The organism is Acinetobacter sp. 1130196 (assembly GCF_000588095.1).
GTDB classification, from domain to species: Bacteria; Pseudomonadota; Gammaproteobacteria; order Pseudomonadales; family Moraxellaceae; genus Acinetobacter; species Acinetobacter nosocomialis.
Genome location: NZ_JFWX01000001.1, coordinates 1 through 57,671 on the forward strand (window position 1 = coordinate 1; position 57,671 = coordinate 57,671).

Genomic DNA, 57,671 nt, shown 5'->3' on the forward strand with positions numbered 1-57,671 from the left:
ATCATTAAGAGAATTGAAGAACAACTTGTGTGGATTTTTACTGATTGATTAATCGAAATAATTTTCATTGATTGATTGGTTTAAATTACTCGAAGTTTATTTGAGCGAAATTTAAGTCAGTAATTGATGAGCCAGAATTGGCACCTTGTCTATAAATAAGGTGCAAAATGATTTTAACTGAAGAGTTTGATCATGGCTCAGATTGAACGCTGGCGGCAGGCTTAACACATGCAAGTCGAGCGGGGAAAGGTAGCTTGCTACTGGACCTAGCGGCGGACGGGTGAGTAATGCTTAGGAATCTGCCTATTAGTGGGGGACAACATCTCGAAAGGGATGCTAATACCGCATACGTCCTACGGGAGAAAGCAGGGGATCTTCGGACCTTGCGCTAATAGATGAGCCTAAGTCGGATTAGCTAGTTGGTGGGGTAAAGGCCTACCAAGGCGACGATCTGTAGCGGGTCTGAGAGGATGATCCGCCACACTGGGACTGAGACACGGCCCAGACTCCTACGGGAGGCAGCAGTGGGGAATATTGGACAATGGGCGCAAGCCTGATCCAGCCATGCCGCGTGTGTGAAGAAGGCCTTATGGTTGTAAAGCACTTTAAGCGAGGAGGAGGCTACTTTAGATAATACCTAGAGATAGTGGACGTTACTCGCAGAATAAGCACCGGCTAACTCTGTGCCAGCAGCCGCGGTAATACAGAGGGTGCAAGCGTTAATCGGATTTACTGGGCGTAAAGCGCGCGTAGGCGGCTAATTAAGTCAAATGTGAAATCCCCGAGCTTAACTTGGGAATTGCATTCGATACTGGTTAGCTAGAGTGTGGGAGAGGATGGTAGAATTCCAGGTGTAGCGGTGAAATGCGTAGAGATCTGGAGGAATACCGATGGCGAAGGCAGCCATCTGGCCTAACACTGACGCTGAGGTGCGAAAGCATGGGGAGCAAACAGGATTAGATACCCTGGTAGTCCATGCCGTAAACGATGTCTACTAGCCGTTGGGGCCTTTGAGGCTTTAGTGGCGCAGCTAACGCGATAAGTAGACCGCCTGGGGAGTACGGTCGCAAGACTAAAACTCAAATGAATTGACGGGGGCCCGCACAAGCGGTGGAGCATGTGGTTTAATTCGATGCAACGCGAAGAACCTTACCTGGCCTTGACATAGTAAGAACTTTCCAGAGATGGATTGGTGCCTTCGGGAACTTACATACAGGTGCTGCATGGCTGTCGTCAGCTCGTGTCGTGAGATGTTGGGTTAAGTCCCGCAACGAGCGCAACCCTTTTCCTTATTTGCCAGCGAGTAATGTCGGGAACTTTAAGGATACTGCCAGTGACAAACTGGAGGAAGGCGGGGACGACGTCAAGTCATCATGGCCCTTACGGCCAGGGCTACACACGTGCTACAATGGTCGGTACAAAGGGTTGCTACACAGCGATGTGATGCTAATCTCAAAAAGCCGATCGTAGTCCGGATTGGAGTCTGCAACTCGACTCCATGAAGTCGGAATCGCTAGTAATCGCGGATCAGAATGCCGCGGTGAATACGTTCCCGGGCCTTGTACACACCGCCCGTCACACCATGGGAGTTTGTTGCACCAGAAGTAGCTAGCCTAACTGCAAAGAGGGCGGTTACCACGGTGTGGCCGATGACTGGGGTGAAGTCGTAACAAGGTAGCCGTAGGGGAACCTGCGGCTGGATCACCTCCTTAACGAAAGATTGACGATTGGTAAGAATCCACAACAAGTTGTTCTTCATAGATGTATCTGAGGGTCTGTAGCTCAGTTGGTTAGAGCACACGCTTGATAAGCGTGGGGTCACAAGTTCAAGTCTTGTCAGACCCACCATGACTTTGACTGGTTAAAGTTATAGATAAAAGATACATGACTGATGATGTAAGCTGGGGACTTAGCTTAGTTGGTAGAGCGCCTGCTTTGCACGCAGGAGGTCAGGAGTTCGACTCTCCTAGTCTCCACCAGAACTTAAGATAAGTTCGGATTACAGAAATTAGTAAATAGAGATTTCGATCTTGGTTTATTAACTTCTGTGATTTAAGTATCACGGTATTAAGCATGACCTGACGAAGGCATGTTTATTCATTAACAGATTGGCAAAATTGAGTCTGAAATAAATTGTTCACTCAAGAGTTTAGATTAAGCAATTAATCTGAATGAATTGAGAACTAGCAAATTAACTGAATCAAGCGTTTTGGTATATGAATTTAGATTGAAGCTGTACAGTGTTTAAATACACAGTGCTCTAAACTAAAATGTTGAAGTTACTAACTTGTAGGTAACGTCGACTGTTTGGGGTTGTATAGTCAAGTAATTAAGTGCATGTGGTGGATGCCTTGGCAGTCAGAGGCGATGAAAGACGTGATAGCCTGCGAAAAGCTCCGGGGAGGCGGCAAATATCCTTTGATCCGGAGATGTCTGAATGGGGAAACCCACCTACTTTAAGGTAGGTATTGCAACATGAATACATAGTGTTGCAAGGCGAACGAGGGGAAGTGAAACATCTCAGTACCCTTAGGAAAAGAAATCAATTGAGATTCCCTCAGTAGCGGCGAGCGAACGGGGATCAGCCCATTAAGTTATGTGTGTTTTAGTGGAACGCTCTGGGAAGTGCGAACGTAGAGGGTGATATTCCCGTACACGAAAGGGCACACATAATGATGACGAGTAGGGCGAGGCACGTGAAACCTTGTCTGAATATGGGGGGACCATCCTCCAAGGCTAAATACTCCTGACTGACCGATAGTGAACCAGTACCGTGAGGGAAAGGCGAAAAGAACCCCTGTGAGGGGAGTGAAATAGATCCTGAAACCGCATGCATACAAGCAGTGGGAGCACCTTCGTGGTGTGACTGCGTACCTTTTGTATAATGGGTCAGCGACTTATATTCAGTAGCGAGGTTAACCGTATAGGGGAGCCGTAGAGAAATCGAGTCTTAATAGGGCGTTTAGTTGCTGGGTATAGACCCGAAACCAGGCGATCTATCCATGAGCAGGTTGAAGGTTGGGTAACACTAACTGGAGGACCGAACCCACTGTCGTTGAAAAGCCAGGGGATGACTTGTGGATAGGGGTGAAAGGCTAATCAAGCCTGGTGATAGCTGGTTCTCCCCGAAAGCTATTTAGGTAGCGCCTCGGACGAATACCATAGGGGGTAGAGCACTGTTTCGGCTAGGGGGTCATCCCGACTTACCAAACCGATGCAAACTCCGAATACCTATGAGTACTATCCGGGAGACAGACTGCGGGTGCTAACGTCCGTAGTCAAGAGGAAAACAATCCAGACCGCCAGCTAAGGCCCCAAAATCATAGTTAAGTGGGAAACGATGTGGGAAGGCATAGACAGCTAGGAGGTTGGCTTAGAAGCAGCCACCCTTTAAAGAAAGCGTAATAGCTCACTAGTCGAGTCGGCCTGCGCGGAAGATGTAACGGGGCTAAAACTATGTGCCGAAGCTGCGGATTTGACATTAGTCAAGTGGTAGGGGAGCGTTCTGTAAGCCGATGAAGGTGTATTGAGAAGTATGCTGGAGGTATCAGAAGTGCGAATGCTGACGTGAGTAACGACAAAACGGGTGAAAAACCCGTTCGCCGAAAGACCAAGGGTTCCAGTCCAACGTTAATCGGGGCTGGGTGAGTCGACCCCTAAGGCGAGGCCGAAAGGCGTAGTCGATGGGAAATTGGTTAATATTCCAATACTTCTGTGTAATGCGATGAGAGGACGGAGAAGGTTAAGTCAGCCTGGCGTTGGTTGTCCAGGTGGAAGGATGTAGGTATGTATCTTAGGCAAATCCGGGGTACTCTATACTGAGATCCGATAGCAAGCTGTACTTGTACAGCGAAGTGGCTGATACCATGCTTCCAGGAAAAGTCTCTAAGCTTCAGTTACACAGGAATCGTACCCGAAACCGACACAGGTGGTCAGGTCGAGTAGACCAAGGCGCTTGAGAGAACTCTGCTGAAGGAACTAGGCAAAATGGTACCGTAACTTCGGGAGAAGGTACGCTGTTGTTGGTGATGGAACTTGCTTCCTGAGCTGATGACAGCCGCAGAAACCAGGCCGCTGCAACTGTTTATTAAAAACATAGCACTCTGCAAACACGAAAGTGGACGTATAGGGTGTGATGCCTGCCCGGTGCTGGAAGGTTAATTGATGGGGTTAGCGTAAGCGAAGCTCTTGATCGAAGCCCCAGTAAACGGCGGCCGTAACTATAACGGTCCTAAGGTAGCGAAATTCCTTGTCGGGTAAGTTCCGACCTGCACGAATGGCATAATGATGGCGGCGCTGTCTCCAGCAGAGGCTCAGTGAAATCGAAATCGCTGTGAAGATGCAGTGTACCCGCGGCTAGACGGAAAGACCCCGTGAACCTTTACTGCAGCTTGACACTGAACTTTGACCTTACTTGTGTAGGATAGGTGGGAGGCTTTGAAGTTGGAACGCTAGTTCCAATGGAGCCGTCCTTGAAATACCACCCTGGTAATGTTGAGGTTCTAACTCTGTCCCGTTATCCGGGACGAGGACCGTGTCTGGTGGGTAGTTTGACTGGGGCGGTCTCCTCCTAAAGAGTAACGGAGGAGTACGAAGGTGCGCTCAGCGTGGTCGGAAATCACGCGTAGAGTATAAAGGCAAAAGCGCGCTTAACTGCGAGACCCACAAGTCGAGCAGGTACGAAAGTAGGTCTTAGTGATCCGGTGGTTCTGTATGGAAGGGCCATCGCTCAACGGATAAAAGGTACTCTGGGGATAACAGGCTGATACCGCCCAAGAGTTCATATCGACGGCGGTGTTTGGCACCTCGATGTCGGCTCATCTCATCCTGGGGCTGAAGCAGGTCCCAAGGGTATGGCTGTTCGCCATTTAAAGAGGTACGCGAGCTGGGTTTAGAACGTCGTGAGACAGTTCGGTCCCTATCTACCGTGGGCGCTGGAAATTTGAGAGGATCTGCTCCTAGTACGAGAGGACCAGAGTGGACGAACCTCTGGTGTACCGGTTGTGACGCCAGTCGCATCGCCGGGTAGCTATGTTCGGAAGGGATAACCGCTGAAAGCATCTAAGCGGGAAGCCTACCTCAAGATAAGATTTCCCTAGGAATTTATTCCTCTAAAGAGCCGTTCGAGACTAGGACGTTGATAGGTTGGATGTGGAAGCATAGTGATATGTGAAGCTGACCAATACTAATTGCTCGTGAGGCTTGACTATACAACACCCAAGCAGTTGTATATAAAGCATCAATCGATTCATAAATCTACAAAGCAACTTGATTTAGTTATAACACTAGATAAAATGAACACAATCAGATTCAATCAGCCCAGTCTGTAAAGATTTGGAAAACGCTTCGGCAGTCAATAAGACCAAAGCAAGTATCCATAAACAGTTGTGCTGGCGACCATAGCAAGAGTGAACCACCTGATCCCTTCCCGAACTCAGAAGTGAAACCTCTTAGCGCTGATGGTAGTGTGGGGTTACCCATGTGAGAGTAAGTCATCGCCAGCTCATTATTCTAAACACCCCCAACTAAAATTGGGGGTGTTTTTTTTATGGGCGGGAAAATAAGAAAATTCTAGAAAACTCAGTTCTTAAAAAAACAAATTTACACGGTTGTCCTGCTTCAGAGATATAGAGAGTTAACTTTAATTAAGAAAAACCTTATAAGAATAATTATTTTAGCTGCCTGCGTGCATGTTTAAGGGCAGTGCGTAGACCTTCTTCCAGAGTGGGATGATAAAAAGGTTTCTCTAAAATATCATTTAAAGTTAATTCTTCACCAATGATCCAACTTAAGAGATGAGCCATATGTTCTGTCGCCTCAGTAAATAACTCGGCACCAAGTAGTTTATGGCTTTCTCGCTCTATATAAACTTCAATAGCTCCTTTATTTTTTCCAAGAATAATAGCTCTTCCTTGTCTTTCGTAAGATGCTTCACCTGTGACAAAATCTATTCCATTGTCTTTTAGTTGTTTATAACTTTGTCCCACAATTGCCATTTCTGGATGACTAAATACTATGCCTAATGGAGTAAGAGTCTTAACTGAATTAACCTGTGGATAATTCAAACAGTTATAAACAACTTTTTTACCTTCATGTGCAGCTTCATGCTGTAATGGCGTTGAAGTATAAGCGTCCCCAGCAATAAAAATTGGATAGTTATCTAGCTGTTTTGTTTTCGCATTTATAGGCAATAACTTAATATTCTGAAATGATTTATCAATATTCTCTAGTTTTAAGTTATCTAATAAGCTTGAACGGCCTGTCGCGGATAGCACATACTCAGTTTGAAGAGACTTTTCTTCTCCATTGATTCTATAATTTAATATAACGCCACCAGAAGTAGACTTAACTTCGGCTGGTAATGTCTCAAATAAAAAGTTTAATTCTTTGCTTAGCTCTTCTTGAGCAAGTTGCTGTAATTTAGAGCTAGTAAATATTCCAATTCTTTTACTACGAGCAAATATAGTTGTTTCCACGCCTAATCGATGCATAGCTTGTGCGATCTCAAGAGCAATTACTCCACTTCCAATAACTGCAAGAGACTTAGGTAGAGTATCTAATTCAAATATTTGGTCTGTGGTAATAAGGCGATCTCCTAATTCTTGTTTCCATGTTTGATCATAATTAGGAGTAGAACCAACTGCCAGAATAAAGCTTTTTGATTGATATTGTTTCCCATTTACTTCAATAGTTTCTGAATCAATAAAATGGGCTTTACCTGAAATTTTATGTTCAGTTGGCCATTGGTCTACATCTTTGAGAGTCGCCTTTGTAAAACGGTCACGTAAGTTTCTTACATGTTTCATAACCTGATCAGTATTAATGTCTACAGAAGCATTTAACCCAACTTCTTGAGCATTTTGGAGGTCATGCATACGATTTGCTGTAGAGATGAGGACTTTACTTGGCATACACCCTACACGTGCGCAAGTTGTATCCCATGGCCCATCATTGATAATTAAAATATTATTGGTATGTTTAACAGCCTCTTTATATGCGCTAATACCAGCAGTACCTGCGCCAATGATAATTATATCGAACATTATAAATCCTAATATCTATAAATTTTTCATTTAATAAGTTACATAATAAAACACAATGTAATTTATGTTTACAGAGTATGGTGAATATGATTACACTAATAATATAAATAATTAAAAAATCTTATACCTTTAGGAAAGATTGGGGAAATGAAAAGTATGTATAAAAAGCAACTTACCTTAAAGTTGTCTGCTATTGCTGTGTCAATTATGTTGGCAAGTTGTGGCGGTGGAGGTGGTGATGGTTATTATCAGAATGGTTCATCAAATAGTAATAATTCCTCATCTGGAGGCAATACTAGCGGTTCTGAACAAACGACTGCTACAGCTTTAAAGATAGAACTAGATAAATTATCAGTTGCTGCAACGAATGACACTTTAACAGTTACTGTTAGAGCTTTAGATATAAATAAAGGTGGCGTTGCTGGCGCTAAAGTTAGATTGAAATTAGAAGATCCAACAAATAACGTAACTATAGAAGGAGCATCAATTCAAACTACAGATGCAGCAGGTAATGCTGTATATATTATAAAGACACCAAAAACATCGAGTTCAATAAATGATTTGGTGAAAAATGGTTTTAAATTAATAGCCTACACGAATAATGATACTCTTACGCAAGAACAGACTGTAACAGTAACAGGTAGTAATAGCACTACAGAAGCTGATACTACGAGTATTGTATTGTTTGATGCTACAAAGACCTCATTAAATGTTAGAGGTGATCAGACAACTGTTACATTAACAGCTGTAGATGCAAATGGTGCAACTCTAGCAAATCAAGCGATTACACTTAAAGTTAGAAATTCTGTTTTAAATGGTGTCAAATTTACTCCTAATGCGACACAAACTGATGCAAATGGTCAGATCAGCTATACTTTATCTTTTAGTGAAAATCAAAGATCTTCATCATATAGTGCTGCACAATTTGTGACAGATGATCTTGTTTTAGAAGCTAATTTTGGGCAATCAACAAAAGTTTATACGTATAAACTCGATGTTGTTAATTCTGATGTACCAGTAGCAGTAGGCGCTATTTCTGTAGCATATAATCCGACCACAATGGAAGACTCTAGTGATGGGGTTTACTACTATAAAAATATCTCAGTACAAGTGACTGATGTTGACGGTAAGCCAATACCAAATCAAGACGTAACAATGGGCGTTAATGCGCTTGCTTATTATAAGGGGCAATTTGCTTTTGTTGACACGTCTACTCCTGCAGATGGTAAGCCAGATGAATATTTACCTATTACTAGAGCTGCATGTACTTCACCAGTTCAAGCCGTAAATATTAATGGCGAGGTTGTTAATCAATTAAAGCCGCTGAAAGAAAATTCTACAGTTCAGGTAGTATCGTATATTAATAGTTCAGGTACTACTGCAACTAATAATAAATATACAACAGATGGAAATGGTCGTTTTGATCTTAAGATTCAATACCCTAAAATTTATGCATCTTGGTTAACTGTTCAGTTAACGGCTAAATCTACAGTTTCGGGAAGTTTAATTAAAGGATCTACATCTTTGACTTTAGGTTATTTAACTAAAGATGTTACTGTAAGTGATCTTATTGCTCCGAATATATTAAGTCCATATGGAATAGATCCAAACTGTTCAAATGGTAATTAATATAAAAAGAAGCAGCATTTAAGCTGCTTCTTTTTTTAGAGTTGTGTTCCCATACTTACACCTACGGTAGGCCGGACCTGCATAGATGAGCATGCACTAAGAATAAGACAACTGACCAATAAAAATATAAGTTTATTCATAAGAGAACTGAGAAATTTAAAATGATTTAAATACTTTAGCTGAAGACCGTTTTTATATCTGTTGAATTGATGCAGTTGTATATATTTTTTTTATTAAAAAAGCTCTATCTTTAAATAAAAATAAAGCTTTTAGTAATTGTATTCAAAGAATTAATCGTCTAACAAATCCATTTGTTTTGCTAATTGATAAAGATTGTTTGAGCGGTTTCCTGTTCGGCAAAACATGAGAACAGGTTTTGGAAGTTCATTATAGTGATTTGCAAAAGTACGGACATCAAGCTCAGTAATTTGACCTGCGACTACAGGTTGGTAAACGTAATCTAGTCCTGCCTGACGTGCTGCTTCTTCAATTTGAGCGCTTGTTGGTTGTTCTGGACCGCCTTCCATATCCGGACGGTTATTAATAATAGATTTAAAGCCTTTTTCTACAACTTGATCTACATGTTCTGGACCAATTTGACCTGCGAAACCAACATTATCTGACATTTCGTCACTCCAAAATTTAATAAAACCTCTTATGCTGTATCATAGCATTAAGCTTAACCTGAGATACAAGACACTAAAACGTTGTTCCTACATAGATAAAAGTTATGTAAAAGAACAACCATAGATTTTTAAAAGGCGATCAGGATGTTTTTTGTAAATTCATTACTTCGACCATAATGCCACGGAGCACATATGCACGCTTATACGGTTGAGCCTTTATATGTTCCATGTGATCAGGAAATGATCGCAGCTGACTTTTATATTCCAAAAACAAATAATAAATCTGCGGTAATTATCATGGCACATGGTTTTGCCGGATTGCGTCAATTCAAGCTTATCCAATATGCACAGCGTTTTGCACAGGCAGGCTATGCTGTGATTTTATTTGATTATCGATATTGGGGTGGGAGTACAGGTAAGCCCCGAGAAATGATTTCTATCAATTCTCAATTAGAGGATTGGAAGACCATAATTCAATACGCCTCCACCTGTAAGCTTATCGATAATAGACGGATTGTATTGTGGGGAACATCTTTAAGTGGTGGATATGCTCTAAGTTTAGCTTCTGAATTAAAAAATATTCAGGCTATTATGGTACAAATTCCTTACGTTGATGGTGCTGAAACAGCAAAACTATATCCATTACAGCGTTATCCCCAAGCTTTAAAGTTGTCGAGCCAAGATTATATGGGTTCTAAGATGGGCCTTAATCCCAAGAGATTACCTGTTGTTGACCAATTTAAATTATGTTTTATGCCAACAGCAGATAGTTACTATGGGTATTTGTCGATTGTAAATCCAGATTATTATTGGAGTGGCGAAGTCCCTGCGCGCGTTTTTTTTAATTTGATGCGTTACCGTCCAATTCAACTCGTCCGTCAGATTAATATCCCAGTTTTATTTATTGCTGCTCAGCATGATTCTTTAATTCCAATTGAGTCTAGTCGTGAAGCTGCGACCAATATTGCTCCTTTTGTGAGTTATCATGAGTGGGATATGAAACATTTTGATATCTATCACGGCGCATGGTTTGAAAAAGCAGTGACGACCCAATTAGAATTTTTACATCAACATATAGGAGTGATGTAAATGATTATTGTATGTGCATCGTGTGGTGCAAAAAATAGAGTTCCAGAGGAAAAACTTAGTGCGCAACCGAGTTGTGGCCAATGCCATCAGCCATTACTTCCGCTTGCACCGATTGAGTTAAATGAACAAAACTTTAGTAACTATATCACGAATAGTGATCTACCTATTTTGATAGATTTATGGGCAGAATGGTGCGGACCTTGTAAAATGATGGCGCCACATTTTGCGCAAGTAGCAAAACAGAATCCACGTGTTATTTTTGCCAAGATTAATACTGAAGAATCTCCTCGCTTAAGCCAAGCATTTAATGTGAGAAGTATTCCTACCCTTGTATTAATGAATAAAACCACAGAAGTTGCTCGAATGAGCGGCGCATTACGTGCTCCTGAATTGCAGCAGTGGCTAGATCAACAACTTCAAACGAATTTCGGGAGCTAAGGTGTCAGAAGCTTATACCAAACCAGAAGGAATTTTATCCTTACAAACGATTGCCATGCCAGCAGATACAAACTGGAGCGGTGATGTGTTTGGTGGGTGGATCGTGTCACAAATGGACTTGGCTGGAGCAATTCACGCTGAGCGTTTTAGTCGTGGACGTTGTGCCACGATTTCCATTAATCAGATGACCTTTTTGGTTCCGGTAAAAGTAGGCTTTGTGATTAGCTGCTATACCAAAATCTTAAAAGTAGGTAATACCTCTATTCAAATGCAAATTGAAGTTTGGGATAGTCATGATGATTCTCGTGCCCCAATTCGTATTACCGAAGGGGTGTTTACCTTTGTTGCTGTTGATGTAAAAGGTAATAAGCGACAAATTCCTGAAGAAGCGAAGCAGAAGTTTTTAGAAACTCAATAAAACATTTAAAGCCTGAATATAAGTATTCAGGCTTTAATTTTTAAAACTAAAACATTGTATTAGAGTTTTTACTTTGTTCGGGAATGTTTTGTATAACATCCCAGTGCTCTACAATTTTTCCATTTTCTACACGGAAAATATCAACAATTGCTCTGCCTCTATCTTTGTCATTTTCCGTAGAGTGGACGTGTAAAACTACCAGATTACCTTCAGCGATTGCGCGCTTAATTTCATTTTTTGCTTGTGGATTTTTTTTGAATTTCTCAGTAAAGAAATTCACGAAAGGAGCCTTCCCATCAGGAACGTTGGGATTGTGTTGGATATATTGATGACCAATATAACGGTCGGCATATTCTTTAACTTGATGTTTTAAAAAGACACCTTCATAAAAGTCGACTACTATTTTTTTATTTTGGGCACTTATTTTATCGATTGACTCAGTTTTTGTTTGAACAATTTTATTGGTTTTATTTGTGGGTTCGGCAGCGTGAGTCGTCACAGCTGTAAATATAAAACTGGTAAATAACGATGATAGGATCAGTATTTTTTTCATTGTGACCTCAAGATATAAAGTTATAGTTTTATATCTTGAGGTAAATATCAATCTAAAAATATTTTAGATTAGTTATCATTTCTTACGTTTAGGTAACCATGCCCACAGCATTTGACATTGAATCGGTTCATTACCCGCATCATCAATAACGGTAACTGGAATAACAAGTTCACCTTTCTCATGATCAGCAATATATTTTTGCTGTTCTGCAGTGAGAGTCGCTGTTGCTGTCAAACCACCTTCAACAACTTTTAAATAATCAACATGTAATGATTTGATTAATAAAATGCGGTTATCAGGAATATGTAAACCCGTTAAAAAACCTGTTGCAGTCTCTGCTAAAAGTGCCATTGCTGCCGCATGTACACCTTTAATATGATTCTGCATGTTTTTCTGGTTCTCTAAGCGAACAGTTACATGGTTTACATCTACTTCTAGATAGCGAATATTTGCTGTACCCACCATTGGCACAATACGGCCAAATGCCTTGCTCCAAAGCGTACTTCGAACACCTTTAGGAAATTTTGAAGTTGCTTTTACCAGTTTTAATAGTCGATTGGATTGAGACATGGGATTACCTTAACTTTGAATGTCGCTAAAAGATATTAATCTTTAAAGTTATTAAACTGTAATGGCACACCGAATTGTTGTTCACGTAAAAAAGTCATGACTTGTTGCAAAGTGTCACGTTTTTTATCGGTCACACGGATTTTGTCGCCTTGAATAGAAGATTGCACTTTAACGCCGCTTTCTTTAATGGCTTTATTAATTTTTTTTGCTGTATCAGAGTCAAGACCATCTTTAAGCTTAATGACTTGTACAAAATTTTTACCTGACGCAGCAGCTTTTTGTGGATCAAGTGCCTGCACATCAATTTTACGTTTATAAAAATGATTTTCTAACATGTTATAAACTTGTTCACACTGGAAATCACTTTCTGTGCTGATTTTAATCTCTTTATTTTTTTCATTTAATTCGATAGAAACATCGTGACCACGGAAGTCAAAGCGTGTTGCAATCTCTTTTTGTGTGTTTTGAACCGCATGATTAACTTCAAATAACTCTAATTCAGAAACAATATCGAAAGAAGGCATAGTTTAGACCTTTACAAAGTGAAAGAATATTTGAGATGCTAAGAGGGTTTTCTTCATTTGCCAAGTGTTGTTTACATCAAAGGAGTGCACAATGATCCGTAAACAAGAAATTACAACATTTGAGTTCCCAGAAAACGCTGTTATCTGGGATGTCCGTGATTCAAGTGCTTATGCAGAAGGGCATGTTAAAGGTGCGGTAAGTCGCCCGATTAATGATTTAAATGCTGATATTTTGAACCAGGTCGCTGCGGATCAGCCGATTTATATTTTATGTGGTGGTGGTAGCAAAGCTCCTCGTGCAGCTGAGAAACTAGAAGACTTAGATGCCTCGCGTGAATATGTCGTGCTGATGGGGGGGACGCGTGCAGCTCGTGATGCAGGTTTACCTCTAGAGCAGGGCGCATAAAAAAAGCACCTTCGGGTGCTTTTTTATTGGAACAAAATTTTCTCAAGTGCACTATTGAGATTGGAAATAAGGTTTTTTCGGTTTAACTTTCTTTTGAAAGCGCTCGGCACTTAATTTCTTTAATAGGCTTTGTGGAACAGGACAAGTCTCACCTAAAATTTGGGCTACAAGTATTTCACTGCAAAGCGGTGCAAATAAAAAACCTTTTGAACCTAGACCTGCAAAGGTAGAAATACGGCTTTCACTCTGCATTTTGCCTACAAGTGGGAAATAATCTGGACTTTGAGCACGCACAGCTGCTCGACCTTGCCATTGTTCTACAGGTGGTAATTGTTTTGCATAAGTAGGGAAGACACTGTGGATTAATTCAAAGTTATGCATATGATCGTCAAGCTGTACTTCTTGATCTTCTCGGTTTGGATAGAAAGATGCCCCTAAAATGAGTTGAGAAGAGTTAAGCTGCATGCAGTAACCACCATAGCTATACGCTTCATGCAAAGGTAGAGGTCCAAAAGAATTATCAACCCAGCTCACTTGTCCACGTATTGGCTTTAAAGGGGGATAGTTCTCAAATAAAGCGGCACTTTCTCGGGCACAGCACACCACAACATGATCTGCCTCTGCAATGATTTCGTCATTCGTTTTTAATTGAACTTTATTTTCAAAAGAAACAAGTGCTGTGATATTGGCAATTTTTAACTCAATACCTGAATGCTGCAAAATTTCATCACGTAACTGGTGTGGAGAAACTGCTCCGGCCTCACTTAATACAATGTGTGGATAGTCCGATTCAAGTGAGCTTGTTTGATGTGTAACAATATCAGCAGGATATTGATCAGCAAGATCGAGAAGATCTTGGGCATTTTTTAATGCCATTTGCTGTATTTGAATTGGGCGAAATGCTTGAAAGTTTTTATAGAAATTCAGTGCATGTTGCCAGCTTAAAGTCATTAGATGCTCATGACTTTGTTCAATTGGGCATAATTTTGGATTGAGTAATGCTAAAGGGTTGCCAGAAGCTCCAGATAAAGGCGCTGTACGCTCGAATAGAGTAACTTGGTGCCCACGTTCAGCAAAAGCCCATGCTGCGCTTAAACCAGCAATCCCTGCGCCAATAACGGCAATATGCTGCTGTGTAAAATTGAAAGTATGGTTATCTGGTTCTAGTGCAGTATCTTCACTTAAAGGTGCTTTCCAAACTGCTTTAAGCATTTCACGTTTATGCCCGAAACCGCGAGGACGTGAAATATCAATGCCATGCGCTTTTAGTCCACGTTTGAGAACACCAGCTACACTAAACGAGGCAAAGGTAGTGCCATAATCAGAAAGACGTACAATATTATTTAAAACGTTTTGTTCCCACATGTCTGGATTGCATGAAGGTGCAAATCCATCTAGGAACCAAGCATTCACTGCTTTCGTTTTTACCATACTTGGAAAAATATCTTGCGCATCTCCTAGCCATAGGTCGATACTAAAACGTTCTTCTGGAAAATTAAAACGATGGCAACCTGCGATAGGCAAGGGATATTGTTCAATAAGTTGTTTCGCAAGTGGCTTAAGTTCATCCCATACATCGAGTGCACGGATGAGATCTGCTTTGCTTAAAGGAAATTTTTCTACGCTAATTGCATGTAAATGGCTGTGGTTATTAGGACGGACCTGTTGCCAAAGCTGCCAGAGTGCAAGAATATTTAAACCAGTGCCAAAACCGGTTTCTCCTACACTAAAATATTCAAAGTCTTGTAAATGGGCTAATCGTTCTGATAGGTCATTGCCATTTAAAAATACATGTCTTGTTTCGAGCAGACCATTATCTTTAGAAAAATAGACATCACCAAATTGTTTGGAAATGGGAACCTCAATACCATCAATAGATTCCCAATCCAGCTCAGCAGTTTGTATACGGTTTGATTTGTTCATTCGGTTTAATAAGTCGCTCAGAATTACCACTGACGACGACGTTTGGTGTAAACATAACTAGCGATAAAGAAACCAAGTAGTACGCCGCCTGCTAGTGTTACTGCGCCATATAAGAACATTTGAGCACTACGTTCACTTTGTAAAACTTGTACCTGAACAGACAAGTTATCGTTCTTTAGCTGTAACTCTTGGTTTTGTGCAAGTGCTTCAAGATTTGCATGTTCTAGCTGTTTTAGACGAGATGCCTGATCTTGAACTAAAGCTTTGATTTTTGCATCTTGCTGCTGCTTATTTTTTGCGATTTGTTCTGCGGTAAGCGGCTGTGCTGTAGTTGCCGCCGTTGTAGCGGTCGGTTTGGCTACAGTTGCAGAAGTAGGCGCTGGTTTAGGCGCCTGAGTTGAAGGCACAGTAGATGGTGTTGCTGGCGTCGCAGCAGGTTCAACTGCTCCGGCAGTTGAACAGATCAAACACAAGCCAAGAAAGCTTTTGGTTGCAAACTGCATGCGTTTACCCTTTTGGAAATGCTTTATTAAACGGTTTGACATCAATATGGCTATAAATGCCTTCTTTCAAAAATGGTTCTTCTTTTAACCATTCATCTAAAGCTTCACGGCTATCAAACTCTACAATCATAGTACTACCGTAAAAACCAGCCTGTGGATCATTCGGATCTTTTGGCATAGCTCCAGCGGCAACAAGACGACCTTCATCATCAAGTTTTTGTAAACGTTCGATATGTTGAGGGCGTACTGCTAAACGTTTCTCTAGAGTTCCTTCGTTATCGGTACAGCTTAGAACAAAAAAAGGCATGTCATCGTATCTCTATAATCAAACCGAAACCACATTAAGCATCTGTTGACTTAAAATGTTTGCGTAAAATAATGAACTGAATAATGATAAATGAAAACATGACGATCATGTCACCAAATGCCGTAAATTCACCCCAATATTTTCCGCCATGAAATAAAAACGCGAAGAAAATATGTAAACCGGACATGACGACAAACATAGCTGCCCAAGCGAAATTTAAATTTTTCCAACCTTTTTCACTTAGCTCTAAAATTGGATCGAATAAACGTTTAATGAGAGGTTTACGTTCCTTACCAAACCAAGGTGAAACTAAGAAAGCACCAGCAAATACTAAGTTCAAAATTGCAGCTTTTAAACGAATATAAAAATCATCGCTTAACATGAGTGTAATGCCACCAAAAATAACTGTCATAAACAGTACAATCCACTGCTGTTTATCTAGGCGGAATTTTTGAATGATGAACAAAGCACCATACACGATAAGCATTGAAATAATTAAGCCTGTTGTAGCGACCAGAATATTATTGTTATTTACACCGCCAGCGGAACCGATCAATTTTAGCAACGGGTGATGAGCATTCGCAGGATCAACGGTTTTATATAAATAGAAGAAAATAATTAATGGAACAAAGTCCAGAAGTGCTTTCATGTTAGAGTATCTGATCAGGTTTGGTGAATGGCATAGTATAAAAGATGCAAGGCATAGATTTACATACACATAGCAATATTTCTGATGGAACTTTGTCTCCGGAATTACTGGTGCAAGCTGCTGTGGATGTGAAGTTGCATACCTTGGCGCTTACTGATCACGATACAATGGATGGCTTACAGCGTGCAAAGAAAGCTGCGCAAACCCATGATTTAAAAATTATTTCTGGTGTCGAGATCTCAAGCCAATGGTCTAGACCAAGCACAAAAAAAAGCTATGGCGTGCATATTGTGGCTTTAAACATGCAAGATGAAGCACCAATTTTGGAAGCATTAGAACAACAAAAAAGAATTAGAGCACAAAGAGCAGAAGTTATTTGTGAACTATTAAAAAAGTGTATTGGCTTTGATATTTATCAGGATGTACTTGATAAAGTTGAAAATCAACCAGACCGTATTACCAGAACACACATTGCCAAAACCTTAGTTGAAAAGAATGTAGTGAGTCGTCCTCAACAAGCTTTTGACCGTTTTTTAAAAGAAGGTAAGCGTGCCTTTGTAAAGTTTGAAGGCTTGGGCTTAAAAGAAACGATAGAGGTTATTCATAATAGTAAAGGTTTGGCAGTTTTAGCTCATCCATCTCGTTATGATTTATCTGCAACTAATACACGCTATTTGATTGAGTTATTTGCGAGTTGTGGTGGTGACGCCGTAGAGTTGCCGCCACCTGTAGATCCTTTATCTACTCGCCAAATGATTGATCGTATGATTGATCAGCATCATCTGGCGGTTTCAATTGGCAGTGATTTTCATGGTGAAAATATGCCATGGATTAAATTAGGTAATACGCCTAAACCAAAGAGTGATCAGTTGGGTATTTGGGAACGTTTTCTCTAATAATGTCCTAGAGTAAGTTGTTATCTTGAGCTTGAATTGGAGGAGGTGTTGGTTTACCCAGCGTTCCTAAAAGTTCAATTTCGATACTCCGGACCATTGCATCTAATGGTAAATCATTACTTTGAGTACCAAAAGGTTCTTCAATTTCAGAGCTTAGGGCATCTAGACCTAAGAAGGTATATGCCAAAATTCCAACCAGTAAAGGTGTTGCTAAGCCAAGCAAAGAACCTAAGCTAAATGGCAACATAAAACAGAAAAAGTAAACAGTGCGGTTGAGCAAGACTGAATAAGCAAAAGGAATAGGAGTATTTGCAATACGGTCACAGCCAGTCTGTACAACACTTAAATCTGCAACATTTTTATTCATTTGAGCATAAATAATATCTGAGATTTCACCTTCTTTAAGCGCTTGTAATAACTCCCATTGAATAAGACTGAGCGTATATTGCGGCGCATTATTTTGTTGGTATAGCTGAGTCAATGCTTGTTGACTCATACCACTGGTTTGTATTAATTCGGTTGGGTTGGCCGTTTGGCGGCGTAAACGGTCACGTAACACATTTGCAAACACAATAACGTGATGAATGACTCGTTCACGACGGGCTTGAGTTAAAATACGACAGTCGCGGTCAAAGTGACGTGAAGTCGCAATGAGTACACCCCATAGTTTCCGTGCTTCCCACCAGCGGTCATAACACGCCGTATTTTTAAAGCCTAGAAAAATAGAAAGTACGACGCCAATTAAAGTGAAGCCAACTAAAGGAATTTCTGGAAAACGGTAGAGATTAATATATTCAACCCCACCAATGATTGCCGAAATCAGCATTACCACCCCTAAAGAGGGCAAAATTTTTGGTAATATCGTCCCTCGCCAAGAGAATAAAACTTTAAAAATACTGGGCTGTTCACGAACAATCATTTTATTTTAAACGTCGCTATTTTTGTTTTTGATATTCTAAGCTTAGTGATGCTTTGTCAATATCATTGAACGGCTATTGAAGTAGGGTTGAGCAGTTGTTGTTCAGCAAATGAAAAGCTACCTTCTGGCGAGATAATAAAATGGTCCAGTAGACGAATTTCTAAAAGCTGACAGGCCTGTTCAAGTTGCTTTGTGAATTTAATATCTTCGCGAGAGGGCTGTGCGGAACCAAAAGGATGGTTATGTGCGATTACCAATTGGCAAGCATGCTGTTGTAAAGCATAACGTAAGGTTTGATTCACTGAAACGGCGCAGTGTTGAACTGAACCAAAAAATAACTTTTTAAAATGTATTTTTCTCAACTCGGCATCTAAGCAAAGTACCGCAAAAACTTCCTGTTTTTCACCTTTTAACTCATAACGCAGATAATCTAGAACTAAATGAGATGAATGAAGGCTTAGTTCAGTTTGACTAAAATGATAGTCGAGATAACGCCGTCCGAGCTCTTTTACGGCCAGTAATTGTGAATACTTGGTGGCTCCAATACCATTAAATTGGGCTAATTCATTGAAAGAAGCATCGAAAACAGCATTGAGACTTCCGAATTGTTGAATGAGTAAGCGGGCGAGTTCAACTGCTGAATGTTGACGTGAACCTGAGCGAAGAAAGATCGCGAGTAATTCAGAGTCAGAGAGACTTTGAGGGCCTTGTTGTAATAACCGTTCTCTTGGCCGTTCTTGTTCTGGCCAATTTTTAATAGAAGTATTCATATTCCCCAGCAATATTCTGCTTAAAAATTTATTTTGTTTGCCCAATCAATCTTGGGTCTGCGCGTATTTAATGCTATTGTGAGCGCCACTGCAACAGAAAGGTATCCTGTTCGTGAGCTTTGATTTAAGTGTTATTCCTCATAAAAACATTGTTTTAGCTGTTACAGGTGGGATTGCTGCCTATAAGAGTGCCATTTTGGTCCGTCGTCTTAAAGATTATGGTTTTGACGTTCGGGTTGTGATGACACACGGAGCTCAAGCATTTATTACCCCTCTAACGTTTCAGGCTCTTTCTGGAAATCCTGTGCATACCGAGCTTTTAGACCCAGAGGCTGAAGCTGGAATGGGCCATATTGAATTGGCTCGTTGGGCTGATTTGTTACTGGTTGCTCCAGCAAGCTGTGACACCCTAGCTAAGTTTGCTAATGGTTTGGCAGATGACTTACTCAGTACTTTATTTTTAGCAACTAAAGCACCTGTGTGGGTTGCACCAGCAATGAACCAGCAAATGTGGGCTGCAAAAGCAACCCAGCGTAATTTGCAAACTCTGGTTGAAGATGGTGTGCATGTGATTATGCCGGATTCAGGTGAGCAGGCTTGTGGTGATGTTGGTTTAGGCCGTATGCCGGAACCGGAAGAAATTGCAAGGCAAGTGGCGGGTTATTTCCATCAAGCCCAACGTGCGATTGCTGAAAAATTTGGTTTGTTGGCAGGTAAGCGAGTTGTGATTACTGCTGGACCAACACGTGAAGCGATTGATCCTGTTCGTTATATCTCAAATCATAGTACCGGTAAAATGGGCTTTGCTTTAGCGGCTGCATGTTATGCGGCGGGCGCAAAAGTGACTTTAATTGCTGGTCCTGTAAGTTTAGATACGCCAAATGGTGTTCAACGTGTAAATGTTGCATCTGCACGACAAATGTTGGATGTCAGCATGAGTTCACTTGAGACTGGATGTGACATTTTCATTGCTACAGCGGCAGTAGCTGATTATCGCGTTGCTGAAGTGGCTGAGCACAAGATTAAGAAAGCAGGGGATGAGCTGAATGTTTCCCTTGTAAAAAATCCGGATATTGTGGCAACCATTGCCGCTCAGGAAAAACGTCCATTTATGGTGGGCTTTGCTGCCGAAACGCAAAATGTTGAAGAATATGCAGCAGGTAAACTGGTTGCTAAAAAACTAGATATGATTGCGTGTAACGATGTTTCTCGTGCCGATATTGGTTTTGCTTCGGATGAAAATGCGATGACTGTTTTCTTTGCCCAAAGCTACCATATGAAAAAGCGTGAGTTAGAAAAAGCATCGAAGCAAGAAATTTCTCAACAATTGGTTGAAGCAATTTCGGATGCATTACGCCGTAAATAAATTTTGAGCTTAATAAAAAAACCGCGAATAAATCGCGGTTTTTCTATAGTCTTATTTAGACAATCAAGGAATTTCATCTTCAAATTCAGGTTTAACCTGAACGATAAAGTCTTGACGGTTAAGACCACGCCACAATGCAAATGCTGTACCGATATAAATCGAAGAATAAGTACCGACAAAGACACCTACAAACATTGCAACAGAGAACCAGTGTAAGCCATCACCGCCCAAGAACATCATTGCAAGTACTACAAGCAATAATGTCATTGAGGTATGAATAGTACGACGTAAAGTCTCAGTTAAAGCAATATCCACGATTTCACGTGGAGTTGCGCCGCGAATCTTACGGAAGTTTTCACGTATACGGTCTGATACCACGATGTTATCGTTAAGCGAGAAGCCAATCACCGCGAGTACAGCAGCTAAAACTGTAAGGTCAAATGGCCATTGGAATAATGCAAAAGCACCAATAATGATGATGATGTCATGGAATAAAGACATTACAGCACCCATCGCGAGTTTAAACTCAAAGCGAATGGTCACGTAGATCAACATTAAGATAAGCGCAAGAGCAACTGCACCAGCTGAGCGAACATAAAGCTCGTTACCTACCTGACCGCCTACAGAGTCCACTTTATGAACTTCGGCAGCATTGTTTGGTAATTGCACAGCTTTGGTAATCGCGTTATTAAGATCTTCAACCTTAACTTCTTGTACCGGCATACGCACGAGTAAGTCTTTATTACTACCTAGCGTTTGTACTACGGCATCTTTAAAACCAGCTTTGTCGAGAGCCTGAATAACTTCAGACTGATTTGCTGGTTGAGCATAGTTAAGCTCGGCAGAAACACCACCTGTAAAGTCCAAACCTAAGTTAAGACCTTTAGTCGCGATAAAGAAAATACTCGCTAAAGTAATAAGGATCGAGAAGATTGCTGCTGGTTTAGCAATCTTCATGAACGGGATGATTTTTGCATCATCCGGACGACCATATTGTTTTGAAGGTTGTTGAGTCACTTTAGTCATCATAGATCTCCTTAAATGCTCAACTTTTTCAAATTACGGCGTTTGCCATAAATGATTTGTACAATTGCGCGTGTTACTGTAATTGCAGTAAACATCGAACATACAATACCAATCATTAATGTTACGGCGAAACCTTTAATCGGACCTGTACCAATTGCAAACAGAATGAATGCAACGAGGAACGTAGTTAAGTTCGAGTCAAAGATCGTGTTATAGGCTCGATCATAACCTGCCACAATGGCCTGTTTGGGTGAGGCACCCCAGAGCATTTCTTCTCGAATACGCTCACATATTAGTACGTTGGCATCGACCGCCATACCAATAGTAATAACGATACCGGCAATACCTGGTAAGGTGAGTGAAGCCCCTATCCAAGACATAACGGTTAAAATCATTGCCAAGTTAAATACAAGTGCAAAGTTCGCAATCAAGCCGAATACGCGGAAGAAAACGACCATCCAAATTGCAACGAGCAAGAAACCGATTTGAGTTGAGAGTACACCTTTATCAATGTTTTCTTGACCAAGGCTTGGACCAACCACACGTTCTTCAACGAAGTACATTGGCGCAGCTAAAGCACCAGCACGTAGCATCAATGCAAGTTCAGATGCTTCTTGAGGTGAACTTAAACCGGTAATACGGAAAGTTGAACCTAAAACAGCTTGAACTGTTGCAGCATTAATGACGACAGATTCGGTATATGGTGTACGAACTTCTGTTTGAGCACCAGTTTTTGGATCTGTAACATAGCTAATCTTTTGCTTGTTTTCGATGAACAATACCGCCATGCGTTTACCAACAGCATTACGGGTTGCATCTGACATGAGCTTACCACCAGCACTGTCGAGCGTAATATTTACTTCGGCACCGCCAGAGTCTTGGCTAAAGCCAGAACTTGCATTTTGAACACGTTCACCAGTCAAGATACGGTTACGTTGCAACAGAAGCTGACGACCGCTATCTAAAGATTGATAAGCAAAAACTTCTGTACCCGGAGGTAAAGGTTGACCGTTATATTTACCCGTATATGGGTCAATATATTGATCATTTAAGTCAGATACTAAACGGAATTCGAGGTTAGCAGTACGACCTAAAACACGTTTAGCTTCTGCTGTATCTTGAACACCCGGTAATTCAACGACAATGCGGTTGCTACCCTGACTTTGTACTAATGCTTCTGCAACACCAAGTTCGTTAATACGGTTACGTAGTGTTGTTAAGTTCTGATTGACTGCATATGCCTGAATTTCTTGACGACGTACATCAGTATAAGTGAGTTTTAAGGTAGAACCTGTCGTGCTCGCTAATGCCTGTTGGGTATATTCATTACCATTACGGCGTAAAAAATCCATTGCTGCATCACGATCAGCATTGTCAGCAAATTGAACAGTGATCACATTATTATTTAACGCAAGGTTGTTAAATTTAATTTTGTTTTCACGGAACTGACGACGCAAATCAGTTGCAGAGGTTTCCATACGTTGGGAAATGGCTTTGTCCATATCTACTTCTAGCAAGAAGTGAACACCACCACGTAAGTCCAAACCAAGTTTCATTGGTTTAGCCCCAATTTTTTGCAACCATTCTGGTGTAGTTGGTGCAAGGTTTAGGGCAACAACGTATTGATCACCTAAGTCACGGCGTAATACTTCTTTTGCTTTTAACTGCGCTTCAGAAGAGCTGACACGCAAGAGAGCAGCATTATTTGTAAAAGTATTATCGTGGCTTGCAATATTTGCTGTTTTTAAAATTTGCTCTGCTTTTTGCACCACACTTTGATCAATTTGGGTACCAGCTTTGGCACCGGAAATTTGAACTGCGGGCTCATCCGGATATAGACTAGGCAGTGCGTATAATGTACTGACTACCAGAACAACCAGAATCAGTAAATATTTCCATGCAGGGTAACGCATTCGCTTTCTTCTTAAATGAAAAAGCCGTGCTAAAGCACGACTGTTTTATGATTAAAGGTTATTTAGAGTGCCTTCAGGTAATACAGAAATTACGCTGGCACGCTGAATTTTTACTTCTACACCACGGTTAAGTTCAACAACCGCATAGTCACCTTCAAGTTTGGTTACTTTGCCCATTAAACCGCCAGCAAAAACAACTTCACTACCTACACCTAAGCTTTCGATTAAAGAACGGTGTTCTTTTGCGCGTTTTGCTTGAGGGCGCCAGATTAAGAAATAGAAGATTGCAACGAATACAACAATCATCAAAATGTTTGGCAAAAGACCAGGGCTTTGGGCTGCTGCTGGAGCTGCATGTGCAGTAGAAATGAACAAGCTCATTTTAATTTCCTAAAGTTAAAAAATATGAGTCAGATACCTGACATAATCCTAATTCGTTTTGCAATTTACCTTGTCTTGAGGTTGAGCGCAAATCTCGCTTATTCATCGATAGGGCAAGGTGGAACTTCTAATCCACGGCGGGCATAAAAGTCCTGAACAAATTCATCAAAAGTGCCATTATCTAATGCGTCACGCATACCTTCAGTTAAACGTTGGTAATAACGTAAGTTATGAATAGTACCGAGCATAGACGCCAACATCTCTCCACATTTTTCAAGGTGGAACAGATAAGCACGGGTAAAGTTCTTACATGTATAGCAATCGCAGTGTGGGTCAAGTGGTCCTTGGTCATGGCGATATTTACTATTACGAATACGTACCAGACCATCAGTGACAAAATAATGACCATTACGTGCATTACGTGTTGGCATTACGCAGTCAAACATATCGACACCACGGCGCACCGCTTCAACGATATCTTCTGGTTTACCTACGCCCATTAAGTAGCGTGGTTTATCATGTGGCATTTTGTTTGGAAGATAATCTAAAACTTTGATCATCTCTTCTTTTGGTTCACCTACAGATAAACCCCCAATTGCATAACCATCGAAACCAACTTCAAGAAGGCCGTTTAAAGACTCATCACGTAAGTCTTCATACATACCGCCCTGAATAATGCCGAATAAGGCATTTTTATTTTTAAGCTCATCGTGGTGATGTGTTTTACAACGCTTTGCCCAACGCAAAGAAAGCTGTAATGATTTTTGTGCTTCTTCGTGTGTAGCAGGATAAGGCGTACATTCATCAAAAATCATGACGATGTCAGAGTTCAATACATGCTGAATTTCCATTGAAATTTCAGGCGATAAAAACACTTTTGAACCATCGATCGGGGAACGGAAAGTAACACCTTCTTCCTTAATTTTACGCATAGCGCCAAGACTAAATACTTGGAAGCCGCCAGAGTCAGTTAAAATTGGCTTATTCCATTTAATAAAGTCATGTAATCCGCCGTGTTGCTTGATTACTTCAAGGCCCGGACGCAAATATAAATGGAAAGTATTACCTAAAATAATTTGTGCCTGAATATCTTCGATATCACGTGGCAACATGCCTTTGACTGTACCGTAAGTCCCCACTGGCATAAAAACAGGTGTTTCAACCACACCATGTTCTAAAGTTAAACGACCACGACGGGCACGACCCGACTGACCTAATTTTTCAAACTTCATCTAAAAATCCTGAACAATAGCAAGCAATACCGTAGGGCAGTGCAAGGGCGAAAAAACAGTTCGCTGCTAAATAGGGGTTCTAACATTGTGAGCTTTAAAACGGGAAGACCAATTTAAAAACACAAATAGCCCTAAAAATAAGAGGGCTATTTTCCTTGATTCTGCCAAGTAGTTCTACTACTAAATGTAGCTGGCTATAAAATAGGTCAATTTTCCGATTGAATGGCTACTTTTTTATTTAGACTAAAAGTTAGGTTTGTAGTCAAAATTGTCTGTAGCCAAATTATCGCGAAAAGGACGAATTGCTTTTTTAGATAAAGTTATCGTATTGATAATATTATTTGGGAATACTTCAATCTGGTTGTTAAATACTTCGACATTGCGGTTAAAGATACTGATTGCAGCACCAACATTTTCATTTTGTTCCTGAATATCATCCATCATTTTGCTATAGAGCGTATCTGCTTTTAATTCAGGATAGTTTTCAACTATAACATTTAGGCTGCGGATCAGCTCTTTGCTCATTTTTTCAATCTGCTGTAATTGAGCAATATCAGTATGATCGACATTTAAACTGAGAATTTGCTGACGTAAGGCAGTCACTTTTTCTAGAGTCGACTTCTCGAACTGAGTATATTGATTGAGAGTAGTTTCTAATGCTTCAAGTGTTTTTACTTTTTGGCGTTCGAAATTTGCAACCTCAGCCCAAGCGCGTTTGGTTGCGTTAAAATAACGCACAATGTTGTTACGAATGTGGATGCCCCAGGCAATCAGTACAACGAATATCCCCAAGAAAATGAATAAGCCTTTCATTTTCACTCCTCTTATTTTTATTCTCTCATTGAACCTTTTAACTTCTTATTTTTTATAAGTTGCCAGTTCGGCACTACGAGAGATTTATTTAATTAAATTAAGCATGAATTGCTGAAATTTTTCATATTGCGGCATGGTCATGGTACGTAAATGTCCACGTAATGCTGGAATATCATGAATTTCACTACGTTTGCTGGTGGTTTGAAAAAGATCTTGCTCACCGAGATAACATAATATTTGCTCTTCATGATGATAAATTAAATCACCGGTAAAATGTTGAAAAAAATCATGAAGTTTTAAAGTTAAACTTGGACTAATTTCTTTAGCTAACTGGTGCTGGTCAGTACCGAAGATATTGAGCTCTTGGTTAATCAGAATGTCAGTACTTTGCCATTCGCATAAGTATGGTTCAAAAAAGCGAGAACGTTGATTACTTACAGCAATACCTAAGGCTGGTATTTGAAAAATAAAAACGCCCCATAAATCTTTATGAATCTCTTTTACTATTTTTTTATCGCTGTTTTGATCTTGAAGAATAGGTAAATTATTTACATACTGGTATTTAAATAGCAGGACTTGATGATCTGTAATGCCATCATTCCATGTCACTGAAGCAAACTCTGTAATTTCATTAGCTTCATTGCCTCGATTAAACAATGGAAAATATTGTTTTAGTCTGCTTAATACCAAAATGGGTTGGGCTTGAATTGGAAGATAAGCTGGTAACTGCTGAAACTGTAGGCCATAACGTAAAGCAGTCATACGCTGTTCTAAATAGTGAATAACTTCGGTTAGAGGCTTTTGCGGTTCATAGAGCAAATAGGCCAAGAAACCAGTTAAAAATGCCCATAAGAGACTCCAAATATATTGAATATGAGGATGAAAAAAGTATCCAAATAATAGCGTCGTAATACTGCAAATACCTAACAAATGTGGCAATACATTAACAAAACGAAGGTTATGATCTTCACGCCATGGATGTAACGCATTTAAGAGTTCTTGATCTGTTTGTGACTTTTGTCCCGCGTCCCAAAGTCGAGCAATATTACGAAAGACCTGTGTATTTTTTTTACGTCTTATATGAAGTGCTTGTTGTACGGTATCAATTGGCATGAAGGTAATAAGATGATTATCATAAAGTGCTAAGCCTAGATTATCTTTTAAATTGAAAGAGATAAATAGAAATACCAAGACTATTTTTATTTTAATTATAGATGTTGGGTTAAACCTCGAATTAACTTATAGGTTTAACCCAGCTTTAATTTTTAAACTTCTAATTTATCAATCAGCATTGCATCGCCATAACTAAAGAAACGATAGCGTTCTTTAACTGCATGTTCGTAAGCAGCCAAAATATTGTCTCTATTTGACAATGCTGAAACTAACATGAGCAGGGTAGACTCAGGTAAATGGAAGTTGGTAATTAAACGATCTACGATACAGAACTCATAACCCGGATAAATAAAGATTTGCGTATCACCAGTCCATGCTGCGATTTTTCCGCCATGCGCTTGGGCTGCACTTTCTAAAGCACGCGTTGCGGTTGTACCAACAGCAATTACTTTATTGCCACGTGCTTTAGTCGCTAAAATTAAATCAATGGTTTCTTGAGGAACATCACACCATTCACTGTGCATGACATGGTTGGTAATGTCATCAGTGCGTACAGGCATAAAAGTACCTGCACCGACGTGAAGAGTCACAAACGTTTTCTTAACCCCTTTTTGATCTAACTTTGCTAACAACTCTTCATCAAAGTGCAAGCTTGCAGTTGGTGCAGCCACACTGGCGATTTTTTCTGGGTTATGGAAAACCGTTTGATAGCGTTCAGTGTCAATTTCTTCTGCTTCACGGTTAAAGTAAGGCGGAATAGGTAACTGACCATATTGCTCAAGTACAGGTAAAATTGGTTGTGAAAACTCAACGACAAATAAGTTTTCGTGACGGCCTCGCACAATTACAGGAATATTGTCTGCACCGACAAAAAGCTCAGCTCCTGCTTTAGGCGAGTTACTCGCTTTAATATGGCAATACGCTGTGGTGTGGTTCAGCATACGCTCAACCAGAATCTCAATAGCCCCACCTGTGGCACGTTTTCCTTTAAGACGAGCCTTCATGACCTTGGTATCATTGAGTACCAACAAATCACCTTCTTCGAACAGATCGATAATATCTGTGAACATGTGATCGTGATATTGACCCTTTGCGTCTAAATGCAATAAACGTGAAGCACTACGTGATTCGAGAGGGTAACGGGCAATAAGTTCATCGGGTAATTCAAAGGAAAAGTCAGACAGTTGCATATTTAGGAAAAAACACCGCAAAAATTGGGCCTAGTATAAACTTTTTCGCTTTTTTATGGCTGTGCTTCTGGCCTAAATTATGAAAAATGTTTAAATGATCTAAAAGTGAACGATAATATTCACTTAGGGTTTGACAAGTTTTACAAACGCGCTAATATACGCAACACAAACATACTTCCTCTCCCGAGGTGGTGAAATTGGTAGACGCGGCGGACTCAAAATCCGCTGTCAGAGATGACGTGTCGGTTCGAGTCCGACCCTCGGGACCAAGATTCAGAATCTTATGATTCTACAAAAACCCCTAAGCTAACGGCTTAGGGGTTTTTTGTTGGATAAAAAAGTTCATAGACTTCAAGAAATTGTGAACTACTTACTTTAGTTCTGACGGTTGGGTTTGAATCTTTTATACATTTAGAACTTAAAGATTTTTTTAATTTAAGAAGACTTTATTTAAATATGAAATGCATTTATTAAAGCTAAAATTTAAGTCGAAGCTAAGCTTTAATACTTATAAGAAGATTTAAGATAATTTTTACCTTTTTGAATCTCTATTTCTTATTACTTACAACTCCTCACCTTCAAATAATTGTTGTATTTTTCTAAAGCATACCCACTTTATGTATCTGAAAACCTTTAATTGAAACTTCACATTTCTATTTCGAAAAGAAAGTTGCTCTTTTAATGTACTGTGTTAAAGTTTGTATTAGATCATAATGATTATAAGTACATTTCTCAAAGAGCGGTTCCGACTAACAACGACAAAATCTGTGAGGCGGGCATGACACAGCGATTAGAACTACATCAGGTCGAGCAATTAAGTGCTTGTAGAATTTCACTATTACTTGGATTAAATGCCGAGCAGAACTACATTGAGCAATTTTTCCGGTTTAGTGTTCGCCTGTTGAAGTGTCAAAAAGCTTTGCTCACTTTTAATCAGGAACCTTATTTCTGGCATCATTGTCCTGAAGGCATGACTGCTATTTCATTTAAACCTTCAAGGCACTTAAAACAATGTTTTGCTAAACAACAGGTGATTCATCACGATCATCCTTCTTATCAAAATTTAATCAACTATTTAAAAGAGCTAAATATTGAGTGTGGTCGTGCCTTAGCTGTCCATTTGGTGCAGCCTGACCAGACTTCTATGGGGTTTGCCGTTTTCTTTGATGACGGTGAAACCACTTTTGAAGATGATCAAATTCAGTTGTTGCTCGATTACTGTTCTAGTTTTATGCAACAAATCGAGTTGAAATTTAATTATGAAGAATTAAATGAACTCTATGAGCAACAAGTCGCCCTTAATTCGAGTAAAACAAAGTTCTTTTCTATTATTTCACATGATTTGCGGGCACCATTTCATGGCTTGTTAGGTTTCTCCGAAGTGTTGGCTAAAGAGCGTGAAACACTGGATGAATCGAGTATTCAAAATATTGCCGACTATTTGTACGACACTTCTCAATCGACCTATAACTTACTGGAAAGTTTGCTGACATGGGCGATGGCAGAGGGTGGGCGTTTCGTTTATCACCCTATTAATTTTAAACTTAGACAAGTGAGCAATATTGTCTGTGATGTGCTGCATACGTTGGCTTTAAAGAAAAATATTGAATTGGTAAATGCGGTTTCCGAAGATTTAAAAATCTATGCCGATATCAATATGATGACTTCCGTGATCCAAAACTTGGTCTCAAATGCATTGAAATTTACTGATGTTGATGGTTCTGGCAAAGTTTTCATTGAGGCTAAGCAAGCGGGCACAAATGTTGAAATCACTGTACGTGATACAGGTCTTGGCATGACCGAACAACAAATGGCAAATTTATTTCACCCACGCATTACAGCCAGCTTTAAAGGTACCGCAGGGGAAAAAGGTGCGGGCTTAGGTTTGAGTCTCTGTAAGCGTTTTATTGAGATTAATCAGGGGCAAATTAGTGTGAGTTCCAAAGAAGGTGTAGGAACAACATTTAAAGTTTTATTACCTTCAGCTCAAGAAAGTCATGAGACGCTTATTGAGCATCATGATTCATCTGAAGCAAAATTGGTTTAATCCCTTTTCCTATTACTACGTGAACTGCTATAACTAAAAAGAGAGTCTGAGGAAAAGAGCTTTTTTATATGAATGCGGAGCAGTTACAAAAAACATTGCGTGCCAGCCAATATGCTGAACAAGTTTTAGGGTTACATCAGGCTGTTTTAGAACAAGATTATCAAATAGATCAATTTGCTGCACCGCTCTCAACAGAACAAATTTACCAGCTTGTAGACACAACGCTTGAAGGCATTGCCGATGAAACAACTTGGATGCGTGCGCTTCGTATATTACGCAGTCGTTTAATGTTTCGCTGGATTTGGCAAGATGCCAATCAGCTTACCGATGTTGTGACACTCACTCGTGAACTTTCTGACTTTGCCGATGCAAGTATTTGTGCAGCAAAAGCTTTTGCTCGTGTTGCATTGGTTGCTAAACACGGCGAACCATTAAGTTATTCAGGTAAAGTTCAAGATCTGATTGTGGTTGCCATGGGTAAGCTTGGTGCACAAGAGCTTAATTTATCGAGTGATATCGACCTGATTTTTGCCTTTGATGAGCAAGGCGAAACCAATGGTCGCAAATGTATTGATGTACAGCAGTTCTGTATTTTGTGGGGACAAAAACTTATTTATTTACTCGAACATATCACCGCAGATGGTTTTGTGTTTCGAGTAGACATGCGCTTACGACCTTGGGGGGATGGCTCGGCATTAGCGATTAGTCATGCAGCTTTAGAAAAATATTTAAGTCAGCATGGTCGTGAATGGGAACGTTATGCATGGATTAAGGCACGCATTGTCACGGGCGGTAAAGAAGGGCAAGACTTATTAGAAATGACACGTCCTTTTGTATTCCGCCGTTATGTCGATTACACCGCTTTTGCTGCCATGCGTGATATGAAAGCGATGATTGAACGTGAAGTTTTACGTCGCCATATTGAGGATGATATTAAACTCGGGGCAGGCGGTATACGCGAAATTGAGTTTATTGTTCAGGTTTTTCAGCTGATTTACGGTGGTTCTAAACGTGAGTTACAAGACCGCCAGTGTTTGGTTAGTCTAGAGCATATTGGTGAGGCAGGCTTGTTGGAAAAACAGGCCGTATTAGAGCTTGAAGATGCTTACCTGTTTTTACGCCGTGTTGAACATGCAATTCAGGCTCTTAACGATCAGCAAACGCAATTATTACCCGAAGAAGTTGACCTAAGACAACGCATTATCGATACCTTGGGTTTTACGAGTTGGAATGAATTTATTGATGTTCTTAACGAGAAACGCCAAAAAGTAAAAGTTCAATTTAAACAGCTGATTGAAGATACTAGCTCTAATGCTGCAACTGAGAACTTTGGACAGTTAGAGCAGCAGTTAGATGAAGTGTTAGATGATAATGCGAAAAATCTGATTCATGAGTTTTGGCATGGTCATGCACTTAAAAAACTTCCTTCAAATGCCGTGCAGCGTTTAAAAACCTTCTGGCCTCATTTGATTGAAGCGATTTTGCAGTCCGAACAACCACAAACTGCACTGTTACGTTTAATGCCGCTGATTGAATCAGTCATGCGTCGAACAGTGTATTTGGTCATGTTGATTGAAAGTAAGGGCGCATTACAGCGCCTAGTGAAAATGGCGACAGTAAGCCCGTGGATTTGTGAAGAGCTGACTCAGTATCCAGTACTGTTGGATGAGTTCTTATCGATGGACTTTGAGTTACCAAAACGTAAGGACTTGGAAGATTCTTTACGTCAGCAATTGCTTCGTATCGAAATTGATCAAGTCGAAGATCAAATGCGGGTACTTCGCTTGTTTAAAAAGAGCAATGTACTCACGGTCGCTGCAAGTGACGTCTTAGCTGAAAGCCCTCTTATGAAAGTATCTGATGCATTAACAGATATTGCTGAAGTGAGTGTCAATGCAACTCTTCATTTAGCTTATCAGACCGTAGCAAAACGTCATGGTTATCCAAAAGATGTCGAGGGAAAACGTTGTTCTCTTGACTATAAAGCCTTTGCTGTCATTGGTTATGGCAAAGTAGGAGGCATTGAGCTGGGCTATGGTTCTGACTTGGACCTTGTCTTTATTCATTATCTAGATGAACAAGCTGACACCGATGGAACTAAGGCTATTAGTGGGTTTGAGTTTGCCATGCGTGTCGCTCAAAAGTTCATGTCACTGATGACCACTCAAACGCTTGATGGTCGTGTCTATGAAATTGATACACGCTTGAGACCTTCTGGTGAGGCTGGTTTATTAGTGACCAGTCTAAAAGCCTATGAACACTATCAGTTGAAAAGTGCATGGCTTTGGGAGCATCAGGCATTAGTTCGTGCCCGCTCTATTGCTGGTGATGAAACGCTTTGCCAAAAATTTGAAATATTTCGCCGCGAGATATTGACTCAATCTAGAGATGAGGCTTATGTTCGTGAAGAAGTGTTGAAAATGCGTCAGAAAATGAAAGACCACCTAGGTTCGTCTTCTGAACAAAAAAAACATGGTATTTTTCATTTAAAACAGGACGCAGGTGGTATCGTAGATATCGAATTTATGGCACAGTATGCTGTACTTGCATGGAGCGGGACGAAACCCGATCTCGCCCATTATTCTGATAATGTAAGAATATTAGAAGATGCTGCTAAAGCAGACTGCTTATCCAGTGAAGATGCCACAGCATTAATTCGAGCCTATCTTAGTGAACGTGCCGAAAGCCACCGCTTAGCCCTTGCGAATCAATCCATGCAAGTCAGCGCAGCGGACTGGCGTAGTACCCGTGCGGTCGTTTGCAATTTATGGCAAAGATTAATAGACCCAACCGCCTCGGTTGAGTTGGATAGTGAATGATTTTATAACAATTTGGAGTGTTCCATGAATTTGGCTGATCGTGATGGTTTTATTTGGCAAGATGGACAATTAATTGATTGGCGTGATGCAAAGATTCACGTTTTAACCCATACACTACACTACAGTATGGGCGTATTTGAGGGTGTTCGTGCTTATGAAACTCCTAAGGGTACTGCAATTTTCCGTCTTCAAGACCACACAAAACGTTTGTTAAATTCAGCAAAAATTTATCAAATGAAAGTACCGTTTGACCAAGCAGCGCTTGAGCAAGCACAAATCGATGTTGTTCGTGAAAATAAATTAGCTTCTTGCTATTTACGTCCACTTATTTGGATCGGTTCAGAAAAACTAGGCATTGCTGCAACAAATAACACTATTCATGCCGCAGTAGCAGCATGGGCGTGGGGCGCATATCTTGGTGATGAAGCGATGGCTAAAGGTATTCGCGTTAAAACTTCATCATTTACTCACCATCATCCAAACGTGACCATGTGTAAAGCAAAAGCATCTGGTAACTACACATTATCAATTCTTGCTCACCAAGAAGTTGCACACTCTGGTTACGATGAAGCAATGCTCATGGACCCACAAGGTTATGTATGCCAAGGTTCTGGTGAAAACGTATTCTTGATTAAAGATGGTGTTTTACATACTCCAGATATCGCTGGTGGTGCACTTGACGGTATTACACGTCAAACTGTGATGACGATTGCTAGAGATCTTGGTTACCAAGTTGTTGAGCGCCGTATTACACGTGACGAATTCTATATTGCCGATGAAGCATTCTTCACAGGTACTGCTGCTGAAGTTACACCAATCCGTGAATACGATGATCGTCAAATCGGTGCGGGTTGCCGTGGTCCAATTACCACTGAAATCCAAAAGACTTTCTTTGATGCAGTTCAAGGTAAAAATCCAAAATATGAACACTGGTTAACTTACGTAAAATAAGTTAATCCGTTAACATGAAAAGGCGAACATTGGTTTCGCCTTTTTATTTTTTAGTTAGGAGCTTTTATGCATATTGTCTATGTCTCTGATGGTAAAGCAGGGCATCGTTCACAGGCTTTAGGCTTGTTTCAGGCAATGCAAAGACAGCAGGCAAATGCAACTTTTGAAGAAGTTTCTATTAATGACTTGCCTATTATTTCCTTAATTAAAGCGCTTTTCTCTTCAAAAAATTCTCTACTTCAGCAAGCACCCGATTTCATATTTGGTGTCGGGAGCCATACGCACTTTCGTGTCTGGTTGCTGGGTAAAATTTTTAAAAAGGCGAAGACTGTTATTTTAATGAAGCCAAATTTACCTATTGCTTGGTTTGACTATGCTGTGATTCCAGAGCATGACGGTATTCTTTCAAATGAGCGCGTTATTGTTACGCGTGGAGCATTGAATCCAATTCGTAATGAAAACCGACATCAGGCAGGCAGAATTTTAATTGCATTGGGTGGTTCATCTAAACGACATCAGTGGAACCATGAAAAAGTATTATTAAGTGTCCAAAAAATTGTTGAGTGTAATTCAAATTCTGAGATTATCCTGACCACCTCACGTCGTACTCCTGTAAGTTTCATTGATATTTTAAAACAACAAAGCTTTGCTAAGTGTTTGCAGATATGTCCGGTTGAGCAAACTCCTCAAGGCTGGATTTTTGAGGAAATGCAAAAGGCAGAAGCTGTGTGGGTAACCGAAGATAGTGTTTCTATGATTTATGAGGCACTTACTGCAGGTTGCCGAGTCGGTGTGATTGCAATGGACAGACTCAAACAAGATCGTATTACCAATTCGGTTGATATACTGCTAGAGAAAAAGTTAATAGCAAATGTGTTTGATATAAATTTGCTTCCTGAAGGACAGGTCCTGCAGGAAGCGGATCGGGTCGTTTATCAGCTCACTAAATGACATTGGCTGTCATCGTGACCTTTATCATAGTTGACTGTTTCTGATGTTGCTAAAATTTCTCTTGGGTATGTTTTGTATTTCGAATTAAATAACGATCTCTCTTGAGAAATGTTTTTACAGTGAATACCTCTCATATCTAAGAGTGTAGGTAATATATTAATTGAGCTAATAGCACTACTTTGTTCTTTAGAAAGAGTACTCGCCATTTCTGGATGATGTTGCTTCCATGAGTTTGAGCTCCACATAATTAAAGGGACATCAAAATTATTTTTCATGTCTAAATGCAGTGAACTATTTTCTTTACATTCTCCAAGATTAAGACCATGGTCAGATGTGTAAATTAAATTGGCGTCCACATTGGTTGCTTTTAATTTTTGAATAACTTCATTGAGCAGATAGTCTGTATAAAGTACCGTATTGTCATAGGTATCTTTAAATTTATTAAATTGTGGTGGATAGCGTTTTGCAAAATCTGCATGTGAACCATAAAGATGTAACACGATGAATTTATGATGTGTTTTTTCTGCCAATGCTCGATCAAATGATTTGAGTAGCTCCTCATCATAATGAGTTTCTAGTGAGGCTGAATATGAATGTTGCGTCAAAAATTGGGTTTCTTGAGCAGAAGAGGCATACGCTGAAACAAGAGAATCATATTCTCCATATTGGGATTGTGCGCTAAACCAGTAAGTTTTGTAACCTGCTGCATTGAAAGCATTCACAATAGAAGGGCTTAAATTATCAGTCCCGTTTAACTTTCCTGTTAATAAGGTCGGTACAGACTTACTGGTCATATAAGAACCTGAAATCGTATTATTAAATAACCATAAATCTTTCTTATATTTTTCTAGATAAGGCGTTGTATTATTTTTGGTATAGCCAAACAAACTTAAACGGTCGCGTCGAGCACTTTCCCCAATAACTAGTACTGTAATGGTAGGGCGAGTTTCCTTAACTTGTGTACATTCAATTTCGTTTTGTGTGGCTATGAAGTCTTTTACTCGATTTACTTCAAGACTCGCTGCTGGTAAACCAAGAAGTAAATTTAAGGGGTAAGATTGTTTAAAATGGCGATATACATTTAGAAACCCTTGCTGATGATCAGGTGCTTTAAGGTAGCGTTGAATTGGCGAAAAAATAAGACATAAGGCTAAAATACGTAGCCATATTGGAGTGCTTAGTCTTTGATTTGGAATGAAATAATAAAATAAAATCAAAGGAATGATGTAAGCAATAATCAAACCAATTGCTAAAGGAAGATCTAATGTCGATAAATAAACTTTGCCTTCAGTTGTAGAGCTACCTAAAATTGTGAGCCACACTGAAATTTCAGTTGGGGCGTTATAGGTAATTTCATAGTACAGTGCAAAAGGGCTTAAAAGATAAATAGGCAAACTAAGCCAGAAAAAACGGCGGTAATGATAAATTAAAAAAACGAAAAAAATAAGCGGATATAAAGCTTTGAAAAAACCATCACTGGAAATAATGCATGATGGAACAAGCAGCATAAAGCAATAAATAAAGAACCATAACTTTCCTGTTTTGAATCGAAAAATCACGCCAAGCTGTTCCAAGTGTAAAAGCGCGATATCATCCTATATTTTGATAACACGGTCTACATAAATTAAGGCATGATATAATATTTTAGTTCATCTCCAGAATTGATGGAATTATAGAGTTTAGAATGAAAATATTGCATATCGCAAATTTTGGCTTTAATAAACAAGGCGCGCATTTTTACTGTACAGACCGTAAAATTTCTGCCGGATTAATTGAAAATGGCCATTTCGTTTATGATTTTAGTTTTCGTGATATGGCACGAATGGGGACGATTTTTAAAACAAAAAAATTGGGTGCCAATTGGGCCAACAAAGAAGTATTAAAAGTCGTCAATAACATTGAACCCGATTTGGTGCTCATTGGACATAGTGACTTGATGAGTCCAGATGTTCTAAGACAAATTAAAGAATCTTATCCAAATACTAAAATTGCATTTTGGTATGTTGATCCGCTTTATTTAGAGAGCAAACTTGGCTTTGTAAAAGCATTCTCCCCGTATTTAGACGCTATCTTTTGTACGACGGGTGGTGAGTATTTACAGAAGTTAAAGCAGCCTCATTTAAGCGTAGCCTATCTGCCTAATGTGGGTCATCGTAACGTTGAAACACTACAGCAATTTTCAAACTCTAAGACTGACAAGACATTTATTTTCTGTGGTGTGGTCTATAAAGAACCTGAACGTGAAAAATTCTTAAAAGATTTGGCAGATGCCCTGCAACAAGGTCATGTAAACTATCAATATTATGGTTGTTTTGAGCAACCAGGTGTTTACGGTAAAGCTTATTATAAGGTTCTTTCTGAAACAAAAATGGGACTTAATTACTCACGTCGTAATGATGTAACCTTGTATAGTTCTGACCGTATTGTACAGTTGACTGGTAATGGTTTACTCACCTTTAGTCCAAGAATTCCAGGTTTTGAGAAACTCTACACTGAGCAGGAAGTGGTTTACTTTGATGATCAGTTTGATTTGGCTAAGAAGATCCAATTCTTTGATCAAAATCCAGAGCAGGCTGAAAAAATAGCGAAAGAGGGCTGGGAGAAAACGCGTAAATCTTTCAATGCTAAACGTATCACTCAATTTATGGTTGAGGTGACATTTAAGCAGCCCCTTTCAGAAAATTATGAATGGTCACATGAGGTTTATGCATGATGTGGTTTTTGTACGTTGCGGTAGGCCTATTAATACTTGCTGTACTGTTATATGTGCTGGGTAATTATACATTCTGGCTTCCGTTCCGTTCGAACAAACTACCACGCATAGTGATGTTGCATCAGGTTACCCCTAAGGATGCTGCCTCTGGTATGAACATGCCCCCTGAAAAGTTTGAACAACTCTTACAGTTGTTGACGCGTAAAGGGGTTATCTTCTGCTTTGTTTCTGAGCTTGAACAATATCGGAATCAAAAGAATGTGGTTGCTTTAAGTTTTGACGATGGCTTTATGGATAACTATCTTTATGCCTATCCATTACTTAAAAAATATAATGCAAAGGCAACCATTTATTTGGCAACGCAAATTGAAGGTATTGAAAAGCTCACTCACGATCAAATCCATGAAATGGCGAACTCTGGTTTGATTGAGTTCGGTGCGCATACTCAACATCATGTGAACTTGCTTAAGCTTGATGACCAAACGGCTTACAATGAGATGCTTCAGTCTAAGCGTGATGTTGAAGCATTAGTTGGAAAATGCCCTAGTTTTGCTTATCCATTTGGTCGTTTTAATGAAAAGCACCAGAAAATGGCCCAAGATATTGGCTTTAAAAATGCAGTATCGACTCGTAAAAAAATCGAAGCGTATGAAGCAGATAACCAATTTAATATTCCACGTGTCAGCACGCATGGTGCCATGAATGCTTTACAGATGCGTATCGCCCTTGCTAAAGGACGTTATAAGTTATGAATAAAATTCCATGTAGTGTTTATATTGTCACTTTAAACTGTGGTGCTTGGTTAGAGCGAACTTTGCAAAGTGTCAGTGAGTTTGATGAAGTTATTATTTTAGACTCAGGTAGTACTGATAATACTTATGAAATTGCAAAGCGCTTTGAAAATACCCAAATTTCTCATCAAGACTGGCAGGGTTATGCTGGGCAAAAAAGTTTGGCCTTAGCAAAATGCCGAAATGATTGGGTACTCAATTTAGATGGCGACGAAGTCTTATCTAATGAATTAAAACAAGAGATTGTTGAGACTATTCAGCAGAACAAGCTTGATGCATTAATCACTCCAATTAATGATGTTTTTTTAGGTGTTCCCAACAGCAAACATACTAAAAAACATGCAAAGGTGCGTTTTTTTCGTAAGTCTAAAGGGCATTACGACCTTGCCAATAAGGTCCATGAAAATGTGATTGTAGAAGGTGAATCTCAGCGTGCTCAACATGATATCTATCATTATGGCGAGTCGAGCATTTTCGTTAAAGTCGAAAAAAATAATCAATATTCCAACCTCAAAGCACTAGAGAAATACCAAAAAGGAAAGTCTCCAAGCGTTGCAAAATTGGTTTTGGTAATGCCAGTGACTTTCATGAAGTCTTATTTTATTCGCCGTAGTTTCTTAAATGGTTGGCGTGGTTTCGTAAATAGTATGATTAACGCGTTTTATGCTTTTCTAAAAGAAGCCAAACTATTTGAACAGACCATGAATAAAGATAAAAAATAAGTAGGCAAGCTATGAAAATTGTTCAGGTATTGGCAACTAGTGGTGGAGTTGGTGGTTTAGAGCAGCACACTTTTAACCTTGTTAATGAGCTCGCTTTAAATCATGAAGTACATGTGATTGCACATCCTTGCTATCTAGACAAGTTTAGCCAACAAGTACATTTTCATGCGGTTGATTTTGCACGTAGCCGTTGGAATATTTTTTTACTCTGGCAACTTAAAAATCTTATCCAGCAAATTCAACCTGCTATTGTTCATGCACAAGCAGGAAAGGCGGCTGAACTGATTGCCCGAATTAAGCCATTTTTATCTGGCCCAAAATTTGTGACAACAGTACATGGTACTAAAAAGAATAAGTCTGCTTATTTAGCGGGTGATGCTGTTATTGCGGTGAGCCAAGCACTCACGCAAGGCATTCCAGAGTCTAAAGCCCATGTGGTTTACAACGGGGTCTATCCTCAACCCGTACTTACAGTTGAAAATAAAGAAAAGTTACTTCAATCGATTCAAAAAGATTTTGCTGAGCTAGATGCAAGCAAAAAAGTTGTTATGTGTATTGGACGTCTAGAGCCAGTAAAAAATATCAGTTTACTGATTGAGTCGATGCAACAGATTGATGCCAATTTATGGATTATTGGTGATGGTTCACTTCGAGTAAGTTTAGAAAAACAAGTCAGTGAATTAAACATGCAAGATCGGGTCGCTTTTCTTGGCTTTAGAACTGATGCACGTGATCTGGTGCAATTAGCAGATATCGTGGTTTTGTCATCAGATCGTGAAGGTTTTCCACTTGTTATGGTCGAAGCTTTACGGGCTGACAAAGCAATGGCTTCAACCAAAGTAAACGGTGTGATTGAGTGGCTGCCAGAGCAATATCTGGCAGAAATTGGAGATGCACAAGGTTTAGCAAAAGCGATTAAATGTGCGCTTCAACCTGAAGCTCAAAACGACTTCAGCCCACTATATGCAAAGGCCAAGGCTGAACTGACTGTACCAGCCATGGCTGAGCAGACGCTTAATATTTATAAAGGCCTGCTGAAAACTTAATTATTTTTTGGTGTAAGGCGGATGGCATCAAGTACCACGAAATTATCTTCGACATTAATAGTATGGCAACCGTCATCTGCTTGATTCCAGTCTGGTAAAACCACTTCTAGTAATTTTTCTTCATACGCTGTCGGGCTCAGTTGAGTAATCGCCTTTAATTCGATATTGCCTCCATAACGTTTTAAAGAATCTTGGCTTGGTCGAACCATTTGTCCTTTATAAATAAAAGGTTTCCCCGCCATACGGAACTGCTGACTGCCTCGGCATACTGGGTTCATTGGGTGCTCTTGCCAGTTAGGATTTAAAATATCTTCGGTAAAAAATAAATCTAAACGGTCACCGAATTTCTTACAATCACGACGCGTTGAGGTAAAAAGATACCATAAGCCTTCATGGTAAAAAGGAGTGCTGTCAACTGCTTCAATATTCTCTAAAAGATTAGAATGCTTTTCCCATTTCAACGGGAAATCAGTACATTTCCAAAGCTCAATAGTTTTGTTGGCAGAAGATTCAGGAACCATGTACCAAGTACTATTTATTTTAAATACGCAAGGATAAGAAAGGTGATAGTCGAGCTTTAGGATTGTCTCTGGTGGCGTGTAGGTGCCATCTTTAAAGACTTCTAAAACAGAAAGAAAGCCTACAGGATGTTCATCATCAACTTCTTCAAAGAAAATGAAATGACGATCATTTTCATAAGCATAAAAGCTATCTGCAAATGTAAATTTTCTAGGTGAGTGGATTTCAAAGAGTGAATCTAATTGTTCAAGTGTTGTAAAGGGTTGGTCTAACCAGCCAAAACGCATATACCAATGAGAGTCAAAAGTTTTTGCTTTTTTTGCTTGTTGGTACTTGTACCATTTTTTTTGGATTGAACGAATCATGACAATACAAGAAAATAAAAAAGATATATTAACTCTATTTTACATTAGATATGATACTCGCTGTTTAAAAGGGGAATAGCTTAATGAAGATTTATGTTGTAACTATTGAAGATGAAAAATCACTTCGTTTAAGTAAGTTCCTCGGCCAAAATTTTTTTGAGCAAGGAGCCTTACCTATCACAAAAATAGGAATCAAGGGTGGGGAACTTTCAGCAAAAGAATATTTCGAAAAAGCTGTTAAAGGACGTTCAAAACCATTAACTCCAGCAGAATTGGGTTGTACCTTATCTCATCTTTCAGCTTTAGAAAATTTCTTGGAAACCAATGAGGAACTTGCCCTAATTTTTGAAGATGATGCTATTTTATCTAGTGAGTTAAATTTTAAAGATTTAGAAAAAGAGCTAAAAAATTTTAATTTACCTAAAAATATTCTATTCAGTCTGGGGGGGATACAGATGAAAGAAAGTTTAAAGGTAAGGGGTGTCTTAAAAAATAATAAATTATTTAATAAAGACGTATTGGAAGTACATCCACACTTTTATAACCGGGTAAACTATGCTGTTGCTTATGTAGTTGATCGTGAAATGGCAAAAAATTTAATTGCTTATCATTACTTGATTAGAAAAGCAGATGACTGGAGTTATCTATTTGACTTTAATGGAAGTTCACATATTTTTATGACATATTTGGTAGATCATCCTGTTATTAATTTAGGAGAAAAAGATACACAAATAAGTGCGATTGAAGGTGAGCGTGCTAAGTCTTCTGATTTACCTAAAAGTCGTTATGGTATATCTTTAAATTATAATTTTGCGAAATTAAAATATAAAAAATATCCTTTTAATGAATAAATTAGTTGTAAAAGAGATAATTTGATTACCTCTTTTTTTTAAATAGAAAAATAAATTTAAAAATCTAAAAAAGAGTTATTTTTAAATTTATTTTTAAGTACGTATGGTGTCAAAAGGGCACGGTCAGATCCAATTAATTTAATTAAATAAGGCATCTGATCTGGTCGCTCTTTTAAGACTAAAGCTTCAATGAAATAAATATTACATTTCAAATCAATGTTTTGATATAGAAAAGCATTTTTGTCACAATTAATTAGTGAAATACTATTGGGTATTTCTCGTAAGACTTTTTGACAAGCTACATAGGCAACTAGATATTCAAGTAAACCAATATTTTGAAAATATTCCGAATAATTTGGCTTTGTATTTCTTATTTCAGAAATATAGTTTTTAACCCCAAGTTTTAAAGCATATGATAATTCATCTAACCATTTTTTAAAGAAAATATTTCCTTTTTCTGAAGCAAGTAACCAGTTCTCTATAACTGGATAATCTTTTACAGTCGTATTCTCAGCTCTATAATAAGCAAAAGCAGAAGTTTTATTTTTTTTACAAGTATCTAAAATCCATTGAAGATTACTATAGATTATAATACTTGCATCCAACCATATGCCTCCATAATAATAAAGGAGATAAAATCTCAATAAATCTGATTTTTGTTGAGGAGTTAAGTTTTTATAAACTGAAAAGTCAAAATCACAAAACTCTGTTATATTTTTAGAGTTCAAAATATTAATTTGATATTCAGGATTTAATTTCTTTACTTGATTAAAGCATCTTTCCACAAGCTCAGGTACTTCTGAGTCCCAATACATCCAAATTATTTTTGGTATGATAATTTCAGATTTATCTAAAGAATTTAAAATAATTGGATCTGCAAAGTTTTCAGAATTAAGATTTTTAAATCTTATATCTTTGTAGTATCTTAAATTAAATGCTAAAAAACGAAAAAATTTTCTTGTAGATTTTCGTAAGCCCATAACAACCTCAAATGATAAATAATTTTTTATTTATCCGCATTTCCTTTCAGCACCATATAAATGAGTGCTACAAAAATAAGTAATGCACCTGCGAGGCTGCTTACACAGAAATAAAGAATGCGTTGGTTGGTCGTTAAATTAAATAGTTCATGTGAAAGGATATAGCGCATGAAAAACCATTGCGCAAGAGAGAATACAATCACGACTAAAGCATGTCGACGAACGTCAGGACGCATTGCCATAATCAATTACCATGCGGGAGAAGAGAGCAGCTATTATGCCATTTGCCCACTGTCACCTCAATAGACTATGAATTAACGAAATTGTTTAGAAATAATAAAAATATGAAGGAATTGTGAACTTTAATTAACATTAATAAATAGTAATATCCCTCTTATTTGCTAAAACTTTCATTATCTTGTTGAATTTAGCTTAGGGGAGAATAATGCAGCCTATTGATTTTGTAATGATTTGGGTCGACTCAACTGATACTAAATGGCAGCAAGATTATAAATATTATAAATCTAAAGAAGCAAATACACAGGTGACTGAGGTCATTGATGAATGCCGTTATCGTGATTGGGATAATCTTCAATATTGGTTTAGATCTGTTGAAAAATTCTGTCCTTGGGTACGAAAAATTCATCTAGTAACTTGTGGTCATTTTCCAGAATTTTTAGTACAAAATCATCCAAAATTAAACTTGGTGACCCATGATCAAATTATAAATCCAGACTATTTACCTACTTTTAACTCTCATGCTATCGAAATTAATATTCATAAAATAGAAGGTCTTACAGAGCACTTTGTCTATTTTAATGATGATACTTTTATTAATAGCCCCCTAGAACCTGAGTTTTTCTTTAGAAATGGTCTACCTTGCGATGGAGTTAGACTACAGCCTTTAATGGTAGTGGGAGAAGAGAACTTTTTAGGTGCTGTTGCTTTGACCGATGTTGCGATTATTAATAAATATTTTGATAAGAGAAAATTATTTCGAAAAAATCCTTACGCACTTTTTAATCATCGTTATTCAATCAGTAATAATTGGGGTAACTTTTTAAGTTTATATAATCGAAAATTCTCAAGTTTTTATAGTAATCATTTACCTCAACCATTTTTGAAATCGATATTTGAAGAGGTTTGGGAAAAAGAAGAAAACTACTTAAAGGAAGTATCAAGTCATCGATTTAGACAGCCTTTAGATGTTAATCAGTACTTGTTCAGATTGTGGCAGTTATGTTCTGCTCGTTTTTGCCCCGTAAATATATTTGAGCGTGGTCAAAATTTTAATTTAAGAATCCAAAATCTTCCTGAAATTAATCATGTTATTAAAAATGAGCACCTTCCACAGATTTGTTTAAATGATGATGAGCAAGTGGTTGATTTTGAAAAACTAAAAAAAGAAATTATTCAGATTTTTGAACAAAAATTTAATACAGTTTCGAGTTTTGAAAAAGAAATATCTCATTAAAAATTATTTATTAAAAAACCCTGCATAAGCAGGGTTTTTTAATTTCACAATCTAATAATTATTTAGATTCTTCAGCTTTTGGCTTTTCACGTAAGCGGATGCCCAAGTCACGAAGCTGGTTTGCTTCAACAGGAGCAGGTGCTTGAGTAAGTGGACATTCAGCAGTTTTCGTTTTAGGGAATGCAATAACGTCACGAATTGAAGTCGCGCCAGTCATAAGCATTACTAAACGGTCAAGACCAAATGCCAAACCACCGTGAGGAGGGGCGCCATAACGAAGTGCGTTAAGCAAGAAGCTGAATTTCTCTTCTGCTTCTTCATCAGAAATACCAAGCGCTTCAAAAATCGCTTTTTGCATTTCTAATGTGTAAATACGAAGAGAACCGCCACCAACTTCAGTACCGTTCAATACCATGTCATAAGCAACAGAAAGTGCTTCGCCTGGATTGCTCTTCACATCTTCTACGCTAGATTTAGGTAGTGTGAATGGATGGTGAACAGAAGTCCATTTGCCATCGTCAGTTTCTTCAAACATTGGGAAGTCAACAACCCAAAGTGGAGCCCACTCACAAGTTGCAAGGTTCAAGTCATGACCGATCTTGACACGAAGTGCACCCATAGCATCGTTTACAACTTTGGCTTTATCAGCACCGAAGAATACGATATCGCCATTCTCTGCACCAACACGCTCAAGTAACTTCATTACGATTGGTTCAATGAATTTAACGATAGGAGATTGAAGACCTTCAATTCCTTTTTCGATTTCATTGACTTTGATATACGCCAAACCTTTCGCACCGTAGATGCCAACAAATTTAGTGTATTCATCAATTTGGCTACGAGTTAATGAACCTGCACCTGGTACGCGAAGTGCTGCAATACGGCCTTTAGGGTCTTTTGCAGGACCAGCAAATACTTTGAACTCAACTTCTTGCATTAAATCTGCAACGTCAACGAGTTTCAATGGAATACGCAAATCTGGTTTATCAGATGCATAGTCACGCATCGCTTCGCTATATGGCATGCGGCGGAATTTTTCAAATTTTACGCCAAGCAAGTCATTAAATAGTTTAACAGTCATGCCTTCCATCAAATCCATGATTTCATCGTCATTTAAGAACGATGTTTCAATGTCGATTTGAGTGAATTCTGGCTGACGGTCAGCACGTAAGTCTTCATCACGGAAACATTTCGCGATTTGGTAGTAACGATCGATACCACCAACCATCAATAATTGTTTAAACAATTGAGGTGATTGTGGAAGTGCGTAGAAGCTACCATTTTGTACGCGACTTGGTACTAAATAGTCACGTGCACCTTCAGGTGTTGCACGAGTTAAAATCGGAGTTTCAACGTCTAAGAAACCGTGATCATCTAAATAGTTACGGATCAAGTTAGTTACTTTAGAACGGAAACGTAAACGCTCTAACATTTCAGGACGGCGAATGTCCAAGAAACGATATTTTAAACGGTGTTCTTCTGACACGTTAATCGTGTCATCATTTAATGGGAATGGAGGAGTTTCAGAAGCAGCAAGAACTTCGATTTCTTTGCCTAAAACTTCGATTTGACCACTCACCATATTTGGGTTTTCAGTACCTTCATAACGGCGACGAACACGACCTGTAATTTTTAATACATATTCAGAACGTGCTTTATCTGCAGTTGCAAATGCTTCTGGAGTATCTGGGTCAATAACCACTTGAACGAGACCATCACGGTCACGCATATCAAGGAAAATAACACCGCCATGGTCACGGCGACGATGTACCCAACCGCATAATGTAACGGTTTGGTCGATTTGGGCTTCAGTTAAAGAGCCACAGTAATGAGTTCGCATCATGATGAAGATTATCCAAACTATATTGGCTGAAAGGACGGATGCGTAAACCGCGCACCGTCAAAAAAGTAAGTTTTCGATTATGCCCTGTTGAATGGCATGCCACAAGAACTAGATCAAAAAACAGCTATAATTTAGCTAAAAATGAGCAATTTGGCAGCAAGTTTACCGATTAGCCCATTCTTTGTTGTCGATCTAAAAACAAGAATAATAAGCACCCTAAACTAAAAGTACTTAACCAACCTTGCATAAACTCATTAATAGATCGGCCTGTAAAGTAATAGGTGTCGGTATGCCAAACCTCATGAGGAATGTAACGGGCATAATCCCAAAGTGAAAATAAGCCCAAAAGGGTAGATAAAATAAACAGAGACCATGCAAAAATTTTAATTTTATGACTTATTTTCCAGTGCTGTTTATGTTTTTGATAGTAATGAATACTCATCCAGCCTAAAAAAGGTAATGCTAGAGCAGAAGAACCGAGTTGAAGTAGTCGATGCAAAGGATAGGGACGACCAAAGAAATGAACCGTTTGGGATAAAAAATCTTGGAAGATAAAAGTTCGAAAGTCAGAATGAGTAAGACCATCCCAAATGAGATGAGTGGCAATACCGATAATGAGTGCAAATATAATTCCAATTAAAAAGTAGATAAAACGTTTAAAAGAGTCTAATTTCAAATCATGCTGAATACCAAAAAAACGGTAAACCACAGGTCGATAAAGTAAATACCAAATGACGCAAAACAATAAACCTAATGCAAGGTTTGGGTAAAGCAAACCCTTCCATTGATGAGTCAGCATACCTGACTGAACTGTAAATAAGCGGTAAAGGTCAGGTGTCATGCTGCCAATAGCTAGGGCGGCAACAGGCAAAGTGTTTCGGCTTAGTTTAGCAATCGGTGGAGCAAGAACAGCATGAGAGATTGTAAAAGGCATTGGAAAACGAAGCTTCTCACATCATCAAAACAACGAGTCTAACGAAACATGCCTTTGGTTAATGTTTTTTATTGCAAAACATTTGGAATGTTATAATATAACGTAAAAAATATGGGGCATTGACTATGCAGCTCAAAACACAGCTTTTTGTTCTCTCATTATTATCACTTTCTATTCAGCAAGTGATGGCAGCGGATGACACAAATACTAAGGAAGAGAAACCTGCCGAATTGGCAACAATTACGGTTAAAGCAGAACCCACAGCACCAGCCAATAATACGTCTTTAGCAGAAGGTGCAACGAGTATTGGTAATGCCTTAAATGGTCAGGCAGGGGTTTATTCAGCTCAATATACAGGAGGGGCGAGCCGCCCTGTCATTCGTGGTCAAGACGGTACACGTGTCAAGATCGTACAAAACGGTGGCGATGTAATGGATGTTTCATCTGTATCGCCAGACCATGCCGTTACGGTTGATCCAAACTCTGCCCAAGATATTCAGATATTAAATGGTGCTGAAGCATTATTATATGGTGCAGGCTCTGTGGGGGGACTGGTAAATGTTGTTGATGAAAAAATTCCAACCAGCATGCCAGACAAGGGCTATCAAGGAAAAGCCGGTGTCCGCTACAACTCAGGTAGTGATGAGCTACTATATTCAGGGCAAGCGACAGTCGGTTTAGGGGACCATGTTGCGCTACGTGTCGGTGGTTTAAAGCGCGATGCGAATGACTATATTTTGCCTAGAGATTTACAAACAGACGAGCGTCGTCAGGATAGCACTTTTGCCGACTCTAAAAATTATAATGCTGGATTATCTTGGATTGGGGATCGTGGTTTTATCGGTGCTTCATTTAGCCAGCGTCATGATCAATATGGTATTCCTGCCGATAATGAGCTTTTTGGTTCATGTGAACGTGATGGCTTGCACCTTGTGTGTGGAACTGACGACCCATCAACCGATCATGAGCATGAGCACGAACATGATGCCTCATGGATTAATCTCAAAGAAAAGCGTTACGATTTAAAAGGTGAGTTAAGAGACCCGTTTGCAGGTTTTGCTAAAGTTGCAGCGCAAGCAAGCTATACCGATTATCAACATGAAGAAATGCATAATACTGATGTCGGAACAACTTTTAAAAGCAAAGGGATTGATAGCCGAGTTACATTAGAAAATAATGCTTGGGCGGGTTGGACAGGACAAATTGGCGCGCAATATACCCAACAAAAACTGAATATTGTTGGTGATGAGTCGATTATGGATCCAAGCAAAACCCAACGTTATAGCGTATTTGGTTTGCAACAAAAACAAATCAATAACGTCAATCTTGCAGTTTCTTCGCGTATTGATCATCAAACTATCGACATTGAGTCAGATCAAAAGAATTACACGGGTACTGGATATTCGGTTGCTGGCACAGCAAGCTGGGAATTTATTCCGCAATACAAATTGTCCCTCACAACATCACACCAAGAACGTTTGCCATTTGCTCAAGAGTTGTATTCGGACGGTGTGCATATGGCGACCAATACTTATGAGTTGGGTAATGATGACCTGAAGAAAGAGCGCTCAAATAATGTTGAGTTAGGTTTGCACTTTAATAATGATCTTTTGAAATACAACGTAAGCGTGTTCCATAACCGTTTTGATAATTTCATTTATGCTAATACATTGGATGATTTCCAAGGCTTCCGTCTTATTCAATATAGTCAAGATGCAGCTAAGTTCTATGGTGTCGATGCTGACCTAAGCTACCAAATTTCACCTGTATATAATTTAGGGCTATTTGGTGATTATGTTCGCGGCAAAATTGATAATGAAAATGCACCACGTATTCCGGGTGGGCGTTTAGGTACTAAAGTTAAAGCAGATTTTGGTGATGGATGGGATGGTTCTGCCGAGTATTATCATGTATTCAAACAAGATGATATTGCTAATTATGAAACCAAAGGTCAGAGCTATAACATGCTGAATTTAGGCGTTGGTTATAACGGCAAATATAGCAACATTGGTGATTACCGAGTGTTCTTGAATGCCAACAACTTGCTTGATAGCCGAATTTATCAACATGAGTCTTTCCTTGCAAATGTTCCACAAGTCGGGCGTAATTTTACTGTCGGTGTAAACTTTAGTTTCTAAGGCCTAACACGAAACTAAACTTGAAAAATCAAGCTAAAAGACCTAATTTGGAATGATCAAGTTAGGTCTTTTTTATGCGTATTTTTCAGCGAATTCATCAAAAAATAAATTGGTCAGGGCGTCGTTATATGGCGGTATTACTTTGCGTTGTTGCTATTGCATATATTGCATCGGCAATTTACCACACAGTAAAACCATTACCACAGGGCATTAACTTTAGTGGCAAGCTTAGACATGCCGATGTCAAATTTTTAGCAGATAAAACTTATCTGGATGCCAATGGTCAACAGAAGCTTGATCAACATATTTTTGATGAAATTTTAAAAATGATTGATGAGGCAAAGACTACGATAGTGGTCGATATGTTTTTATTTAATTCAGAGGTGGGTGACTCAAAAATAAAGCAAAGACCATTGATGCAGGAACTTACTAATGCGTTGATTAGTAAAAAAAGACAAAACCGTCAAATCCAGATTGTATTAATTACTGACCCGATTAACTCAGTTTATGGCGGTTTAAGTCCGGAGCATTATCGGCAATTACGACAAGCCGGTGTTGATGTTATCGAAACGAATCTGGCACCTTTACGTGCTTCAAATCCACTTTGGTCTGGTTTTTGGTATATTTGTTGCCAAAATATCGGAAATAATCCAGACAAAGGTTGGTTACCCAATCCTTTTGGTAATGAAAAAATTACATTACGCAGTTATCTGAACCTATTTAATTTTAAAGCGAATCACCGTAAAACCTTGGTTGTTGATACTGACGCTGGTTGGAAATCATTGGTCACTTCAGCAAATCCACACGATGGTAGTTCGAGACACTCTAATGTGGCGTTGATTGTAACAGGAGCCACAGCTACTGATATTCTTCAAACAGAAGCTGCTGTTGCGCAGATGTCTGGAAGTAGCTCACCATCACTCATTTTAGGTGACTTCGAAAAAGATATAACCAAGCCTCAGGTTCAAGTGTTAACTGAGGGCGCAATCTATGAATCTGTACTGAAACTAATTAATTCGGCTAAACCCAAAGAACATCTCGATCTAAGTATGTTCTATTTATCTGAACGCAAGATTATTCAAGCTCTAAAAAATGCACAAGCACGAGGGGTTATGGTTCGGGTTCTGCTTGATCCAAATAAAGATGCATTTGGAAGACAAAAGAATGGTATTCCAAACCGTCAGGTTGCTTCAGAGTTACATGCCGTAGGTATTCCAATTCGCTGGTGTGACACGCATGGTGAACAGAACCATAGCAAAATGATTGTGAAATATAACGACCAGCAAGCTGAGTTGATTGTAGGTTCTGCCAATTTCACTGCTCGTAATTTAAAAAATTACAACCTTGAAACGGATATGTTGGTTATAGGCAAAGTTCAAGATCAAGTTTTTAAAGATGCTCAGGATTACTTCAATACTTCTTGGTCAAATCTACAAGGTAGACAGATGAGCGTCGATTATGCGAAGTATGCAGACGAGTCTAAAGTGAAGTATTGGATTTATCGCTTTATGGAATGGTCAGGGTTATCGACTTTTTAATCACTACCTTTGGAGTTTTCCAAAAAAATGGCTTGTGCCTAGAGTCATCCACAACCTGAGCGAGGGAAAGCAAACATCGTTTGCTTCGAGCGCAAGACAAACAAAGTGCGTAGTTCAAACTCAAGCATAGCTTTCGCCTTGCGGTACGGCAAAGATTATTAATCTTTGCTATTCGCACCTCAGGTTTTGTGGATGACAAATGCTTTTGGTTACTTTGGGCGAAACCAAAGTAACGAATTAGCTACTACAAGTAAAACTTAAAGCGGTAAGACCCCGTCGTGCTAATTAAAAATAGAGAATAAAACTTGGAATATTTTAAGGTGCTGGCGGAATCAATTGATCCAAAGCCTTATCATCTAACTTTTCTATTTCACTCAAATCAGTCTTAATCTTCCACTGCGATTCATCATCTACCGGATTAGGTAAACGTGCTTCAAGCCAATCACATACGGCATCAGGGTTAAACTCAGGATGATTACATTGAATAATCCATGACAAAAAGTCTTTTGCTTCGCCATTCATATAAGGCGGTGGTGACACTGGAAAAAATAACGTAGGTAGACGTTCATTCGTCGATAGATAGTTTAAAACATGGCCGAGTTCTTGCACGGTTTGCCATGCAAGTGGGTGTTCTACATCAATACTGAACTTAAACCACCAAGCGTGTTCGCCATCTGCTCCATGCGCCATAATACGGGCTTCTTGTACACTTGGAACTTTGCAGAAAAATTGATGAAGACGTTCAAAACTGATTTCAGACACAGCAATTGACCTAGCTTAGAAAATGCTAATGGTAGCACAGATACAGATTCTTCATATTTTCTTTATAGTCATTACAAACAATATCAATCAAGCCTGTTTTATTCATGGTTTCTCCTTGACTCTCTTTTAATCTAGCTCTATATCAAGACAAAAGGGATGCACCATGAAAAAGCCAATCGTTCTTGTACTTTCAACTTTAATGTTGGGTATGTCTGCTACTGCGATGGCGGATTCAAATAATCGCTGGGATAACTATCACGGTAAAGACTATCGACATTATGAACAACGCTACGATCATCGTTATGATCGACGCGATGACCATAGACCACCGGTTTGGTCAAATGCAAACCGTGGCCATGAATATGTTGTGTTCAAGCGAGGGGAGCGTATTCCTGTAGAATACCGTGATAACCGTTATTTTGTTTCGGACTGGCGTGCCCATCGTTTATATGAGCCACCACGTGGATATCACTGGGTGAAAACACCGAATCAATATTTATTAGTTGATTCACATCACCAAGTTTATCGTGTGCGTTAAAACTAAAATATAAAAATGAAAAGGCCTCAATATTGAGGCCTTTTTTATGCTAATTCGTCATCTTGTGGTTGAGGAGTTTTTAAAGAGTTGGGTGTTTTTGAATGCTTTTCTTTCATTACAGATGGGTAGTGCCAAGAAGCAAAACGAACCACTAAAATTGAAATCGCTAAAATTAAAATTGAACCAGTAATAATCACTTGATCGATATCTGCTTTATGGTCATGTTGAATATCTGAAATCAGTAAACGCGTTAAGGCTGTAATCGCCACATAAATAAGAAAACGTACAGGCATATGATTGGTTTTAAAATAAATACCGACCATTGCGCCGAGTTCCAGATAAATAAATAACAATAAGATGTCATCGATTGAAGCATACTTTTTGACAGTTAAAATTTCATAAACTGTATGTGCTGCTGACCATGCCACCATACAACCGATAATGAATAAAGCCAAATAATGAAAAGCTTCAACGGCATAGTGACCAAACCGGTCGAGCGTTCTTTCAAACTTTTTCGGATCAGGCATAGTAAAATCTTTTTAATATGAGTATGCCTAGAAAATAAACAAATTTTATGCCAATAGAAATAGTAAATACAAAATAAAAAACGCCTGATTACTCAGGCGTTTTTTATAAAAATCTTAATTATGCTTGGTTTGTAAAGTAGTCTTCACTAAAGCCCATAATTAAGTCTGAACCAGCTTTGATTTTAGCAATACGTGCATCAATATCTGGCAAGATACGTTCAACAAAGTATTGAGCTAAAGCAAGTTTGTTTTGGTAGAAATCACCAGATTTATCTTTAGCAGCAGCTGCAATTTTTGCAAACATATAAGAGAAGCTGAGTAAGCCAACTGCATGTAAGTAATCAACAGCAGCAGCATTTGGGAAATCTACATTTTCAGCAGCTTGTTCAATAATAAACTGAGTGATTGCTTCAATTTCAGTTGCAGCATCTAAAGTTGCATCTTTAATGAAGTTCAAATCGGTGTCTAAATCATTTGCAAAGTCACGGATTTCTGTAATGTATTCAGCAATGAATGCACCGCCACATTTAATAGTTTTACGACCAATTAAATCTTGAGACTGAACGCCGTTGGTACCTTCGTAGATTTGCGCAATACGAAGATCACGAATACATTGTTCCATACCCCATTCACGAATATATCCGTGACCACCAAATACCATCTGAGCATCTAAAGTTGCTTGGAATGCGGTATCTGTAAGGTAAGCTTTTGCGATTGGTGTTAAAAGCGCAACGCGATTATTGGCTTTTTTCACAGCTTCTGCATCAGTTGAGAACTTAGTGATATCTAGCTGTTGACCTACATAGACTGCAAATGCACGAGAAGCTTCGTTGTTTGCACGTACATTTAACAACATACGACGTACATCACCATGTACTAAAATGCTATCAGCAGGCTTGCTTGGTGATTGGACACCAGCTGCACTACGGCCTTGTAAACGGTCAGTCGCATATTGAGCAGCATTTTGATAAGCAAATTCAGAAGCACCTAAACCTTGAATACCCATTGATAAACGTTCGTAGTTCATCATAACGAACATCGCAGCGAGACCTTCGTTTTCTTTACCAACGAGGTAACCTTTTGCGCCATCAAAGTTCATTACACAAGTAGCAGATGCTTTGATCCCCATTTTATGTTCAATAGAACCTGGGCCAACATGGTTGCGGTCACCTAAAGAACCATCTTCTTTTACAAGGTATTTCGGTACGATAAATAGCGAGATACCACGTGAACCAGCAGGAGCATCTGGAGTTTTAGCAAGTACCAAGTGAATGATGTTTTCTGCTAAATCGTTGTCACCGCCAGTGATGAAGATTTTAGTACCTGTAATGTTATAAGTACCGTCTTCATTACGTTCTGCTTTAGTTTTAATAATACCTAAGTCAGTACCTGCATGTGGTTCAGTCAAACACATGGTACCTGACCATTCACCGGAATAAATCTTAGGTAAATAAGTTTCTTTTTGCTCTTGAGAAGCATAGCTACTTAAAGCCATACCAGCACCTACTGAAAGAAGCGGGTAGAGCATGAAAGATGGGTTTGTCGCAAATAACATTTCATCGGCAAGAACGGTCAGCATTTTTGGCATGCCTTGACCGCCCCATTCTTCATCTGCGCCTAAGCCAATCCAACCACCTTCTGCATATTGACGAAATGCATCTTTAAAGCCAGCAGGCGTAAAGACTTCGCCGTTTTCATAGCGAGCGCCTTCTTCATCACCAGTACGGTTTAATGGATGAGTCACGTTCTGAGCAAATTTAGCCATTTCTTCTAAAATTGCTTCAGCTGTTGCAGCATCTACATGAGCGAGTTTCTCATTAGACTGCCAAAATTGTTCTGCTTTAAATACATCATTTAAGATGAATTTCATATCAGCTAAAGGAGCATTGTAAATTGGCATAATCGTTCACCTTTTTTATGCACATCAACTTGTGCTAGATATCCTGTAAAACGAAATGGATATTGAATTTAAAGTCTAAATTTATCACTGATCTTATAAAAAAAGGACCGTCAAAACTGAGCAGTCCTTTTTTAGTTTTTAACATTGCATATCGCAACTAACTATGGTTAGAAAGCGAAATGTTCAGCATCTAATGACATCAATGGGTCTAAACCACCAGCAATAACGTCTACGTGAGAACGTACGCGTGGCAAGATTTTCTTGAAGTAGAAGCGAGCAGTCGTAACTTTCGCGTTATAGAAATCAACGTCAGTTGTACCTTCTGCTAATTTCTCTTGTGCTACAAGCGCCATACGAGCCCATAGATAAGCTAAAGTCACGTAACCAGCGAAGTAGAGGTAATCTACAGCAGCAGCGCCCACTTCATCCGGATTTTGCATTGCACGCATACCGATTTGCATAGTGAGGTCGCCCCATTCTTTGTTAAGCGCAGCAAGTGGCTCAACAAATTCTTTCATGGCAGCATTGTCTTTATTTGCTTCTACAAACTTGTGAACAATCTTAGTGAAATCACGAAGCATTGCACCTTGAGTTTGTAAAACTTTACGGCCTAATAAGTCTAGTGCTTGAATTTCAGTTGTACCTTCATACAAGCAGGCAATACGTGTATCACGTACGATTTGTTCCATGCCATGCTCAGAAATAAAGCCATGACCACCGAAGACTTGAACACCGTGCTTAGCAGACTCAGAACCTGTTTCAGTTAAGAATGCTTTTGCAATTGGAGTCAATAAAGACAAGATGTTGTCAGCAAACTTACGCTCTTCTTCAGTTTCGCCTTTTTCAACGATATCTGCATATTGAGCAAGTAAGTAAACAAGTGCACGACCGCCTTCAGCAAATGCTTTTTGAGTTAAAAGCATGTTGCGAACAGCAGGGTGAACAATAATTGGATCTGCTTCTTTTTCCGGAGCTTTAGGACCAGAAAGTGAACGCATTGCTAAACGCTCTTTCGCGTAAGCTAAAGCACCTTGGAAAGATGACTCAGATGCAGATAAACCTTGAACCGCAGTACCAATACGTGCTGTGTTCATGAAGGTGAACATACAGTTCAAACCACGGTTTTCAGGTCCGATCAAGTAACCTTTAGCTTGGTCAAAGTTAATGACACAAGTTGCGTTACCATGGATACCCATCTTGTGTTCAATAGAACCACAGCGTACTGCATTACGCTCACCAATCGTTCCGTCTGCATTGACATTGAACTTAGGAACGATAAATAACGAAATACCTTTAGTCCCTTTTGGTGCACCTGGAAGGCGAGCAAGAACGATATGGATAATGTTTTCAGCCATATCATGTTCACCAGCAGAGATAAAGATTTTCTCGCCAGAGATTGCATAGCTACCATCTGCATTTGGTTCTGCTTTAGTACGGATAATACCTAAGTCTGAACCTGCATGAGATTCAGTTAAACACATCGTACCTGTCCAAACACCTGAAACAAGGTTTGGTAAGTAAGTATTTTTTTGTTCATCAGAACCATGATGTTCTAATGTACGTACTGCTCCGTGAGACAAGCCAGGGTACATACCCCATGCCCAGTTAGAGCTACCTACCATTTCTGAAATTGCGATACCTAAAGAGTTAGGTAAACCTTGACCGCCGTATTGTTCTTCTGCTGATAAAGACGGGAAGCCAAGTTCGATGTATTTTTGATAAGCTTCTTTAAAGCCTGTTGGTGTAGTAACAACACCATCATTCCAAGTACAACCCTCGCGGTCGCCAACTTGGTTTAAAGGAGAAAGTTCATTTTCACAGAAGTCTGCCGCAGCTTCTAAATATTGATCAACCAATTCACGGCTTACGTTACCTTGAAAGTCAGGTAATTTTGCATAGTGTTCTTCAGCATTTAATAATTCATGCAAAACAAATTGCATATCACGTAAGGGCGCTTTGTATTGTGGCATATCGGGTTCCTCAATACTGGTGAAACCAGAGTTATAATCCTAATCTACGATAATGTGCCATAAGAGGCACCTTGAACCATTACATCGTGCAACAACTTGCATAACTGTACAAGCACCTCAGGGCCTTTACTTTGTGACTGCAAAGTCAAGAAAAAAATACTTGAACTATGTAAGTGCTTTGAGTGTAAACACTTTTGGTGAAGTTTAGATGAGACAAATAGTCAAAATCGTAAATAGTTATGTACACAAAAAAGGCGCCTATAGGCGCCTTTTATTGCAGTATTTTTAAAATTATTTTGCTTGTGGTGCTACTGGAGCTGGAGCATTCATTGGAGGTTGAGGACGCTTTGGCTCGAAACGAAGATTACAAGTCCCTTCAAGTGTTCTATCTCCAACTTGGACATTTACAGCTTGACCATTTGCCTTGCCTTCACATGCTTTTTGAATCTGTTCAAAACGAGCTTGACGTTCTGCGCGGTGCTGTTCCCACGCTGCTTTTTGCTCAGGTGTAAATTCACGATGTTTCATGCGGTGATGACCATCACGTGGACCATCTTTCATCATATGATGGTCTGAATTAGGCGTTTGAGGGTTTGATTGACAAGCTGCCAAACTGCCCATAGTTACAATTGCTGCACTGAATAATGCGATTTTAGCCGTCATTTTCATATTTAAAGCCCTTTAATGTTTGTTTTAAGATGACTTAAAGATTAGATAATAAAGATGAAGAAACAATGGAGAGTTTTTCTTTTCGTTGTTGGTTACAATGCAAAATATAGGATAAAAATGAGAGAGTGCTTTTGAACGTTCTACGTGTTCCCATTGCATTGCGGCTATTTTTAACGGTCTTGCTTACCACGCTGTTAATTGCAACCGCAAGTTTGAGTGTTCTGCACTGGACCATGCAAAAGAACTTTGCCAAATATGTGGCCGATGTTGAAATGCAAAAGCTAGATCGGCTCATGACCAATCTTGGAAATGTTTATAACGTTTAT

Annotated in this window: 50 protein-coding genes, 3 tRNA genes and 3 rRNA genes (1 of these 56 running past the window's edge); 27 read left to right on the forward strand and 29 right to left on the reverse strand. The window is 39.2% G+C overall.

Translation table 11 applies throughout. The annotated features are described in order from the left end of the window. The first annotated feature begins 174 nt into the window (after positions 1-174). From J671_RS05480 to rrf, 5 genes are all read left to right on the forward strand, one after another. A 16S ribosomal RNA gene (locus J671_RS05480) occupies positions 175-1,712 on the forward strand. A 59-nt stretch (positions 1,713-1,771) separates the two neighbouring features. Then, positions 1,772-1,848: transfer RNA gene (locus tag J671_RS05485), tRNA-Ile, on the forward strand. A 55-nt stretch (positions 1,849-1,903) separates the two neighbouring features. After that, positions 1,904-1,979: transfer RNA gene (locus J671_RS05490), tRNA-Ala, on the forward strand. 340 nt (positions 1,980-2,319) lie between these two features. Beyond that, positions 2,320-5,210: ribosomal RNA gene (locus tag J671_RS05495) — 23S ribosomal RNA — on the forward strand. Between the two features lie 179 nt (positions 5,211-5,389). After that, positions 5,390-5,504 (forward strand): 5S ribosomal RNA (rrf, locus tag J671_RS05500). The 16S, 23S and 5S rRNA genes sit together here with 2 tRNA genes alongside, the layout of an rRNA operon. Before the next feature lie 165 nt (positions 5,505-5,669). Here the strand turns inward: rrf and J671_RS05505 are convergent. Further along, a complete protein-coding gene (locus J671_RS05505; RefSeq protein ID WP_031981585.1) occupies positions 5,670-7,043 on the reverse strand; it encodes a dihydrolipoyl dehydrogenase in 1,374 nt (457 codons plus the stop codon). A 147-nt stretch (positions 7,044-7,190) separates the two neighbouring features. Between J671_RS05505 and J671_RS05510 the strand changes: the two genes are divergently transcribed. Beyond that, entirely contained in the window at positions 7,191-8,672 is a 1,482-nt protein-coding gene (locus J671_RS05510) for an Ig-like domain-containing protein (RefSeq protein WP_031981586.1), read from the forward strand. 290 nt (positions 8,673-8,962) lie between these two features. On the opposite strand, the gene J671_RS05515 is transcribed toward J671_RS05510, so the two are convergent. Then, positions 8,963-9,298, reverse strand: a complete 336-nt coding sequence (locus tag J671_RS05515; protein ID WP_002051574.1) for a TIGR01244 family sulfur transferase — start codon at positions 9,296-9,298, stop codon at positions 8,963-8,965. 192 nt (positions 9,299-9,490) lie between these two features. On the opposite strand from J671_RS05515, the gene J671_RS05520 reads away from it, so the two are divergent. The 3 genes from J671_RS05520 to J671_RS05530 are packed head-to-tail and all read left to right on the forward strand — an operon-like array spanning position 9,491 to position 11,243. Then, positions 9,491-10,387, forward strand: a complete 897-nt coding sequence (locus tag J671_RS05520; RefSeq protein ID WP_004711915.1) for an alpha/beta hydrolase — start codon at positions 9,491-9,493, stop codon at positions 10,385-10,387. Continuing rightward, the gene (trxC, locus tag J671_RS05525) at positions 10,388-10,825 is read left to right on the forward strand and encodes a thioredoxin TrxC (protein ID WP_002051446.1); all 438 of its coding nucleotides are present in this window, start codon (positions 10,388-10,390) and stop codon (positions 10,823-10,825) included. A 1-nt stretch (position 10,826) separates the two neighbouring features. Next, positions 10,827-11,243, forward strand: a complete 417-nt coding sequence (locus tag J671_RS05530; RefSeq protein ID WP_002051216.1) for an acyl-CoA thioesterase — start codon at positions 10,827-10,829, stop codon at positions 11,241-11,243. Positions 11,244-11,289: 46 nt separating this feature from the next. Here J671_RS05530 and J671_RS05535 read toward each other — a convergent pair whose 3' ends face one another. From J671_RS05535 to J671_RS05545, 3 genes are all read right to left on the reverse strand, one after another. Further along, positions 11,290-11,796 carry an ester cyclase gene (locus J671_RS05535; protein ID WP_031981588.1) on the reverse strand — a complete coding sequence of 169 codons (507 nt, stop codon included), beginning with the start codon at positions 11,794-11,796 and terminating at the stop codon, positions 11,290-11,292. 75 nt (positions 11,797-11,871) lie between these two features. Beyond that, a complete protein-coding gene (locus J671_RS05540) occupies positions 11,872-12,366 on the reverse strand; it encodes a DUF4442 domain-containing protein (protein WP_031981589.1) in 495 nt (164 codons plus the stop codon). Between the two features lie 35 nt (positions 12,367-12,401). Next, positions 12,402-12,890 carry a YajQ family cyclic di-GMP-binding protein gene (locus tag J671_RS05545; RefSeq protein ID WP_002051423.1) on the reverse strand — a complete coding sequence of 163 codons (489 nt, stop codon included), beginning with the start codon at positions 12,888-12,890 and terminating at the stop codon, positions 12,402-12,404. Between the two features lie 91 nt (positions 12,891-12,981). Here J671_RS05545 and J671_RS05550 point away from each other — a divergent pair, with 91 nt between their 5' ends. Beyond that, positions 12,982-13,296 carry a rhodanese-like domain-containing protein gene (locus J671_RS05550; protein WP_002051246.1) on the forward strand — a complete coding sequence of 105 codons (315 nt, stop codon included), beginning with the start codon at positions 12,982-12,984 and terminating at the stop codon, positions 13,294-13,296. A 51-nt stretch (positions 13,297-13,347) separates the two neighbouring features. Here J671_RS05550 and mnmC read toward each other — a convergent pair whose 3' ends face one another. From mnmC to J671_RS05570, 4 genes are read right to left on the reverse strand one after another with little or no spacing between them, the layout of a single operon-like run. After that, on the reverse strand, positions 13,348-15,219 hold the full coding sequence (mnmC, locus tag J671_RS05555) for an FAD-dependent 5-carboxymethylaminomethyl-2-thiouridine(34) oxidoreductase MnmC (protein ID WP_031981590.1): 1,872 nt from the start codon (positions 15,217-15,219) through the stop codon (positions 13,348-13,350). Positions 15,220-15,242: 23 nt separating this feature from the next. After that, positions 15,243-15,722 carry a hypothetical protein gene (locus J671_RS05560; protein ID WP_002051472.1) on the reverse strand — a complete coding sequence of 160 codons (480 nt, stop codon included), beginning with the start codon at positions 15,720-15,722 and terminating at the stop codon, positions 15,243-15,245. 4 nt (positions 15,723-15,726) lie between these two features. Beyond that, a complete protein-coding gene (locus tag J671_RS05565; RefSeq protein ID WP_002051453.1) occupies positions 15,727-16,029 on the reverse strand; it encodes a YciI family protein in 303 nt (100 codons plus the stop codon). Positions 16,030-16,063: 34 nt separating this feature from the next. After that, on the reverse strand, positions 16,064-16,678 hold the full coding sequence (locus tag J671_RS05570; protein WP_002051143.1) for a septation protein IspZ: 615 nt from the start codon (positions 16,676-16,678) through the stop codon (positions 16,064-16,066). Between the two features lie 44 nt (positions 16,679-16,722). On the opposite strand from J671_RS05570, the gene J671_RS05575 reads away from it, so the two are divergent. Next, positions 16,723-17,574, forward strand: coding sequence for a PHP domain-containing protein (locus J671_RS05575; RefSeq protein WP_031981592.1), 852 nt, complete (start codon positions 16,723-16,725; stop codon positions 17,572-17,574). A gap of 7 nt (positions 17,575-17,581) precedes the next feature. Here the strand turns inward: J671_RS05575 and J671_RS05580 are convergent, their stop codons facing one another. Together J671_RS05580 and radC are read right to left on the reverse strand one after the other, a co-directional pair. Next, on the reverse strand, positions 17,582-18,493 hold the full coding sequence (locus J671_RS05580; protein ID WP_004711921.1) for a bestrophin family protein: 912 nt from the start codon (positions 18,491-18,493) through the stop codon (positions 17,582-17,584). A gap of 62 nt (positions 18,494-18,555) precedes the next feature. Continuing rightward, positions 18,556-19,275, reverse strand: a complete 720-nt coding sequence (gene radC / locus J671_RS05585) for a RadC family protein (protein WP_081404817.1) — start codon at positions 19,273-19,275, stop codon at positions 18,556-18,558. A 100-nt stretch (positions 19,276-19,375) separates the two neighbouring features. On the opposite strand from radC, the gene coaBC reads away from it, so the two are divergent. Beyond that, entirely contained in the window at positions 19,376-20,629 is a 1,254-nt protein-coding gene (coaBC, locus tag J671_RS05590; RefSeq protein WP_004711924.1) for a bifunctional phosphopantothenoylcysteine decarboxylase/phosphopantothenate--cysteine ligase CoaBC, read from the forward strand. Positions 20,630-20,692: 63 nt separating this feature from the next. Here the strand turns inward: coaBC and secF are convergent, their stop codons facing one another. The 7 genes from secF to queA all read right to left on the reverse strand — a co-directional run bounded on the left by secF (position 20,693) and on the right by queA (position 28,297). Further along, positions 20,693-21,658 (reverse strand): protein translocase subunit SecF, encoded by a 966-nt coding sequence (gene secF / locus J671_RS05595; protein ID WP_006580293.1) that lies wholly within the window; start codon positions 21,656-21,658, stop codon positions 20,693-20,695. A gap of 8 nt (positions 21,659-21,666) precedes the next feature. Further along, on the reverse strand, positions 21,667-23,568 hold the full coding sequence (secD, locus tag J671_RS05600) for a protein translocase subunit SecD (RefSeq protein ID WP_002051326.1): 1,902 nt from the start codon (positions 23,566-23,568) through the stop codon (positions 21,667-21,669). Between the two features lie 51 nt (positions 23,569-23,619). Beyond that, positions 23,620-23,949, reverse strand: coding sequence for a preprotein translocase subunit YajC (yajC, locus tag J671_RS05605; RefSeq protein ID WP_000051669.1), 330 nt, complete (start codon positions 23,947-23,949; stop codon positions 23,620-23,622). 98 nt (positions 23,950-24,047) lie between these two features. Further along, positions 24,048-25,181: a tRNA guanosine(34) transglycosylase Tgt gene (gene tgt / locus J671_RS05610; RefSeq protein ID WP_023188202.1), complete on the reverse strand. Its 1,134-nt coding sequence runs from the start codon at positions 25,179-25,181 to the stop codon at positions 24,048-24,050. 243 nt (positions 25,182-25,424) lie between these two features. Beyond that, positions 25,425-25,994 carry a LemA family protein gene (locus J671_RS05615; protein ID WP_017394166.1) on the reverse strand — a complete coding sequence of 190 codons (570 nt, stop codon included), beginning with the start codon at positions 25,992-25,994 and terminating at the stop codon, positions 25,425-25,427. Positions 25,995-26,078: 84 nt separating this feature from the next. Then, positions 26,079-27,107 (reverse strand): hypothetical protein, encoded by a 1,029-nt coding sequence (locus J671_RS05620; protein ID WP_031981595.1) that lies wholly within the window; start codon positions 27,105-27,107, stop codon positions 26,079-26,081. A gap of 152 nt (positions 27,108-27,259) precedes the next feature. Continuing rightward, positions 27,260-28,297 carry a tRNA preQ1(34) S-adenosylmethionine ribosyltransferase-isomerase QueA gene (gene queA, locus J671_RS05625; protein ID WP_031981597.1) on the reverse strand — a complete coding sequence of 346 codons (1,038 nt, stop codon included), beginning with the start codon at positions 28,295-28,297 and terminating at the stop codon, positions 27,260-27,262. Between the two features lie 182 nt (positions 28,298-28,479). Here queA and J671_RS05630 point away from each other — a divergent pair. The 5 genes from J671_RS05630 (at position 28,480) to J671_RS05650 (ending at position 35,065) form a co-directional block, all read left to right on the forward strand. Then, positions 28,480-28,566 (forward strand) — tRNA-Leu (locus J671_RS05630). 509 nt (positions 28,567-29,075) lie between these two features. After that, on the forward strand, positions 29,076-30,344 hold the full coding sequence (locus tag J671_RS05635; protein WP_031981598.1) for a sensor histidine kinase: 1,269 nt from the start codon (positions 29,076-29,078) through the stop codon (positions 30,342-30,344). Positions 30,345-30,412: 68 nt separating this feature from the next. Beyond that, positions 30,413-33,163, forward strand: a complete 2,751-nt coding sequence (gene glnE, locus J671_RS05640) for a bifunctional [glutamate--ammonia ligase]-adenylyl-L-tyrosine phosphorylase/[glutamate--ammonia-ligase] adenylyltransferase (protein ID WP_031981599.1) — start codon at positions 30,413-30,415, stop codon at positions 33,161-33,163. A 24-nt stretch (positions 33,164-33,187) separates the two neighbouring features. Continuing rightward, positions 33,188-34,114: a branched-chain amino acid transaminase gene (locus J671_RS05645; protein WP_002051336.1), complete on the forward strand. Its 927-nt coding sequence runs from the start codon at positions 33,188-33,190 to the stop codon at positions 34,112-34,114. 66 nt (positions 34,115-34,180) lie between these two features. Further along, positions 34,181-35,065 carry a mitochondrial fission ELM1 family protein gene (locus J671_RS05650; RefSeq protein ID WP_031953335.1) on the forward strand — a complete coding sequence of 295 codons (885 nt, stop codon included), beginning with the start codon at positions 34,181-34,183 and terminating at the stop codon, positions 35,063-35,065. Here J671_RS05650 and J671_RS05655 read toward each other — a convergent pair. After that, a complete protein-coding gene (locus J671_RS05655; RefSeq protein ID WP_227556601.1) occupies positions 35,050-36,459 on the reverse strand; it encodes a phosphoethanolamine transferase in 1,410 nt (469 codons plus the stop codon). The two genes, J671_RS05650 and J671_RS05655, sit on opposite strands and share 16 nt — an antisense overlap. Before the next feature lie 290 nt (positions 36,460-36,749). Here J671_RS05655 and J671_RS05660 point away from each other — a divergent pair, with 290 nt between their 5' ends. Genes J671_RS05660 through J671_RS05675 form a run of 4 tightly spaced genes read left to right on the forward strand, consistent with a single transcriptional unit; the run spans position 36,750 to position 40,337 of the window. Beyond that, positions 36,750-37,778, forward strand: a complete 1,029-nt coding sequence (locus tag J671_RS05660) for a glycosyltransferase (protein ID WP_004711948.1) — start codon at positions 36,750-36,752, stop codon at positions 37,776-37,778. After that, a complete protein-coding gene (locus J671_RS05665) occupies positions 37,775-38,530 on the forward strand; it encodes a polysaccharide deacetylase family protein (RefSeq protein WP_031981603.1) in 756 nt (251 codons plus the stop codon). The genes J671_RS05660 and J671_RS05665 overlap by 4 nt, the downstream gene beginning before the upstream one ends. After that, entirely contained in the window at positions 38,527-39,291 is a 765-nt protein-coding gene (locus J671_RS05670) for a glycosyltransferase family 2 protein (RefSeq protein WP_031981604.1), read from the forward strand. The genes J671_RS05665 and J671_RS05670 overlap by 4 nt, the downstream gene beginning before the upstream one ends. A gap of 11 nt (positions 39,292-39,302) precedes the next feature. After that, entirely contained in the window at positions 39,303-40,337 is a 1,035-nt protein-coding gene (locus J671_RS05675) for a glycosyltransferase (protein ID WP_031981605.1), read from the forward strand. On the opposite strand, the gene ghy is transcribed toward J671_RS05675, so the two are convergent. Continuing rightward, positions 40,334-41,221, reverse strand: coding sequence for a glycosyl hydrolase Ghy (gene ghy / locus J671_RS05680; RefSeq protein ID WP_031981607.1), 888 nt, complete (start codon positions 41,219-41,221; stop codon positions 40,334-40,336). The two genes, J671_RS05675 and ghy, sit on opposite strands and share 4 nt — an antisense overlap. Before the next feature lie 83 nt (positions 41,222-41,304). Between ghy and J671_RS05685 the strand changes: the two genes are divergently transcribed. Beyond that, the gene (locus J671_RS05685) at positions 41,305-42,072 is read left to right on the forward strand and encodes a glycosyltransferase family 25 protein (protein WP_031981608.1); all 768 of its coding nucleotides are present in this window, start codon (positions 41,305-41,307) and stop codon (positions 42,070-42,072) included. Positions 42,073-42,128: 56 nt separating this feature from the next. On the opposite strand, the gene J671_RS05690 is transcribed toward J671_RS05685, so the two are convergent. Together J671_RS05690 and J671_RS05695 are read right to left on the reverse strand one after the other, a co-directional pair. Beyond that, complete coding sequence (locus J671_RS05690; protein WP_031981610.1) at positions 42,129-43,052, reverse strand: glycosyltransferase family 32 protein; 924 nt, start codon at positions 43,050-43,052, stop codon at positions 42,129-42,131. Between the two features lie 26 nt (positions 43,053-43,078). Then, positions 43,079-43,294 (reverse strand): hypothetical protein, encoded by a 216-nt coding sequence (locus J671_RS05695; RefSeq protein WP_006580305.1) that lies wholly within the window; start codon positions 43,292-43,294, stop codon positions 43,079-43,081. 203 nt (positions 43,295-43,497) lie between these two features. Between J671_RS05695 and J671_RS05700 the strand changes: the two genes are divergently transcribed. Continuing rightward, complete coding sequence (locus J671_RS05700) at positions 43,498-44,526, forward strand: stealth conserved region 3 domain-containing protein (RefSeq protein WP_031981611.1); 1,029 nt, start codon at positions 43,498-43,500, stop codon at positions 44,524-44,526. A gap of 58 nt (positions 44,527-44,584) precedes the next feature. On the opposite strand, the gene aspS is transcribed toward J671_RS05700, so the two are convergent. Beyond that, a complete protein-coding gene (gene aspS, locus J671_RS05705) occupies positions 44,585-46,369 on the reverse strand; it encodes an aspartate--tRNA ligase (protein ID WP_004711960.1) in 1,785 nt (594 codons plus the stop codon). Positions 46,370-46,538: 169 nt separating this feature from the next. Then, positions 46,539-47,303 carry a DUF4184 family protein gene (locus J671_RS05710; protein ID WP_004711963.1) on the reverse strand — a complete coding sequence of 255 codons (765 nt, stop codon included), beginning with the start codon at positions 47,301-47,303 and terminating at the stop codon, positions 46,539-46,541. 125 nt (positions 47,304-47,428) lie between these two features. Here J671_RS05710 and znuD point away from each other — a divergent pair, with 125 nt between their 5' ends. Together znuD and J671_RS05720 are read left to right on the forward strand one after the other, a co-directional pair. After that, entirely contained in the window at positions 47,429-49,441 is a 2,013-nt protein-coding gene (znuD, locus tag J671_RS05715; RefSeq protein WP_017394152.1) for a zinc piracy TonB-dependent receptor ZnuD, read from the forward strand. A gap of 74 nt (positions 49,442-49,515) precedes the next feature. Beyond that, positions 49,516-50,979 carry a phospholipase D family protein gene (locus J671_RS05720; RefSeq protein WP_031981612.1) on the forward strand — a complete coding sequence of 488 codons (1,464 nt, stop codon included), beginning with the start codon at positions 49,516-49,518 and terminating at the stop codon, positions 50,977-50,979. Positions 50,980-51,294: 315 nt separating this feature from the next. Here the strand turns inward: J671_RS05720 and J671_RS05725 are convergent, their stop codons facing one another. Then, positions 51,295-51,741, reverse strand: a complete 447-nt coding sequence (locus J671_RS05725) for a hypothetical protein (protein WP_002051512.1) — start codon at positions 51,739-51,741, stop codon at positions 51,295-51,297. 163 nt (positions 51,742-51,904) lie between these two features. Here J671_RS05725 and J671_RS05730 point away from each other — a divergent pair, with 163 nt between their 5' ends. Beyond that, on the forward strand, positions 51,905-52,279 hold the full coding sequence (locus tag J671_RS05730; protein ID WP_002051261.1) for an RcnB family protein: 375 nt from the start codon (positions 51,905-51,907) through the stop codon (positions 52,277-52,279). Positions 52,280-52,323: 44 nt separating this feature from the next. Here the strand turns inward: J671_RS05730 and J671_RS05735 are convergent, their stop codons facing one another. The 4 genes from J671_RS05735 to J671_RS05750 all read right to left on the reverse strand — a co-directional run bounded on the left by J671_RS05735 (position 52,324) and on the right by J671_RS05750 (position 57,345). Continuing rightward, positions 52,324-52,806 (reverse strand): phosphate-starvation-inducible protein PsiE, encoded by a 483-nt coding sequence (locus J671_RS05735; RefSeq protein WP_004885289.1) that lies wholly within the window; start codon positions 52,804-52,806, stop codon positions 52,324-52,326. 118 nt (positions 52,807-52,924) lie between these two features. Next, a complete protein-coding gene (locus J671_RS05740) occupies positions 52,925-54,706 on the reverse strand; it encodes an acyl-CoA dehydrogenase C-terminal domain-containing protein (protein WP_031981613.1) in 1,782 nt (593 codons plus the stop codon). A gap of 167 nt (positions 54,707-54,873) precedes the next feature. Beyond that, positions 54,874-56,676: an acyl-CoA dehydrogenase C-terminal domain-containing protein gene (locus J671_RS05745; protein ID WP_004711974.1), complete on the reverse strand. Its 1,803-nt coding sequence runs from the start codon at positions 56,674-56,676 to the stop codon at positions 54,874-54,876. Between the two features lie 291 nt (positions 56,677-56,967). Beyond that, positions 56,968-57,345, reverse strand: a complete 378-nt coding sequence (locus J671_RS05750) for a hypothetical protein (protein WP_004711976.1) — start codon at positions 57,343-57,345, stop codon at positions 56,968-56,970. A gap of 131 nt (positions 57,346-57,476) precedes the next feature. Between J671_RS05750 and baeS the strand changes: the two genes are divergently transcribed. Next, positions 57,477-57,671, forward strand: the start of a protein-coding gene (gene baeS, locus J671_RS05755) for a sensor histidine kinase efflux regulator BaeS (RefSeq protein WP_031944210.1). 1,467 nt of this gene lie beyond the right edge of the window; 195 of the gene's 1,662 nt are visible here — the first part of the coding sequence; it begins with the start codon at positions 57,477-57,479; its stop codon lies beyond the right edge, outside the window.

What these genes read in the sequence shown, in the direction of transcription:
- J671_RS05505 (WP_031981585.1), bottom strand. Translation starts at nt 7,043, where the DNA reads ATGTTCGATATAATTATCATTGGCGCAGGTACTGCTGGTATTAGCGCA.
- J671_RS05510 (WP_031981586.1), top strand. Translation starts at nt 7,191, where the DNA reads ATGAAAAGTATGTATAAAAAGCAACTTACCTTAAAGTTGTCTGCTATT.
- J671_RS05515 (WP_002051574.1), bottom strand. Translation starts at nt 9,298, where the DNA reads ATGTCAGATAATGTTGGTTTCGCAGGTCAAATTGGTCCAGAACATGTA.
- J671_RS05520 (WP_004711915.1), top strand. Translation starts at nt 9,491, where the DNA reads ATGCACGCTTATACGGTTGAGCCTTTATATGTTCCATGTGATCAGGAA.
- trxC (WP_002051446.1), top strand. Translation starts at nt 10,388, where the DNA reads ATGATTATTGTATGTGCATCGTGTGGTGCAAAAAATAGAGTTCCAGAG.
- J671_RS05535 (WP_031981588.1), bottom strand. Translation starts at nt 11,796, where the DNA reads ATGAAAAAAATACTGATCCTATCATCGTTATTTACCAGTTTTATATTT.
- J671_RS05540 (WP_031981589.1), bottom strand. Translation starts at nt 12,366, where the DNA reads ATGTCTCAATCCAATCGACTATTAAAACTGGTAAAAGCAACTTCAAAA.
- J671_RS05545 (WP_002051423.1), bottom strand. Translation starts at nt 12,890, where the DNA reads ATGCCTTCTTTCGATATTGTTTCTGAATTAGAGTTATTTGAAGTTAAT.
- J671_RS05550 (WP_002051246.1), top strand. Translation starts at nt 12,982, where the DNA reads ATGATCCGTAAACAAGAAATTACAACATTTGAGTTCCCAGAAAACGCT.
- mnmC (WP_031981590.1), bottom strand. Translation starts at nt 15,219, where the DNA reads ATGAACAAATCAAACCGTATACAAACTGCTGAGCTGGATTGGGAATCT.
- J671_RS05560 (WP_002051472.1), bottom strand. Translation starts at nt 15,722, where the DNA reads ATGCAGTTTGCAACCAAAAGCTTTCTTGGCTTGTGTTTGATCTGTTCA.
- J671_RS05565 (WP_002051453.1), bottom strand. Translation starts at nt 16,029, where the DNA reads ATGCCTTTTTTTGTTCTAAGCTGTACCGATAACGAAGGAACTCTAGAG.
- J671_RS05570 (WP_002051143.1), bottom strand. Translation starts at nt 16,678, where the DNA reads ATGAAAGCACTTCTGGACTTTGTTCCATTAATTATTTTCTTCTATTTA.
- J671_RS05575 (WP_031981592.1), top strand. Translation starts at nt 16,723, where the DNA reads ATGCAAGGCATAGATTTACATACACATAGCAATATTTCTGATGGAACT.
- J671_RS05580 (WP_004711921.1), bottom strand. Translation starts at nt 18,493, where the DNA reads ATGATTGTTCGTGAACAGCCCAGTATTTTTAAAGTTTTATTCTCTTGG.
- secF (WP_006580293.1), bottom strand. Translation starts at nt 21,658, where the DNA reads ATGATGACTAAAGTGACTCAACAACCTTCAAAACAATATGGTCGTCCG.
- secD (WP_002051326.1), bottom strand. Translation starts at nt 23,568, where the DNA reads ATGCGTTACCCTGCATGGAAATATTTACTGATTCTGGTTGTTCTGGTA.
- yajC (WP_000051669.1), bottom strand. Translation starts at nt 23,949, where the DNA reads ATGAGCTTGTTCATTTCTACTGCACATGCAGCTCCAGCAGCAGCCCAA.
- tgt (WP_023188202.1), bottom strand. Translation starts at nt 25,181, where the DNA reads ATGAAGTTTGAAAAATTAGGTCAGTCGGGTCGTGCCCGTCGTGGTCGT.
- J671_RS05615 (WP_017394166.1), bottom strand. Translation starts at nt 25,994, where the DNA reads ATGAAAGGCTTATTCATTTTCTTGGGGATATTCGTTGTACTGATTGCC.
- J671_RS05620 (WP_031981595.1), bottom strand. Translation starts at nt 27,107, where the DNA reads ATGCCAATTGATACCGTACAACAAGCACTTCATATAAGACGTAAAAAA.
- queA (WP_031981597.1), bottom strand. Translation starts at nt 28,297, where the DNA reads ATGCAACTGTCTGACTTTTCCTTTGAATTACCCGATGAACTTATTGCC.
- J671_RS05635 (WP_031981598.1), top strand. Translation starts at nt 29,076, where the DNA reads ATGACACAGCGATTAGAACTACATCAGGTCGAGCAATTAAGTGCTTGT.
- glnE (WP_031981599.1), top strand. Translation starts at nt 30,413, where the DNA reads ATGAATGCGGAGCAGTTACAAAAAACATTGCGTGCCAGCCAATATGCT.
- J671_RS05645 (WP_002051336.1), top strand. Translation starts at nt 33,188, where the DNA reads ATGAATTTGGCTGATCGTGATGGTTTTATTTGGCAAGATGGACAATTA.
- J671_RS05650 (WP_031953335.1), top strand. Translation starts at nt 34,181, where the DNA reads ATGCATATTGTCTATGTCTCTGATGGTAAAGCAGGGCATCGTTCACAG.
- J671_RS05660 (WP_004711948.1), top strand. Translation starts at nt 36,750, where the DNA reads ATGAAAATATTGCATATCGCAAATTTTGGCTTTAATAAACAAGGCGCG.
- J671_RS05665 (WP_031981603.1), top strand. Translation starts at nt 37,775, where the DNA reads ATGATGTGGTTTTTGTACGTTGCGGTAGGCCTATTAATACTTGCTGTA.
- J671_RS05670 (WP_031981604.1), top strand. Translation starts at nt 38,527, where the DNA reads ATGAATAAAATTCCATGTAGTGTTTATATTGTCACTTTAAACTGTGGT.
- J671_RS05675 (WP_031981605.1), top strand. Translation starts at nt 39,303, where the DNA reads ATGAAAATTGTTCAGGTATTGGCAACTAGTGGTGGAGTTGGTGGTTTA.
- ghy (WP_031981607.1), bottom strand. Translation starts at nt 41,221, where the DNA reads ATGATTCGTTCAATCCAAAAAAAATGGTACAAGTACCAACAAGCAAAA.
- J671_RS05685 (WP_031981608.1), top strand. Translation starts at nt 41,305, where the DNA reads ATGAAGATTTATGTTGTAACTATTGAAGATGAAAAATCACTTCGTTTA.
- J671_RS05690 (WP_031981610.1), bottom strand. Translation starts at nt 43,052, where the DNA reads ATGGGCTTACGAAAATCTACAAGAAAATTTTTTCGTTTTTTAGCATTT.
- J671_RS05695 (WP_006580305.1), bottom strand. Translation starts at nt 43,294, where the DNA reads ATGGCAATGCGTCCTGACGTTCGTCGACATGCTTTAGTCGTGATTGTA.
- J671_RS05700 (WP_031981611.1), top strand. Translation starts at nt 43,498, where the DNA reads ATGCAGCCTATTGATTTTGTAATGATTTGGGTCGACTCAACTGATACT.
- aspS (WP_004711960.1), bottom strand. Translation starts at nt 46,369, where the DNA reads ATGATGCGAACTCATTACTGTGGCTCTTTAACTGAAGCCCAAATCGAC.
- J671_RS05710 (WP_004711963.1), bottom strand. Translation starts at nt 47,303, where the DNA reads ATGCCTTTTACAATCTCTCATGCTGTTCTTGCTCCACCGATTGCTAAA.
- znuD (WP_017394152.1), top strand. Translation starts at nt 47,429, where the DNA reads ATGCAGCTCAAAACACAGCTTTTTGTTCTCTCATTATTATCACTTTCT.
- J671_RS05720 (WP_031981612.1), top strand. Translation starts at nt 49,516, where the DNA reads ATGCGTATTTTTCAGCGAATTCATCAAAAAATAAATTGGTCAGGGCGT.
- J671_RS05730 (WP_002051261.1), top strand. Translation starts at nt 51,905, where the DNA reads ATGAAAAAGCCAATCGTTCTTGTACTTTCAACTTTAATGTTGGGTATG.
- J671_RS05735 (WP_004885289.1), bottom strand. Translation starts at nt 52,806, where the DNA reads ATGCCTGATCCGAAAAAGTTTGAAAGAACGCTCGACCGGTTTGGTCAC.
- J671_RS05740 (WP_031981613.1), bottom strand. Translation starts at nt 54,706, where the DNA reads ATGCCAATTTACAATGCTCCTTTAGCTGATATGAAATTCATCTTAAAT.
- J671_RS05745 (WP_004711974.1), bottom strand. Translation starts at nt 56,676, where the DNA reads ATGCCACAATACAAAGCGCCCTTACGTGATATGCAATTTGTTTTGCAT.
- J671_RS05750 (WP_004711976.1), bottom strand. Translation starts at nt 57,345, where the DNA reads ATGAAAATGACGGCTAAAATCGCATTATTCAGTGCAGCAATTGTAACT.